General features: G+C 71.6%; 51 protein-coding genes and 3 pseudogenes (1 of these 54 only partly in view). 30 read left to right on the top strand and 24 right to left on the bottom strand.

The window, feature by feature from the left end:
* The 4 genes and pseudogenes from IPQ09_30720 to IPQ09_30705 all read left to right on the top strand — a co-directional run.
* On the top strand, positions 1–188 hold the end of the coding sequence (locus IPQ09_30720; GenBank protein ID MBL0198515.1) for an MFS transporter. 1405 nt of this gene lie to the left of the window's left edge; the window shows 188 of its 1593 coding nt (coding positions 1406–1593); the start codon falls outside the window, past its left edge; the stop codon is at positions 186–188.
* Positions 185–530, top strand: a pseudogene (locus tag IPQ09_30715) (DsrE family protein). The gene IPQ09_30720 and the pseudogene IPQ09_30715 overlap by 4 nt, the downstream one beginning before the upstream one ends.
* A 40-nt stretch (positions 531–570) precedes the next feature.
* A complete protein-coding gene (locus IPQ09_30710) occupies positions 571–1515 on the top strand; it encodes a cysteine synthase family protein (protein MBL0198514.1) in 945 nt (314 codons plus the stop codon).
* A gap of 2 nt (positions 1516–1517) precedes the next feature.
* Positions 1518–2659: pseudogene (locus tag IPQ09_30705) on the top strand (aminotransferase class V-fold PLP-dependent enzyme).
* A 112-nt stretch (positions 2660–2771) separates the two neighbouring features.
* On the opposite strand, the gene IPQ09_30700 reads toward IPQ09_30705, so the two are convergent.
* On the bottom strand, positions 2772–3110 hold the full coding sequence (locus IPQ09_30700) for an antibiotic biosynthesis monooxygenase (GenBank protein ID MBL0198513.1): 339 nt from the start codon (positions 3108–3110) through the stop codon (positions 2772–2774).
* Between the two features lie 84 nt (positions 3111–3194).
* On the opposite strand from IPQ09_30700, the gene IPQ09_30695 reads away from it, so the two are divergent.
* A complete protein-coding gene (locus tag IPQ09_30695; protein ID MBL0198512.1) occupies positions 3195–3671 on the top strand; it encodes a hypothetical protein in 477 nt (158 codons plus the stop codon).
* A 55-nt stretch (positions 3672–3726) separates the two neighbouring features.
* Here IPQ09_30695 and uvrB read toward each other — a convergent pair whose 3' ends face one another.
* Both uvrB and IPQ09_30685 read right to left on the bottom strand, forming a co-directional pair.
* Positions 3727–5859, bottom strand: a complete 2133-nt coding sequence (gene uvrB / locus IPQ09_30690) for an excinuclease ABC subunit UvrB (GenBank protein MBL0198511.1) — start codon at positions 5857–5859, stop codon at positions 3727–3729.
* A 53-nt stretch (positions 5860–5912) separates the two neighbouring features.
* Positions 5913–6887: a hypothetical protein gene (locus IPQ09_30685; protein ID MBL0198510.1), complete on the bottom strand. Its 975-nt coding sequence runs from the start codon at positions 6885–6887 to the stop codon at positions 5913–5915.
* A 237-nt stretch (positions 6888–7124) separates the two neighbouring features.
* Here IPQ09_30685 and IPQ09_30680 point away from each other — a divergent pair, with 237 nt between their 5' ends.
* Positions 7125–8024 carry a sigma-54-dependent Fis family transcriptional regulator gene (locus tag IPQ09_30680; GenBank protein ID MBL0198509.1) on the top strand — a complete coding sequence of 300 codons (900 nt, stop codon included), beginning with the start codon at positions 7125–7127 and terminating at the stop codon, positions 8022–8024.
* Positions 8025–8092: 68 nt separating this feature from the next.
* Here IPQ09_30680 and IPQ09_30675 read toward each other — a convergent pair whose 3' ends face one another.
* Both IPQ09_30675 and IPQ09_30670 read right to left on the bottom strand, forming a co-directional pair.
* Positions 8093–9820: a protein kinase gene (locus IPQ09_30675; protein MBL0198508.1), complete on the bottom strand. Its 1728-nt coding sequence runs from the start codon at positions 9818–9820 to the stop codon at positions 8093–8095.
* A gap of 166 nt (positions 9821–9986) precedes the next feature.
* Entirely contained in the window at positions 9987–11144 is a 1158-nt protein-coding gene (locus tag IPQ09_30670) for a formimidoylglutamate deiminase (protein ID MBL0198507.1), read from the bottom strand.
* A 157-nt stretch (positions 11145–11301) separates the two neighbouring features.
* Between IPQ09_30670 and IPQ09_30665 the strand changes: the two genes are divergently transcribed.
* The 3 genes from IPQ09_30665 to IPQ09_30655 all read left to right on the top strand — a co-directional run bounded on the left by IPQ09_30665 (position 11302) and on the right by IPQ09_30655 (position 12536).
* Complete coding sequence (locus IPQ09_30665) at positions 11302–11511, top strand: addiction module protein (protein MBL0198506.1); 210 nt, start codon at positions 11302–11304, stop codon at positions 11509–11511.
* A gap of 279 nt (positions 11512–11790) precedes the next feature.
* Entirely contained in the window at positions 11791–12279 is a 489-nt protein-coding gene (locus IPQ09_30660; protein MBL0198505.1) for a hypothetical protein, read from the top strand.
* Between the two features lie 98 nt (positions 12280–12377).
* The gene (locus IPQ09_30655; protein MBL0198504.1) at positions 12378–12536 is read left to right on the top strand and encodes a hypothetical protein; all 159 of its coding nucleotides are present in this window, start codon (positions 12378–12380) and stop codon (positions 12534–12536) included.
* A 6-nt stretch (positions 12537–12542) separates the two neighbouring features.
* Here the strand turns inward: IPQ09_30655 and IPQ09_30650 are convergent, their stop codons facing one another.
* Positions 12543–13616: a hypothetical protein gene (locus IPQ09_30650; protein MBL0198503.1), complete on the bottom strand. Its 1074-nt coding sequence runs from the start codon at positions 13614–13616 to the stop codon at positions 12543–12545.
* A gap of 10 nt (positions 13617–13626) precedes the next feature.
* Complete coding sequence (locus tag IPQ09_30645) at positions 13627–13986, bottom strand: hypothetical protein (GenBank protein ID MBL0198502.1); 360 nt, start codon at positions 13984–13986, stop codon at positions 13627–13629.
* 957 nt (positions 13987–14943) lie between these two features.
* Between IPQ09_30645 and IPQ09_30640 the strand changes: the two genes are divergently transcribed.
* From IPQ09_30640 to IPQ09_30615, 6 genes are all read left to right on the top strand, one after another.
* The gene (locus tag IPQ09_30640; protein MBL0198501.1) at positions 14944–17298 is read left to right on the top strand and encodes an endonuclease/exonuclease/phosphatase family protein; all 2355 of its coding nucleotides are present in this window, start codon (positions 14944–14946) and stop codon (positions 17296–17298) included.
* Positions 17299–17437: 139 nt separating this feature from the next.
* On the top strand, positions 17438–18181 hold the full coding sequence (locus tag IPQ09_30635) for an SUMF1/EgtB/PvdO family nonheme iron enzyme (GenBank protein ID MBL0198500.1): 744 nt from the start codon (positions 17438–17440) through the stop codon (positions 18179–18181).
* The gene (locus IPQ09_30630) at positions 18178–18504 is read left to right on the top strand and encodes a hypothetical protein (protein MBL0198499.1); all 327 of its coding nucleotides are present in this window, start codon (positions 18178–18180) and stop codon (positions 18502–18504) included. The genes IPQ09_30635 and IPQ09_30630 overlap by 4 nt, the downstream gene beginning before the upstream one ends.
* Positions 18505–18550: 46 nt before the next feature.
* Positions 18551–19411 (top strand): SUMF1/EgtB/PvdO family nonheme iron enzyme, encoded by an 861-nt coding sequence (locus IPQ09_30625; GenBank protein ID MBL0198498.1) that lies wholly within the window; start codon positions 18551–18553, stop codon positions 19409–19411.
* 443 nt (positions 19412–19854) lie between these two features.
* Entirely contained in the window at positions 19855–20328 is a 474-nt protein-coding gene (locus IPQ09_30620) for a hypothetical protein (protein ID MBL0198497.1), read from the top strand.
* A 59-nt stretch (positions 20329–20387) separates the two neighbouring features.
* The gene (locus IPQ09_30615; GenBank protein ID MBL0198496.1) at positions 20388–21197 is read left to right on the top strand and encodes a Uma2 family endonuclease; all 810 of its coding nucleotides are present in this window, start codon (positions 20388–20390) and stop codon (positions 21195–21197) included.
* Positions 21198–21264: 67 nt separating this feature from the next.
* On the opposite strand, the gene IPQ09_30610 is transcribed toward IPQ09_30615, so the two are convergent.
* Positions 21265–22506 carry a metallophosphoesterase gene (locus IPQ09_30610; protein MBL0198495.1) on the bottom strand — a complete coding sequence of 414 codons (1242 nt, stop codon included), beginning with the start codon at positions 22504–22506 and terminating at the stop codon, positions 21265–21267.
* A 410-nt stretch (positions 22507–22916) separates the two neighbouring features.
* On the opposite strand from IPQ09_30610, the gene IPQ09_30605 reads away from it, so the two are divergent.
* Positions 22917–24914 (top strand): DUF4173 domain-containing protein, encoded by a 1998-nt coding sequence (locus tag IPQ09_30605; GenBank protein ID MBL0198494.1) that lies wholly within the window; start codon positions 22917–22919, stop codon positions 24912–24914.
* A 60-nt stretch (positions 24915–24974) separates the two neighbouring features.
* Here the strand turns inward: IPQ09_30605 and IPQ09_30600 are convergent, their stop codons facing one another.
* From IPQ09_30600 to IPQ09_30585, 4 genes are all read right to left on the bottom strand, one after another.
* A complete protein-coding gene (locus IPQ09_30600; GenBank protein MBL0198493.1) occupies positions 24975–26501 on the bottom strand; it encodes a HAMP domain-containing histidine kinase in 1527 nt (508 codons plus the stop codon).
* A complete protein-coding gene (locus IPQ09_30595; protein MBL0198492.1) occupies positions 26498–27205 on the bottom strand; it encodes a response regulator transcription factor in 708 nt (235 codons plus the stop codon). Before IPQ09_30595 ends, IPQ09_30600 begins: the two co-directional genes overlap by 4 nt.
* A gap of 74 nt (positions 27206–27279) precedes the next feature.
* The gene (locus tag IPQ09_30590) at positions 27280–29286 is read right to left on the bottom strand and encodes a VWA domain-containing protein (GenBank protein ID MBL0198491.1); all 2007 of its coding nucleotides are present in this window, start codon (positions 29284–29286) and stop codon (positions 27280–27282) included.
* Between the two features lie 67 nt (positions 29287–29353).
* Positions 29354–30232: a hypothetical protein gene (locus tag IPQ09_30585; GenBank protein MBL0198490.1), complete on the bottom strand. Its 879-nt coding sequence runs from the start codon at positions 30230–30232 to the stop codon at positions 29354–29356.
* Between the two features lie 156 nt (positions 30233–30388).
* Between IPQ09_30585 and IPQ09_30580 the strand changes: the two genes are divergently transcribed.
* A complete protein-coding gene (locus IPQ09_30580) occupies positions 30389–31147 on the top strand; it encodes an amidohydrolase (protein MBL0198489.1) in 759 nt (252 codons plus the stop codon).
* 87 nt (positions 31148–31234) lie between these two features.
* Here the strand turns inward: IPQ09_30580 and IPQ09_30575 are convergent, their stop codons facing one another.
* A complete protein-coding gene (locus tag IPQ09_30575; GenBank protein MBL0198488.1) occupies positions 31235–32443 on the bottom strand; it encodes a hypothetical protein in 1209 nt (402 codons plus the stop codon).
* A gap of 218 nt (positions 32444–32661) precedes the next feature.
* Here IPQ09_30575 and IPQ09_30570 point away from each other — a divergent pair, with 218 nt between their 5' ends.
* The 4 genes from IPQ09_30570 to IPQ09_30555 are packed head-to-tail and all read left to right on the top strand — an operon-like array spanning position 32662 to position 35172.
* Positions 32662–33879 carry a hypothetical protein gene (locus IPQ09_30570; GenBank protein MBL0198487.1) on the top strand — a complete coding sequence of 406 codons (1218 nt, stop codon included), beginning with the start codon at positions 32662–32664 and terminating at the stop codon, positions 33877–33879.
* Positions 33872–34201, top strand: a complete 330-nt coding sequence (locus IPQ09_30565) for a hypothetical protein (protein MBL0198486.1) — start codon at positions 33872–33874, stop codon at positions 34199–34201. Before IPQ09_30570 ends, IPQ09_30565 begins: the two co-directional genes overlap by 8 nt.
* 51 nt (positions 34202–34252) lie before the next feature.
* Positions 34253–34672, top strand: coding sequence for a YeeE/YedE family protein (locus tag IPQ09_30560; protein ID MBL0198485.1), 420 nt, complete (start codon positions 34253–34255; stop codon positions 34670–34672).
* 38 nt (positions 34673–34710) lie between these two features.
* Complete coding sequence (locus IPQ09_30555) at positions 34711–35172, top strand: YeeE/YedE family protein (GenBank protein ID MBL0198484.1); 462 nt, start codon at positions 34711–34713, stop codon at positions 35170–35172.
* Positions 35173–35187: 15 nt separating this feature from the next.
* Here the strand turns inward: IPQ09_30555 and IPQ09_30550 are convergent, their stop codons facing one another.
* The 9 genes from IPQ09_30550 to IPQ09_30510 form a co-directional block, all read right to left on the bottom strand.
* Positions 35188–37167 (bottom strand): serine/threonine protein kinase, encoded by a 1980-nt coding sequence (locus IPQ09_30550; GenBank protein MBL0198483.1) that lies wholly within the window; start codon positions 37165–37167, stop codon positions 35188–35190.
* A gap of 79 nt (positions 37168–37246) precedes the next feature.
* Positions 37247–38707 carry an NAD(P)/FAD-dependent oxidoreductase gene (locus tag IPQ09_30545; protein MBL0198482.1) on the bottom strand — a complete coding sequence of 487 codons (1461 nt, stop codon included), beginning with the start codon at positions 38705–38707 and terminating at the stop codon, positions 37247–37249.
* 104 nt (positions 38708–38811) lie between these two features.
* On the bottom strand, positions 38812–39516 hold the full coding sequence (locus tag IPQ09_30540) for a tetratricopeptide repeat protein (GenBank protein ID MBL0198481.1): 705 nt from the start codon (positions 39514–39516) through the stop codon (positions 38812–38814).
* Between the two features lie 40 nt (positions 39517–39556).
* The gene (locus IPQ09_30535) at positions 39557–41857 is read right to left on the bottom strand and encodes an urea transporter (GenBank protein ID MBL0198480.1); all 2301 of its coding nucleotides are present in this window, start codon (positions 41855–41857) and stop codon (positions 39557–39559) included.
* Positions 41842–43137, bottom strand: coding sequence for a diaminopimelate decarboxylase (locus IPQ09_30530; GenBank protein ID MBL0198479.1), 1296 nt, complete (start codon positions 43135–43137; stop codon positions 41842–41844). The genes IPQ09_30535 and IPQ09_30530 overlap by 16 nt, the downstream gene beginning before the upstream one ends.
* A gap of 147 nt (positions 43138–43284) precedes the next feature.
* The gene (locus IPQ09_30525) at positions 43285–44394 is read right to left on the bottom strand and encodes an ATP-grasp domain-containing protein (protein ID MBL0198478.1); all 1110 of its coding nucleotides are present in this window, start codon (positions 44392–44394) and stop codon (positions 43285–43287) included.
* 67 nt (positions 44395–44461) lie between these two features.
* Positions 44462–44725, bottom strand: a complete 264-nt coding sequence (locus tag IPQ09_30520) for an HPr-rel-A system PqqD family peptide chaperone (GenBank protein ID MBL0198477.1) — start codon at positions 44723–44725, stop codon at positions 44462–44464.
* Positions 44726–44821: 96 nt separating this feature from the next.
* Positions 44822–46027, bottom strand: coding sequence for a tetratricopeptide repeat protein (locus IPQ09_30515; protein ID MBL0198476.1), 1206 nt, complete (start codon positions 46025–46027; stop codon positions 44822–44824).
* A gap of 392 nt (positions 46028–46419) precedes the next feature.
* Entirely contained in the window at positions 46420–47106 is a 687-nt protein-coding gene (locus tag IPQ09_30510; protein ID MBL0198475.1) for a hypothetical protein, read from the bottom strand.
* 137 nt (positions 47107–47243) lie between these two features.
* Between IPQ09_30510 and IPQ09_30505 the strand changes: the two genes are divergently transcribed.
* The 5 genes from IPQ09_30505 to IPQ09_30485 all read left to right on the top strand — a co-directional run bounded on the left by IPQ09_30505 (position 47244) and on the right by IPQ09_30485 (position 52541).
* The gene (locus IPQ09_30505; GenBank protein MBL0198474.1) at positions 47244–48353 is read left to right on the top strand and encodes a hypothetical protein; all 1110 of its coding nucleotides are present in this window, start codon (positions 47244–47246) and stop codon (positions 48351–48353) included.
* Positions 48354–48618: 265 nt separating this feature from the next.
* Positions 48619–50055, top strand: coding sequence for an RNB domain-containing ribonuclease (locus tag IPQ09_30500; protein MBL0198473.1), 1437 nt, complete (start codon positions 48619–48621; stop codon positions 50053–50055).
* 414 nt (positions 50056–50469) lie between these two features.
* A complete protein-coding gene (locus tag IPQ09_30495; protein ID MBL0198472.1) occupies positions 50470–51117 on the top strand; it encodes a hypothetical protein in 648 nt (215 codons plus the stop codon).
* 894 nt (positions 51118–52011) lie between these two features.
* Entirely contained in the window at positions 52012–52197 is a 186-nt protein-coding gene (locus IPQ09_30490) for a hypothetical protein (protein ID MBL0198471.1), read from the top strand.
* 20 nt (positions 52198–52217) lie between these two features.
* Entirely contained in the window at positions 52218–52541 is a 324-nt protein-coding gene (locus tag IPQ09_30485; GenBank protein MBL0198470.1) for a hypothetical protein, read from the top strand.
* 206 nt (positions 52542–52747) lie between these two features.
* Here IPQ09_30485 and IPQ09_30480 read toward each other — a convergent pair whose 3' ends face one another.
* Both IPQ09_30480 and IPQ09_30475 read right to left on the bottom strand, forming a co-directional pair.
* Positions 52748–53269, bottom strand: coding sequence for a hypothetical protein (locus IPQ09_30480; GenBank protein ID MBL0198469.1), 522 nt, complete (start codon positions 53267–53269; stop codon positions 52748–52750).
* 1073 nt (positions 53270–54342) lie between these two features.
* Positions 54343–54627: a hypothetical protein gene (locus tag IPQ09_30475; protein MBL0198468.1), complete on the bottom strand. Its 285-nt coding sequence runs from the start codon at positions 54625–54627 to the stop codon at positions 54343–54345.
* Positions 54628–54653: 26 nt separating this feature from the next.
* Here IPQ09_30475 and IPQ09_30470 point away from each other — a divergent pair, with 26 nt between their 5' ends.
* The 4 genes and pseudogenes from IPQ09_30470 to IPQ09_30455 form a co-directional block, all read left to right on the top strand.
* A complete protein-coding gene (locus IPQ09_30470; GenBank protein ID MBL0198467.1) occupies positions 54654–54968 on the top strand; it encodes a hypothetical protein in 315 nt (104 codons plus the stop codon).
* 437 nt (positions 54969–55405) lie between these two features.
* A pseudogene (locus IPQ09_30465) lies at positions 55406–55793 on the top strand (30S ribosomal protein S12).
* A gap of 78 nt (positions 55794–55871) precedes the next feature.
* The gene (rpsG, locus tag IPQ09_30460) at positions 55872–56339 is read left to right on the top strand and encodes a 30S ribosomal protein S7 (protein MBL0198466.1); all 468 of its coding nucleotides are present in this window, start codon (positions 55872–55874) and stop codon (positions 56337–56339) included.
* Positions 56340–56606: 267 nt separating this feature from the next.
* Positions 56607–57351: peptidyl-prolyl cis-trans isomerase (locus IPQ09_30455; GenBank protein MBL0198465.1), on the top strand; the 745-nt coding region annotated here is incomplete at its 3' end.

Below are 57351 nucleotides of genomic sequence, written 5' to 3'. Positions count from 1 at the left end.
ACACGCTCGGGGAGCGGGCCTCGGAGCTGCCTCGGGGCGTGCCCGTCGTCGCTGTGTGCGGCAAGGGCGGGGGTCGCTCCGAGCGCGCCGCCGAACAGCTCCGCGCCCTCGGTTTTTCGTCGGCCCGGTCCCTCTGCGGCGGGACCCAAGCCTGGCTCCTGTTCGCCGCCAAAGGAACACGATCATGACCAAGACGCTCTTCATCCTGAACGATCCCCCCTATGGCACCGAGCGCAGCTTCAACGCGCTCCGTCTCGCGGGCGCCCTCTCGAAGCGCGAAGGCGAGGAGGTGAAGCTTTTTCTCATGGGCGACGCCGCCTCGTGTGCGAAAGCGCACCAGGAGGTGCCCCAGGGATATTACAACCTCGAGGTGATGCTGAAAGGCCCACGGCGCCGAGATTGGCATTTGCGGGACGTGCATGGACGCCCGCGGCATCGCCGAGGCCGAGCTCACCGAGGGCACGAAGCGAAGCTCGCTCGAGGAGCTGACGACCTGGCAGCAGTGGGCCGACAAGACGCTGGTGTTCTGATGGGCGCACTCGGGAATTGAACAGGAACGGACAGGACCCGATGATCGGCACTGGCATCCTAGAACACATCGGTCGCACTCCTCTGGTGCCGCTCGCACGCATCGCGGCAGGGCTCCCGGTTCCTGTGCTGGTCAAGTGCGAGCACATGAACCCGGGAGGGTCGATCAAGGACCGCATCGCGCTCGCGATCGTCGACGACGCGGAGGTCCGCGGAGCTCTTCGCGCAGGCATGACGCTGATCGAGGCCACGGCGGGCAACACGGGCGTCGGCCTCGCGCTCGTGGCCGCCGCGCGCGGCTACGGGCTCGTCTGCGTGATGCCGGAGAAGATGTCGGTCGACAAGCGCGTCGCGCTCGCGGCGCTCGGCGCGAAGGTCGTGGTCACGCCGAACGCACCGCCTTCGAGCCCCGACAACTTTCGCGCCGTCGCGAGGCGGATGGCCGAGGAGCACGGCTGGTTTCTCACCGACCAGTTCAATAACCCCGCCAACGTACGGGCACACGCGGAGACGACGGCGGTCGAGATCCTCGAGCAGACGAACGGTCGCGTGGGAGCCTTCGTCGCCGGCGCGGGCACGGGCGGGACGTTGAGCGGCGTTGGCCGTCGGCTGAAAGCGGCGTGGCCCGACGTTCGCGTCATCCTCGCCGATCCGGTGGGATCGGGCCTCGCGGACTGGGTCGAGACCGGTCGGATCGGACCGGATGGCTCGTACGCGGTCGAGGGGATAGGCGGGAGCGAGGCTCCGCGGAACCTCCATCGCGACGTGATCGACGGCGCCGAGCGGGTCTCCGACGCCGAGAGCTTCGCGATGGTGAAGCGGCTCGTGCGCGAGGAAGGGCTGCTCGTCGGAGGGTCGGCGGGCACCAACGTGGTCGCCGCGCTTCGACTCGCGGCTCGCGGCGACCTCGACGGTCCCGTCGTCACGGTCCTGCCCGACTCATGGGATCGCTACCGCGCGAAGCCTTGGATGCAGGAGTGGGTGTGAGCATGACACACGACGATCCGATCTACCTCGACCACAACGCGACGACGCCCCTCCTGGCCGAGGTCGTCGACGCGATGCTCCCGTACCTGCGCGAGCACTACGGCAACCCCTCGAGCGGCCACGTGTACGGCGCCCGGGCACGCAGCGCCGTGGCCCACGCGAGGGAGCAGGTCGCCGCGCTCCTCGGATGCGACGCGGACGAGGTGGTCTTCACGTCCGGCGGCACCGAGGCGAACAACCTCGCCATTCGCGGCGTGACCGAGGCGCGCGAGGACCGCAAACACGTCGTCACCACGGTCATCGAGCACCCCGCAACGGCGCGCCCCTGCGCGTGGCTCGAGAAGCACGGGCGGCGGCTCACACGCGTTGGAGTCGACGCAGAGGGGCGCGCTCGTGTCGACGAGTTGCGAGAGATTCTCGACGGTGACACGGCGCTCGTCACGGTGATGCACTCGAACAACGAGACCGGCGTGCTCCAGCCCGTCGCCGAGCTCGTCAGGCTGGCGCGGGCCGTCGGCGCGGTCGTTCACACCGACGCGGCGCAGTCGCTCGGTAAGGTGCCGGTGAACGTGCGCGAGCTCGACGTCGATCTGCTCTCCCTCGCCGGGCACAAGCTCTACGCGCCGAAGGGCGTGGGGGCGCTCTACGTGAAGCGCGGCACGCCGCTCGCCCCCTTCGCGCGCGGAGCGGGCCACGAGCGTGGCCTGCGACCGGGGACCGAGAACGTCGCCTCGATCGTCGGGCTCGGCGTCGCGTGCGAGGCGGCGGGGCGAGACCTCGAGGCGGCGGCCGCGCGAACGTTGATCCTGCGGGACGCGCTGTGGGAGCACCTCGCGCGAGACATTCCCGGGCTCGCGCTGAACGGCCATCGCGACCTTCGCTTGCCGAATACGCTGAACGTCCGCTTTCCGCGGGCCTCGGGGGACGCCGTACTCACGGGGGCGCCGGAGATCGCGGCGTCGACCGGCTCGGCGTGCCACGAGGGCCACGAGACCGCGTCGGCCGTCATCCTCGCGATGGGCGTCCCGGCCGACGAAGCGCTCGGCTCCGTGCGGCTCACGCTCGGGCGCACCACCACAGAGGACGTCGTCGCGCGAGCCGGGAGGCGCTCGCGCGGTCGTGGCGATTCCTCGTCGACACGTGACACGGAGGCCCCCGGGCACCGCCGGCCGTGCCTTGAAGCACCGCCGGCAGTGCCTTGAAGCACCGCCGGCAGTGCCCTGAAGCACCGCCGGCAGTGCCCCGTCACCGCGCCGTCAGCCCACCTCCGCCGGGACGAGCAGGTCGGCGAGGGGGGTGAGGCGGATCTCGTCGAAGCGCTCGACGATGGCGCCGCGCATGGCCGCGACGGCGGCCTCGTCGAGCACCTCGGTCTTGTTGCGCTCTCCCGCGGCGCGCCAGGCCTCCTCGCTCGCCCACTGCGCGTACGCGACGAAGGTGCCGTCCGACGCGCGGTGCAGCCGCGACCCGAGGCCCCCGCGGCGCTCCGCGATGAGCTCGGTGAGCTGGCGCCACGCCGCCACGAACGACTCCTCTTTGTCCTCCGCCACGCGCCAGCGGTAGATGACGACGAACCCAACCTTGGGGGTGACCATGGCCGAGAGGCTACGGGGCTCGCCGCCGTCGGGGAAGCGTCGTACCGCTTGCCAGCGCGTGGGAGGAGGGGCAAAACCGTCGGCATGGCCTCCGCTTCGTCCGTCACCCGCGCCGCGCGCGCCCCCCTCGCCCGCGCTCGCGCGCCGCTCGCCTCGATTGCCTGGCTCAGCGTCGCCGGCCTCGCGTCGCTCGCGGCGTGCGGCGGCGACGACACCACGTTCGTCACCGAGGGGTCGAACGATCTCCGCGCGGCCTGCGAGCAGCGGCGCACGTGGACGCGCGCCAAGACCGTCACGTGCCTCGAGTGCCTAGCGACCGCGCCCCTGCCCGCGTGCGACTGCACGGTCAAGCAGCCGTACGTGGGGCGCTGCGCGCAGCAGCTCAAGCTCAAGCTCGCGAACCCCGAGTGCGACCAGGCGCTCGGGCTGTGCGTGAACGCGTGCAAGGCCGACGACTGCGCCTGCCTGGAGGCCTGCTACGCGAGCCGCAAGACCTGCCGCGCCCGCGTGTCGGCGCTCGACGGGTGCGTGGCCGAGGTGTGCGATTCGATCTGCCGCTGAGCCTCCACGTGTCGCCGTGCGCTGGTTGGCCGCGGTGCGCGACGGCGCAGCTGATTCAGCGGCGCGTCTTCCGGCTGGGCGCTCTCCCGCCGGGCCCTCGCTGGCCCCCGGTGGCGGCCGGCGCGCTGCGCTTCTTGCTGCCCGCGCGCGTGTAGGGCGCGTACCCCTCCGCGGCCTCCGCCGTGATCTCGGCGCCCACCTCGGCCTCGAGGCGCTTCAGCTCGTCGCGCACGCGCGCGGCCGTCTCGAAGTCGAGGGCCTCGGCCGCCGCCACCATCTTCGCGCGGAGGGCCCGCAGGGTCTCGGTGGGATCCTCGTCGCGTGAGCGCTTTCCGCCGGCGCCGCCGCCCCGCACCTTGGGCACGTCGAGGTAGTCGACCGTGCCGGCCGCCGGGTTCAGGTCCATGATGGCGCGCACGACCGTCTGGGGCGTGATGCCGTGCTTCTCGTTGTAGGCCTGTTGGATGGCGCGGCGCCGCTGGGTCTCGTCGATCGCGTGTTTCATGGAGCGCGTGATCGTGTCGCCGTACATGATGACGCGGCCGTTCGCGTTGCGGGCCGCGCGGCCGCTGGTCTGGATGAGGGAGCGCGGGCTCCGCAGGAAGCCCTCCTTGTCGGCGTCGAAGATGGCGACGAGCGACACCTCGGGGAGATCGAGCCCCTCGCGGAGGAGGTTGATGCCCACGAGCACGTCGAACTCGCCTAGGCGCAAATCGCGAAGAATATCCATGCGTTCGAGCGTGTCTACGTCCGAGTGGAGGTAGCGAATGCGCACGCCGAGCTCGCGGTAGTAGTCGGTCAGGTCTTCGGCCATGCGCTTCGTGAGGGTGGTGCAGAGCACCCGCTCGCCGCGCTCCACGCGGGCGCGGATCTCGCCGAGGAGATCGTCGACCTGGCCTGCGACGGGGCGGACCTCGATCTCCGGATCGAGCAGCCCCGTGGGTCGAATGAGCTGCTCGACGAACACGCCCTCGGCCTTCTCGAGCTCGTAGTCGCCCGGGGTGGCCGACACGTAGATACCCTGCTTCACGTGGCCCTCGAACTCGTCGAACTTGAGGGGCCGGTTGTCGAGCGCGCTCGGCAGGCGAAACCCGTACTCGACGAGGGTCTCCTTCCGCGCGCGGTCGCCTTTGTACATGGCGCCCACCTGCGGCACGGTCTGGTGCGACTCGTCGATGATCAGGAGAAAGTCGTCGGGAAAATAGTCGATCAGCGTGGGCGGGGGCTCGCCCGATTTCCTGTTCGAGAGGTGGCGCGAGTAGTTCTCGATGCCGTTGCAGAAGCCCATCTGCTCCATCATCTCGAGGTCGTATTGGGTGCGCTGCTCGAGCCGCTGCTTCTCCACGAGCTTGGCCTCGCGATCGAGCACGGCCAGGCGGTCGCGGAGCTCTTCGCGAATGCCTTCGATGGCCTTGCGCATTTGGTCTTGCGGCGTGACGTAGTGAGAGCCCGGGAAGATGGCATACCGCGGCACCGAGCCCTTCACGCGGCCCCTCAGCGGGTCGACCTCCTTGATGGCCTCGATGGTGTCGCCGAAGAACTCGACGCGGATGGCGGTCTCTTGCTCGTACGCGGGGAACACCTCGACGATGTCGCCGCGCACGCGGAAGGTGCCGCGGTGAAAGTCGATGTCGTTGCGCTCGTATTGAATGTCGACGAGCTGGCGCAGGAACACGTCGCGGCGCAGCTCTTCGCCCACGCGCAGATCGATGAGCAGCCCGTGGTAGCTCTCCGCGCTTCCGATACCGTAGATGCAGCTCACCGACGCGACGATGATGACGTCGCGCCGCGAGAGGAGCGCGTGCGTCGCCGCGTGGCGCATGCGGTCGATGGCGTCGTTGATGATGGCGTCTTTGTCGATGAACGTGTCGCTGGAGGGGACGTACGCCTCGGGCTGGTAGTAGTCGTAATAGCTCACGAAATAGCGGACGGCGTTCTCGGGGAAGAGATCGCGCATCTCCCCGTAGAGCTGCGCGGCGAGGGTCTTGTTGGGCGCGAGGATGAGCGCCGGCCGCTGGGCGTTCTGGATGAGGTGCGCGATCGTGAAGGTCTTGCCGGAGCCCGTGATGCCGAGCAGCACCTGGTGCCTGTCGCCGCGCCGGAGGCCCTCGGTGAGCGCGGCGATGGCCGTGGGCTGGTCCCCCTTCGGGTCGAAATTCGTGGCGAGCTTGAAGGGCAGATCCGGCATGGACCGCGCATGGTCGGGCCTCGCGACGCGTTTCGCAAGCGCCCCGCGGCCCGTCAGCGCGCGATGGCGAACTGCACCCGTGGGAACGACGGCCGAAGCGCGTCGATGGCGTGCACCAGGGTCTGGAAGTCGGTCTCGGGAGTGGCGGTCAGGTTGATGCGGTCGGCCGGCGCGGCGTCGCGGGCGGTCGCCGCGCACGCGGTGAGGGCGGCCCAGTCGTAGTCCGACCCCTCGCGCCGCGCGAGCGTGGGCCCGGGGGCGAGGCCGGCGGTGCGGCCGGGGTCGGCGCACCCGGGGGCGAGGCGCTTGCCGCCAGCGCTCACCACCACGCCGTTGCGGGCGAGCACCACCGTCGCGGGCTGCGCGGGGGCCGCGCGCGCACCTGGGCGAGAGCCGCCACCGAGCACCGCGAGCTCCGCGGCCATGGCCTCTGCCTGCGCCGCGAGGTCGGTTGGCGCGGCGCGGGGGGCCTCGTGCTCGATGGCCGCGAGGGAGCCGTCGGCGCGTGTCACGAGCAGAGAGACGGTCGAGACCTCGCTCTGCCCAAGCGTGAAGAGGACCTCCACGAGCACGCGGTACGGGACGTCGGGCGCGACCGCGAGCTTTGCCGCGTGGCGCCCGTCGCGGGCTGCGCTCACCGCGCTGGCGAGCGGCTCCACGAACAGGCCGCCGCCTCCGCCTCGTTTGTGCGCCGCCGCGAAGCCCTCGATCCACGCGGGGGGCTGGGGGAGCGGCAGGAGCCTCGCGCCGCCGATCGTGAGCCCGCGCTGCGACACCGCGAGCTCGAGCGCGCCCGTCGGCGGCCGCGCGGTCGCCGTGGACTGCGCGAGCCCGGCCGGGGCGGTCCCCGTTGCGGCGCTCGCGGCCGTGGTCGTGGTCGGCAAGGGCCGCGTCGCCGCGGTCGTGGTCGTCGGGGGTGTCGTGCCCGCGGGCGTGGCCGGTGGGCCGACCTGCTCGGCGCAGGCGGCGAGCGCGACGGTGGACGCGATGGCGAGGACGCAGGTCAGAGGGGCGAGGGCCGAGCGCATCGCAGAAGCGTAGCCGGAGCCGCCCTCGGCCAGGAACGGGAGTCGAAAGCGCAGCCCAGGCCACGTGCGCGCACCCCCGAGGGACGGGCGACGTCGCGCGCGCGCCAGTCCCCGTCCGAGCCTCCGACGGAAAACGCATTATTTTCGCCTCGGGCCGGTCCGAACGCGCGGAACGAGCGTAGTGTTCGCTTGGAGGGACACACCGTGATGCTCTGGGACCCTAGCCGCCGGCCCCCTATGCGAGAAATCGCCTCGATTCGCGCCGCGGCGCACCGCGTGACGTCGGAGCTCGCGACGCTCATGGAGCCGCTCGCGTCCTCCAGTCTGCCCTTGCTCGTGTGTGGAGAGGTGGGTGTGGGCAAGAGCAGCTACGTCGACGCGCTGCTCAAGCGTTCGAGCCGTGCCCACGCGCCCGTGGTCCGGCTGAGCGCGCGCTCCCTCCCCAGCGAGGAGGAGCTCTTCGGCGTCGAGACCGCCGAGAGCCGCGGCGGCAGAGTCGTCGAGGGGCAGCTCGCGAAGGCCGACGGCGGCGTGCTGGTGATCGAGGACGTCGACGACCTGCCCGAGCCCCTCTCTCAGCGGTTCGTGCGCCTCGTGCAGGATGGCGAGCTGTCGCCAGTGAACAGCGCGCTCACCCGTCGCGTCGATCTCCGGCTCGTCGCGACCTGCGCCTCGCCGCGCCCCGGGCACCCGCGCACCGCGGGCCACGCCGAGGTGCACCGCCTGTTCCCGCTCACGGTCACGGTGCCGCCCCTCCGCAAGCGGGGCGACGACGTGGAGGCGCTCGCGAGGCACTTCGCGAGGGGCGCCGCCGGGGGCGTGACCGAGGCCGGCCTCACGCGCGAGGCGGTCGCGAAGCTCCGGTCGCATTCGTGGCCGGGGAACGCGCACGAGCTCCGGACGGTGGTCGAGGCGGCGGTGCGCACCGCGAACGGAGGCCTCATCGACGCCACACACCTCGCGCTGGTGACGCGCTCGGCCGATGTGGACGGCGTAGCGGAGCGCGAGCGCTTGATCGCGGCGCTCACCGAGGGGGCCTGGAACCAGAGCCGCGCCGCCGAGATCCTCGGCGTGTCGCGCCGCACGGTCATCCGCAAGATGTTGCGCTTCGGCGTGCCTCGGCCGCGGAAGAGGTAGCGCTGGCCAAGGCCGCGTGGGTGACACTTCGTCGGGGAGGCAAGCGTTCCCTGTCCGCCCGCCGCGGCTCAGGGATCGAACGTTCCGTATTTGGGAGCTGGCGCGGAGGCTGCCGGCGCAGGTCGCTTCGCGGGGGTCGCGGATCCGAGGGTGGCCGGGACGGCGGGGGCCTTCCGGCTTGTGATGCCGGCGGGGGCTGTCGGCGTCGGCGTCGGTGTGGGCGGTAGCGAACGTAACGGCGGGACGCTCGGCGCGCTCGGCGTCGCGCTCACCAGGGTTACGGCCCCGTTCGTCGCTGGGAGGGCGGGCGCGGTCGTGGAGCCTGACGGGATCGCGGCGCCCGTCGAAACGATCGAGCTCGACGGACGGACGTCTGGCGACGACCTCGTCACGTTCAGCAAGTGGGCCGCCATCCCTCCGAGGCCCACCAGCGCGACCGCCCGGATCACTCCCCAGCCGTAGCGGGATCGAGGACTCCCCGAACCGGCGTCGCTGGACGGCGCGACGTTTGGCGCCAAGAAGGCGCTGGGGCCGGAGTCTCGGCCCGGCATGGGCGCGGTTTGATCGACCGCGCGGGCCTCGAGCGGGATGGGAGCAACGTGACGGACCGTGGCGTCAGAGTCGATCCCGCCGCCCGGACTGCCTCGCACCGCTGCCCGGGGCGGCGTATCGCGAGGCGAGGATGACCTCAGTCTCGTGGTCGCCAAATCGCTGTCGTCGAGGTGGAGCGGGAGCCTCTTCGGAGCAGCGACCGCTGACGTGAGCCTCCCCGCGACGTCGGGCACGGTTCGCTCGCCGACGGGTGACGTGCCGACGGCCCCTGGATTTCTATCGGTTCGCTCGCCGTCCGCGCCGCGCGGATCGCCGCTCCGAGCACGCTCTCGCTCGAGCTCCGAGGGTAGGTGGGGCGAGCGCGGATCGGCTCCCTCCAGGCTCCGAGCGGGCTCCGCGAGCGGGAGGAGGGCGCCTCGGAGCTCGCTCGCATTCGCGTACCGCCGCGAGGGGTCCTTCTCCAAGCAGCGCTGAATGACGGCCCTGTAGGCCGGAGGCAGCGTGGCGGGGAGAGTGGGAGCGCTGGTCCGGATCGCGTTCAGGACCTCCGTGATGCTGCCCTCGAAGGGCAGCCGCCCCACGACGACCCTGTAGAGAATGATGCCGAGCGACCAGATGTCCGCGCGATGGTCCACGTCGCGCGACGAGCTCGCCTGCTCGGGGGACATGTACGACGGGGAGCCGATGATCGTGGAGACCGTGGTCGTGTCGCTCACCTCGCCAACCCGCTTCGAGATCCCGAAGTCGATGAGCTTGGCGGCCGTGTCGCCGTTCGCCTTCTTGACGATGAAGATGTTCGCCGGCTTCAGATCGCGGTGGACGACCCCTTGCCCGTGGGCGTCCGCGAGACCCTCGCACACTTGAGCGAGAAGCCGGGTCGTCTGCGGAAGCGTGAGCGTACCGCGGACGATGGCGCCCTCGAGCTCTTCTCCCGCGAGGAGCTCCATGACGATGTAGATCGTCCCATCCGGGAGCAGACCTGCGTCGAAAATACTCGCGATGGCCGGTGAGCGCACTTGAGCCAAGATTCGCGCCTCGCGGAAGACGCGCTCCCTCATCATGGGATCCCGCATCGTCGCGTCGAGCATGACCTTGATGGCGACGGGCTGGCCGAGGACCAGGTGAGTCCCTCGAAGGACCGCTCCCATGCCGCCGAACGCGAGGACCGAATCCACGCGGTACCGCCCGTCGATCACCTGACCGACGAGCGAGGTCACCCGCGAGGGTGCGGTCGCGCTACCCATGGCTCACGGTCCGTAGTTTCGCCAAGATCAGCGGGCGTGTCGACAACCCTCGGCGAGCTGCGTGCGCCGGGCCCAGCCACTGCTCGCCGCGCCGTGCGCGTAGCGAGTGTGTGGCCGCGACGACTCCGCGAACCGCCGCGTCACGCGCGCGCTGCCTGAGCAGGCTTCAGCAGGCTCCCGGGCTCACCAGGCCCGGGTGGCCGCTGAACACGATGGCGTCGAGGAGGTGCTCCTGCTCCACGAGCGCGAGCGTGGGGTGCAGAGGGTCGATCGCGAGCTGTCCCGCCGGGCCGTCGAAGCCGCACGCGAGCGCGCCGTGCAGCGAACCCTCGCGCCAGAGCTGCTCCGCCGGGGTGCTGGCGCCAGGCGGCGGAGAGAAGGTGACCCGGGCCTTCGTGCGCAGGCGCTCGTGGGTCTCGAGCGCCCGGAGATCGTCGAACGGATCGGTGAGCACGTGGCTATCGATGCCCGTGCACAGCCGCGTACCGGAGGCGCGGAGGGCCGTGAGGTCGGGGAGGCCGTCGCCGAGGTCGCGCTCCGTCGTGGCGCACACACACGCGAACGCTCCGGCCTCGCCGAGCAGGCGCGCCTCGTGCGGGGCGAGCTGCGTCGCGTGGACCGCCACGAAACGGGGGGAGAGCACGCCGAGGTCGGCGAGCAGCTCGGCGGGGCGACGGCCGGTCTCGGCGAGACACTCGTCGACCTCGCGCGGCTGCTCGGACACATGCATGTGCAGCGGCAGACCGTGCTGCTCGGCGTACCGCGCGAGCGGGACGAGCAGGTCGGGCGGCACCGCGCGCACCGAGTGCGGCGCGATGCCCACCACCACGCGAGGATCGCCCGCGTAGAGCGCGCGCAGGGCCTCGACGTCGCGGAGCACGTCGTCGACGTCGCGATCGCAGAAGCGCCGCTGCCCGGGCTCGGGCTCGCGCCCGGGGCCCGCGCGAAAGTAGGCCGTGCGGAGGAGCGCGATGCGGAGGCCCTCGTCGAGCGCGGCCTGCACCACGCGCTCGGCGAGCTCGGTGCGGCGCGCGTAGGGCGTGCCATCGGGTGTATGATGCACGTAATGGAACTCGCCCACGGTGTCGATCCCGGCGCGCCGCAGCTCGCGGAAGGCGACGCGGCTGATGCGCTCGATGCTCTCCGGCGTGAGCGACGTGGCGAGGCGGTACATCTGCCCGCGCCAGGTCCAGAAGTCGTCGGCGCCGCCCGTGCCCGGGCCTGGGCGCTGCGCTGTGCCGCGCATGCCGCGCTGGAACGCGTGCGAGTGGGCGGTGGTCAGCGCGGGGAGGAGCAGCGAGCCTTCCGGGGAGCGAGCGAGCACCGCGCGGTTCTATCACCTCCGCGGCGCGCAGGCTCGCCGTGCGCGGTGCGTGGGTACGACTACGTCATCGAGAGCAGGCGTCCCTTGAGTAGGTGACGAGCACCGCGCGCTCGTCGGACGACAAGACCCGATCGGCCCGCTGTGGCATACTCTTCTGGTGCCTCCCTCCCGCCTCCTCGCCGAAGCCCTGGCCCTCCCTCCCGAAGAGCGCGAAGAGCTCGCCACGGAGTTGCTGCGCTCGCTTGAGGTGCCTCCGGGGCTCTCGCTCGACGACGTCGACGAGATCGAGCGCCGCGCGGCCGACGTGATCGAGGGACGCGAGCCTGGGATTCCGTGGGAAGCCGTGAGGCGCAGGATCGGCCTCTGATTCGGTTCCATCGCCTCGCCGAAGCCGAGCTTGCCGCAGCCGTCGCCTGGTATGAGCGCCGGTACCCGGTACGAGCTGGGTCGCTGCCTGCGAGCTTGAGGCGCACCCCCTGCTCATAGGGAAACAAATACACGAAGCCCATTGTCACGCACTTCTCTTGGCGTAGCGTCATGGGCTGGAGGGTGGATGGGCGCCAAGCACTGGCACGAGTACGCGGAGCTGGCGGGGGGGCCGCCGGGCCGGAAGCGATCAGGCCCACAGCCTGTCGGGCGGGGAGCCGTGAAGACCGTGAAGGTCATGCACTCGAACACGCGAGCACTGGCTTCTTGCTGGGTCATGTTGTGCGCGGGTGCCTTGCTGATCCATTGTTCCGCGACCCCCGCCCCCAGTCCCACGCCCGACGCGAGCGTGGCGGCGGAGGCCGGACTGGACGCGCGCGAGCCGCCGAGGACGGACGGATCGGTTGCGGCGTGTGGCATTCCCCCCGGCCTCACCCTCGACGAGGAGCCGCGTTGCACGACGAGGTCACCCGGGCTCTTCACCGAGTACGCGATGTCCATGCAGGCCAAGACGTATCACGTCGATCTCTGCAACGTTGAGGAGTCGGAGGTTCCAAGGGATCAGGGGGCCTTTGACCAAGAGGTGGTCGGAAGCGCACCGTTTCTCAAGAGCAATGGCGATTTCGTGCGCACATCGGACTGCGCTTCGGGGTCGGTCACCGTCGATAGCGGGAGCGTCTCTCGAATCGTGTGGATTCGTCAGAACTAGCCCGAGACGGATCATGCGAAGCTCCATCAAGCACTCGGCGCCCTGGCCCCCTCGGCGGGGACTTCCTGGGCGACGACGAGATCTTGGCGGCGGTGGGCGTGGCCGGGAAGACCTACGCGGAGATCTTCTGGCCGAGCGTGAACGCGAGCGACACGCTGGAGTTCAGCAACGTGGGAGGTGCGAACCCCTACAACCCCTACGGCGAGTACCAGGTCACGGTCAATCAGGCCCACAGCCTGTCGGGCGAGGAGTCGTGATGGCCCTCAAGGTCTACGCGACGGCAGTTGTCCCCTTCTGGGCCATCGTCTCCGCCGGTGTCTTGCTGTGGCCGACAAGACCCGGTCGTAGACGGCCAGCTCGGCGATGGACCCGTCGAAGTACGAGCCCACGCTGGTGTTGCCGCCCAGCGCGGGGGCCGAGGCGAACCCGACTGTGTTGGTGGCGGTCGAGAACTGAGAGGTCCCGTTGATGAGGTTCTGCCACGCGCCCGCGGCGCTGCGCACTTCGTAGCAGCTCGGACTGGTGAGTGTGGCCGTGAGGGCGCCGCAGTCCTTCCGAACCGTCGCGCCGCAGTCGTCCCATACTTTGCTGTCGGTGTAGGGCACGTGCGCGGCGTCGGCGCTCGACCCCATTGTCCAGAAGCCCGCGCGCGCCGCCGTGCCGGGCGTCTGGGACGCGCGCTTGTGGATCACGAACACGTGACCGGAGGTGAGGCCCGCGAGAGAGGCGCCCAGGGTCAGAATTTTCTCTTGGCCCGCGGTCGAGGCGTCGAAGACCACGGCGGGCCGTCCGCCCACGAGCGTCGCCCCGGTGGCGACGAGCGGCTGCCGAGTCGAGGTGGCTTGGGTCGCGTCGAAGCCGTTTCCGGTCAGGTCTCGCCAGCTCGACACGTTCAGGTTGGCGTCTGCCGTGATGCCGAGATCCGCGCGAAGCCACGCGCGGCACCCGGCGAGCGACATGGGGAGAAAGCCGAGCTCCGGCCCCTCGCGCACGTGCACGCGCACCTTGGCGCTGCCCGCTTCGTCGAGCTTCAGTCGAAGCCGAACGAACCCGAGCGCCGGCCGCACGCCGATGTCGATGCCGGAGAAGACCGCGTGGGCAGCGGAGGTGTTCGCGAGCACCTCGGGCTGGCCCGGGTTCTTCTCCACCCAGTTGCGACCGTCGGCGCTGGTCTCGAGCTGCACCGTGATGTTCTCGGTGGAGCCGATGCGATCCGCGATCACCTCGATGGTGTAGCTCTCCAGCTCGGCCAGCACATCGTCGAGGTAGTTGGCGCTGTAGACGGGGCTGTCGCCGTTGATGATGTCGTCGAACGCGAGGATGGGCTCACCGGGCATGGCGAGGCCCTCAGGACGCGTCGCGCCCAGTGACCCAGAGCTTGACGTGCGCCATCGTCGAGGTCGCGATGGTGAGCGACAGGCGAACGAGGCCGAGCGTCGGGGACGTGCCGGGATCGTAGCCATAGGCCACTTCGGTGGAGCCCGCGGTGAGGTCCGCGGCGGCGATCTCGGCGGCGCCGGACGACTTAGCTATCCAGTTGACGCCGTCTGCGGAGTGCTCGATCCGCACAGTGAGCGTGCCGTTGGTCGTCACCTGGTCGGAGACGGCGAAGAGTGCGAGCTTGTCGACGCTGCCGAGCTTGTCGTAGAAATCGGGCCGGGTGTAGACGACCGTCCCCGCGCCAGAGATGAAGTCGTCGAATACCAAAATGTTGAAGCTTCGCTATGGTGATCCCTCCGGGCAAAGGGAGCCTGCGAGCCGCGGTTGGCCCCATCCCCCTTGCTCATAGTGAAACGGAAAAAAAACCGGTTGTCAAGAACTTCTTTTGGCGTAGCGTCATGGGCTGGAGGGTGGATGGGCGCCAAGCACTGGCACGAGTACGCGGAGCTGGCGGGGGGGCCGCCGGGCCGGAAGCGAGCGCCCGCGCGCAGCGACGCAGCGACGCCCGCCGCGACGCCCACCCGCGTGCGACACACCCATGAGCTCGCGTCGATCGCCGGTGGGCTCCCCAGGTCCAGGCGGCCGGGCGCGGTCCCGCTGCCGCCCGCGGTCGACGCGAACGGCCAGCGGCGCGCGCGGCACGCGCACGAGTACGCCGAGCTCGCGGGCGGGCCGCCCGCGTGGGCGAAAGACAGGCCGAAGAAGGTGCCTTGCCCGTGCAGCCCGGTCCACTCGGTGGCGGAGCGGCGGACGCGGATAGGCCGCCACGCGCACGACTTCGCGGAGCTCGCGGGCGGCCCGGTGGCCCGCAAGCCGAAGTCGGCGGCGTGCCCGTGCGACGTGGGCCCGGTGGTCGCGCCCAGGCCGCCGGCGAGGTTCGAGCGCCAGTCGCCGACAGGGGCTTTGGGGGCGCCGCGGGTAGGGCGACGAGCGGTGCCGGCGTTTTCACGCTCGGAGGCACGCTGGCTGTCACGGGGCGGTTCTTTCGTAGCGCCGAGGCGGGCGAGCACGCTTTCGATGGCTCCGTACCGCAAGTCTCACGCCACGGCGGCGACCCCGGTGGCCATACGGCCGACGAACGGAGACGGGCTTCCGGCGACGCAGGCCCCCCGGCCGGAAGTGGAGTGGCCATGGCTGAGCCCGCCGGCCGGCGCCCCGGCTCCCCCGCCGGCACCGCCCGTGGCGTCTCTGCAGCGAGCCACCGAGACCCAACGCGTCCGCATTTTGACGTTCAACACATGGGGCGTTCTCGGTGTTGAGCCCGAGCGGGCGAGGCGACTGGCCCAGCGCATTCGAGACCACGCGCGGGGTTTTGATGTCGTCCTCCTCAACGAAGTATGGGGAACCGGCTCGAACGAGCCGAGCTCGACGGCCGGCGGCATCTTTGGTGCGGTCGTGGGGTGGTTCCTGGGGGGGCCGGGCGGGGCGGTTGCTGGCGGAACGCTAGGAAGCACGCTCGCGGGGAAGCCCGTTCCCCGGAGCTCTGGTCGGGCCCAGCGAGACGAGTATTACGACATCCTCAAAGACGAGTTTCCGTACGTGATCTACATGACCCTCGGGCCGGGGGCGGGCAAGCTCTGGGGGCTCGGGAAGGACGCAACCGACAGTGGGCTCATGGCGTTCAGTCGCTACCCGTTCGTCGAGGCCCAGAACGACGGGAACACCTACCCGGGTGACATGGGCTCCGTCGTTGCGATCTCCAACGGCGTGTTCATCAACCCCGACCCCTACATCCGCTTCCTGGAATTCAACCACAGCTGCGGATCGACAACGGACCAGCTAGCCGCGAAGGGCGTCGTTCTCTTTCACATCGCGCCCCCCGGCGGACGCATCAATATCGCTCTTACCCACACGCAGGCCGAGAGCTCAGAATGCGCAGTCGCAGCGCGAGAGCGCCAATTGCACTATATTCGGGCGCTGATCGACGACCGCGTGAGCCCAAGCCGAAATCAGACAACGATCATCGCCGGCGACCTCAATATCGATGGCTACATCGCGCGGGACGACTCGGCAGAATCGCCGGGCACAGCGCCAAGAGCGGAAGAGTACCGTCGCCGAATTTGGGGAAACCTCGACTCCCGTCCGTACTTCGACGCCTGGCGCACAACTTCCCCGAGGGACGAAGGCACCACGTACAACATGGGGGAGTACGGCGGCGATCTCAACACAGGATACGTGGGCGCGCGCCGGTTCGACTACTTCTTGCTCAATGGCGATGGCTACCACGCACCGGGCGCGCTGACCTGGGCCGCCGGCACCCCGAGCTTTCCGTACGCGACCTTCTCGGAACCGAATGCGCGGTGCGTCAATTGGATACGTACCACGCTCCATTCCACCACGTCGGATCACGTCGGGCTCGCGATGGAGCTTGGCCCGCGCGCGGCCTTCTGCAATCCGGCGATGGCCACGCTGCCAAGAACGAACGGCACGCCGTTTGGCGTCGCGCTGCCGACCCCGGGCGCCGACGCGTGGTTTAGGCTCCCGCCCGGGACGTACACCCTTGGCCTGGCGAAGGGGGAGGTTGAGTCGGGGATGCGCCTGGACGTGTTCTCCGCTGAAAACCTGAGTCAGCCTCTTCGACCCCTCCCGCGGAGGCAGCGCGTCCTCACGGTAGAGCCCGCTCGGTGTAGCGCGGGAACGGTTCGCAACCGGGTTCCGTGCACCTACGAGACGGATCGATTCTTCGGCGGCGACGGCGAGCTGTATCTGCGGGTCTACAGTCCCGACGGCCTCACCTACGGTGAGGCGAGCCTCCTCGTGCTGAAGCACGATTGCGCGAGCGAGGACACGGCCTGCGAGCTTCTTCCAGCGAAGCCTCTGACACCGGCGGTTCCGCTCAATAAGCCGTACACCGGCTATTTTACGTTCTCCTCTATCGCCACCGCCAACCCAAGAGTGCCGCAGACGCTCGTCTTCCAGGGAACAACGCTCGATGGCACGGACCCGCGCAGCCCCGACCTGTCGTTGGAGAGGGAGGGGCTCCCGGTTCGGTCATTGCTTCCTTCCGACAGTAGCGCGATTGCCATGACCGAAGAGGCTCATGAGGCGAACTACCTCCTGAAGGTGTCACGCCCCTCCGACACCACGCGCTACTCGGTGGGTGTGGTGACCGATCTGACGTACGTGAGCGGCGCCAAGGACGACCTGCCGCCGTGGATGACGGCGGGCATATCCCCGCCGCCCTCTCCCATCGCGTTCAAGCTCGTGTGCCTCGAAGAGGGTGGGCTAGGCATCGGCGACGAGGAGCTCAGCGTCAAGGTGGTGGCCGACGGCGTTCAGGTCGCCGGCCCCATCTTTCGCGACGACCTTGACGCCGACGAAGCCATGGACCTGTCTGCGATTCCGAACTTCGGATTTGTCAAGCGGGCCTATCTGCTCATTGAAGAGCACGACGGCGACCTCGTCACCGACCCCGTTCAGGACACGGCAACGCTCGAGCTCTACAAGTTGGACCCCATGCGGCCTGAGGGAGCCAGTCATCAGCAGGTCATCACCCTTCATCCTGTAGGCGACCCGCGAACGTTGAACGGGCCCACGGTTCAGTTCCAGTACCACACCTCGCACTCGAAGGTCCCATGACGAGTCCTGTGCGCTGGTCGCGTCGGGTCGCCTTGCCGCTGAGCGGGTCGCAGCGGTGGCGTGCAGCGCGTCGACAACCCCCGATTCGGGGGGGGCGGGGCCCTCCGCGCCCAAGTGTCCTTCGGGGCGCGGCCCGGCGATGGCGCTGATCGCCCAGGAGGGAGCGCGGACCTTCTGTATGGACAGCACCGAGGTTACCCGCGGTCAGTACCGGGCGTTCGTTGCGTCGGGGGAAAAGCCGGCGGCTCTCCGCGAGCTCTGCAAGGCCAACGTGACCTTCGAGCCCGTCTCGTGCGTCGTCAAACCTCCGCCTTGCTCTGGTCCCGAGTGCGACACGCTACCCCAAGTGTGCATCGACTACTGCGACGCGGAGGCCTTCTGCGCATGGTCGGGCAAGACGCTGTGCGGCACTGACGACGGGCGGGAGCTCTCAACGGCGGAACTGGATGACCATTGGAAAAATGTGTGGTTGCGGGCATGCCACGGGCTAACGAGTCCGACAGACACCGGGACGCTATATCCCTACGGCAACACGTATTCGCCAGACACGTGCAATACGGCCGATAGAGCGGACACAGGCTGCGCTACTTCTCCGGCAACCTGTCGCCTGACGGCCGCGGGGTCCCTTCCGAATTGCCACAGTCGAGGCGCGTATTCCGGGGTCTTTGATCTCATGGGAAACGTCTGGGAGTTCGTCTACTACGTTGAAGATCCTTCGGGCCCATCGCCGAGCGTCTTCTACGGGGGCGCACCGTACAATGTCTCTTTTGCCGGTCGGGTGCTCGGCTGCGATCTTGGCATGAGCCCGTTCGGAGCCATATCCAAACAAGAAGGCACTGGTTCGATCAGTGTCGGCTTCCGATGCTGCGCCGTGCCCAAGTGAGCGAGCCGTCGCATCCCGCGCTGCCCGTGAACGCGAGCGACACGCTGGAGTTCAGCAACGTCGTGCTCGAGTCGTTTCCTACCTTTCGCCTCGTCGAGACGCCACCCATTCGGCTCCCCGTCGTGGGCCCCGCCGAGATTCGCCTCTACGAGCTCGCGACTGACTCGTCCACTCCCCGACTCGTGGATCAGTCGGCCACGATCGTCATTCCCCCGCTGACCTCGGACGGCGACTCCCGCGCGATCACGACCTCGCTCGAGGGGGCCGGCCTCTACGAGGTGCAATATCGTCGCTCGCGGACTCTCGGACCCGGCCATCCGTGATCTCCACCCATTGGTCGTTGACAGTGCAAAGAGGTTGGAGTCCACCATGATCGCATTGTTTCCGCGCGGGTCTCGCGTCGTCGCCGCGGCGGCTGCGTTCGCGCTCGTGGCGGCGTGCAGCGCCACGCCGGCCCCACCCGGCGCAGCCGACGCTGGCGGCGCGCCTTGCCCCTCCGGGCGCGGACCCACCATGGTGCGGGTCGTCAGCAAAAGCGCGGGCACGTTCTGCATCGACAGCACCGAGGTGACGCGCGACGACTACGCGGGCTTCACCCGCGAGGTCGCCGGCGGGAAGATGACCTCGAAGCTGGTCGCGTGCGCGAACGACGCCGACCCCACCCCCGACGCGACGTGCCTGAAGGACCCGCGTGTCTGCAAGGGCGACGCCTGCGGCAGGCACCCCCAGGTGTGCGTCGATCTCTGCGACGCCGCCGGTTACTGCGAGTGGGCGGGGAAGCGGCTCTGCTTCGCGGACGCACGCACAGCGGGCGCGCGCACTCCGCTGAGAGAGGAGTGGGAGCTCGCCTGCAGCCTCGGAGTCAACCCCGACACGGGGCGGAACTTTCGCGACTGGCCGTACGGTGACGGGCAACAGCTGAACGCGGAGACCTGCAACATCGGACTCCGCTCGGGCACGGGCTGCGGGCCCAACCCGACGGGCTGCAGCACGCTGCCGGTGGGGTCCCTCCCCGACTGCCAGGGCTCCGTTCCGGGCGTGTACGACCTTGGGGGCAACGTCATGGAGTTTGTGGACGTCGGGGCGGCGACCCCGGCAGGAGGTGCCGCCGTCGGACCTTCGTTCGCGTTCGGACGGACGGCCTCCGAGGCGCTCTCCGCCAACTGCGGGTTTCTGCTTCGTGGTGCCACGCGAGACTTCGAAATCGGCTTTCGGTGCTGCGCGGACTGAGCCTCGTCGGCCCGGGGGAGACGACGTCGAGCCGCTCTGACAGTGAGTCCGCGACGTACACGCCAGCGTCCGGGCGGACACCAGCGCGGCCACAATCATCGGCACTCGCTTTCCAATCGAGGAGGGCCATGCGCAGTGTTGTAGCCGTGCTCCCCGCGCTCGCGTTCAGTTCGGTGGCCAGGTTCGCGTTCGCGGTGCCCGCGGGCGCAGACGAGCCCACCCCTCCACCAGCGACTGCGGCAGCACCTCCGCCGGCGGCCTCCAGCGCGCCCGCTGAGGACGGTGGTCCCCGACCGCCAGTGGGGGCGCTCTCTGCTATCGGCGGCTCCACCGCGGTTGCGCGCGAGGCGAGTCCCCCGTCCAACCCGCGCGCCCCGCCGCCGTCGAACCCCTCGCGAGCTGAACCCAGGACGAGGTGGGCCCCGAACCAGCCCCTCTTGCTCGTGGGCGCCGGCCTGGCGCTGGTCGGCTACGGGCCGAACTTCGTGGCCGGGTTGCCGAGCGCGGCGGGGGGCGTCGCGCGGGGGATCGTGCTCGTCTTCACTCTCTCCACCGCGTGCTTCGGGGAGCGCCCCTCGGACGTAAAGAACTATATCTGCTTCACGGGCCAGCATGGGGCGGCGCAGCTCCTCATCCCGTTTGTGGGGCCGATCACCTTCGCGAGCTCTCACCCTCGCGACACCGTCCTCAACCCGGACGGCAACCCGCTCTCGGGTACCACGAGGGCCCTCCTCTACACGAGCGCGGCGCTGCAGATCGCGGGCGTCTCGTCGGTGCTCTTGTCGCTCGCCCTGGGTCGCAGCGAGCCCGTTCAGGAGAAAGCCGCGGCGGGTCCATCCATCTACGTGGCGCCCCTGGAGTCGTCGGGCGTCGCAGGCGCCACCGTCGGCCTTTCGCTCGGCGTGCAGCGCTGGTAGCGCCCGGATGTCGCCATCTCGCCGCTGGAGTCGGCGCGGCTGAATGCTACGCTCCGAGGGTGACCACGAAGGGCTGGCCCATCGATCCGAGCGACCCTCGCGCGCCTCCCGAGGACGTGTGGCAGGGCCTCTCCCCAGCCGAGCAGGCCCGTGTGTACTCTTCACTGCCTTCGGAGCTCCCTCGCGCGTCGCCCCCCGAAGGTGATCCGCACCGCCTCCCGAAGACCCGCGCGCTCGAGGCGCTCGGCGAGTATTTCCGCCGCATCGGGCGCGGCGTGTACCTGGGCTCGGAGCTGCCCGTCTACTACCCGAACGAGCCCATGTTCGCGCCCGACCTCATCGCGGTGCTCGACGTGGATGCTGACAGGCTGGGCGAGCGCGAGCGGTGGATGGTCTCGCACGAGAAGCGCGGGCTCGACTTCGCGATGGAGGTGACTCTCCACGGCGACAAGAAGAAGGACCTCGAAACCAACGTCATCTGGTACGCGAAGCTCGGGATCCCAGAGTATTTCGTGCTGGACGCGCGCACCACGCGCCTCATCGGCTACCGCCTCGACGAACGCGACGAACGCGAGCGCGTCTACCGATCGATCGTGCCGCAAGGAGGGCGTTGGCCTTCGCGTGTGCTCGGGCTCGACCTCGCGCTCGAGGGGCGCCGCGTGCGCTTTTTTCATGGATCTGCCGCGCTCCCGGAGGCCTCCGAGCTGATTCAGCGGCTCGAGGGCATGATGGACGGCCTCACCTCCGGAAAGGAGACGGCCGAGCGGGCTCGCGAGGAGAGCGAGCGGGCTCGCGAGGAAGCCGAACAACGCGCGGAGCGCCTCGCCGCGAAGCTGCGTGAGCTCGGGGTCGATCCGGACGCGGTCTGAGCCTCGGCAGGCCCCGAGCGGGCTCGTTGCGGGCTGGTTCACAGGAGGACGATGCGCTCGGATGCGCTCAGCCCACGCAGCAACGCTTCGAATGAGCGAGCTCCACGAGCGCGGCCTCGCTCGGGCAGCCGGGCCTCCACGGATACCAGTCGCCGAACCCCGCGGTGGTGTAGAGCCGCGAGTCTCCTCGAGAGTAGGGGCCCCAGAGGTAGCGCTCAGGCCATAGCCGCTCTCCCACGGACTTCTCGTGAAAGCCGATCTGTCCGCCGTGGGTGTGGCCCGAGAGCACGAGAGCGACGCCCCGTGCATGCGCGGGATCGAAGCCCTCGGGGCGGTGGGACATGAGAAGTCGAAAGTCGGCCTCGCCGCCGGCGCGCTGAAGTGCGCCGTCGAGGTGACGCGCGAGCCGCGGTCGAAGGTCGCCGCGCATCCACACGGGATCGTCGACTCCAAGAATCGCGAGCCGCGCGTCGCCGACGGCGACCGTGCGCGCGTCGTTGACGAGGAGGTCTATGTCCGAGCGTTCGAAGATCCTCCGCGCGCTCGCCGCGCCGTGGAAGTGCTCGTGGTTGCCAAGGCAGGCGAAGGCGCCGAGGCGCGGCTTCAACGCCGCGATCATGTGCAGCGCCGGAGCGAGGAGCGACAGGTCCTCGGCGACGTCGCCGGTCAGCATCAGCAGATCGGGGCGGTCGGCGCTCGCGAGGAAGCGCTCGAGATCGTTCAGGCGGCGAGTGCAGCCGAGGTGGAGGTCGGAGAGCTGGAGGATTCGGAGTCCAGCGAGCTCCTGTGGGAGCCGCGGGAAGTCCATGCGCACTCGGCGCGTGCGTGGGAGCGCGGCGCCGGTGACGAACCCAGCCACTCCGACGCCCAGGCCCGCGGCAGGCAACGCGAGCGTCGCCATCGCGACGATCGCGCGGCGGGCGGGTCGCGGCTCGCGAGCAGGCACGTCTGCTCCGTCGGCTTTTGCCGTGGGCTCGCTCCCGCGAGGCTCGATCGACACCGCAGGAGCGAGGAGCAGACGGTTCAGCGCGCGCCCCACCAGGACCGAGGGCACGAGGCTGAGGCACAGGAGCGCGAGGAGCGGGAGCAGCGCCATCGCGACGTCCACCCCGTAGCTCGCGAGGGGACGAGGGAGCGCGCCCCAGGCGACGTGCGCTCCCACGACCAACAGGGCCACCGCGGCGACGGTCCGCCGCGCGGCGCGCGTGCTCGCGAGGCGAAGCGCGGCGAGCCGGGCGAGGACTACGGAGACACCGAGCAGCGCGGACTCGAGGACGAGCGACTCGCGGAGGCGAAGGAGGGCGATCATGGCTCGCGCCCCCAGCGCCCCCCGCGTCCCCAGGTCTGGTCGCCCAGCTCGGCGGCGATGGTCCGCTCGGTGACTTCATCGACCGAGGGACCTGGAGACGCGAGCTCGAGCAGGGACAGAAGCGGTCTCATCGGGTGACCTCCACTCGAGAGCCTGGGGCCGCGACGTGGACGCACCGCGGAGGGCGCGGGAACAGGGGTTGAATCGTGTGTGAATCGCGCGTGAAAGGACGCCGCGCGAGGCGCCGCTACGGTGGCCGTCGGCGGCGCGCTGACGAGCCCGCCGGACGCGTGTGGACCTCGTGTGAACGGGCGGTGAATCCCGTTCGCAGCCTCGACACACCCGTGAAACATCAGTGAATCAAGGGGTCTGGCGCGTGACTACCCACGAGCGCGCGGTACCGTCCGTGGATGCACAACACCTCGTCGGGACCCCCCATTCCCTTCGCCTCGTCCGCTCGCCCCGCTCGCCCCGTTGACGCCGTGGCCTCGGCCGGTGCTCTCGCCGAAGGGCATCCCCTCGGCGAGTGGGCATATTCGGCCTACTCGGGAGCCGCGCACCCGTACCGGCCCGAGCCCGCGTCGGAGCCGATCGTGGCCTATCCACAATATCGCACGATGCCCGCGCGGCCCCGCGAGCTCGTCGCCGCGGTCGCCCTCGTCGCCCTCGCCGACGTGGCGTTCGTGCGGTCGCTGGAGATCCCCGAGCCGCTCTCGATCCGTGGGGTCACGGCGTCGCTCTTCTTCCTCGCGGTCCCGACGATCGTCGTCCTCGCGGCGCGCGCGCGGCGAGTGACCGCACGCCTCGCGATGGCCGGGCTCCTGTTCCTCGCGATCGCGGCTCGATGTGCGCTCGCCCCGACGCTCGGCACCGTCCTGCTCGGGCTCCTGGGGGTGTTCGCGCTGGCGGTCACCCTGCGGAGCCGGCGCGCGTTCATGACCGACGTCGCGCTCTCGCTCGGCGCGACGTTCACGACCACGCCCCGGCGACTGTGGGCCGCGGCGGTGGGAGCCCGGGGCGCGCTGATGGGTCGCCCGGGCACGAGGAGCCTCGCGCCGATCGTCGTACCCCTCGCGCTCGTCGCGGTCTTCGTGGGCATCTTCGGCCTCGCGAACCCCCTCGTCGGCCGTTGGCTCAGCGCGCTCTTCACGCTCAAGCTCCCCTACGTGGAGCGCATGGTCGCTTGGGTCCCGATCGGCGTGGGCGCCGTGCTCCTGCTCCGGCCCGCTGTCCGGCCGTGGAGCAGAGCCGAATCGGCCGAGACGGACACCCAGGCCGACCGAACGTCACTCAACATCGCGCAGAACGCGATGCTCGCGCTGAACACCCTCTTCGCCCTCTACAACGCGCTCGACGCAGCCTATCTCTGGGCCGGATCGCCACCGCCCGGGGTCAGCGAGCGTGCCTATGCCCATCAAGGCGCGGCGTGGCTCACGTTCGCGATCGCCGCGCTGACGGTCGTCGTGGGGGTCCTGTTTCGCGGCGCGCTCGCCCATGATCCGCGCGCCAAGCTGGGGCGGGCGCTCGCGTTCGTTTGGCTCGGCCAAGGTGTCGTCCTCGCGCTAGGGACCTATCGGCGCCTCGCCATTCACATCACGACGAGCGGCTTGTCGAACATCCGAATCCTCGGAATGATGGGCACGACGCTCGTCGTGGTCGGGCTCATTCAAGTGGGAATGAAGCTCTCGAGGCGGCGCTCGTTCGCGTGGCTCCTGCGACGTCAGCTCGACGCGCTCGCGATCGGGCTCCTTCTGTTCTGCCTGATGCCGACTCACCTCATCTCGGCGCGTATCAACCTCACACGCGTGATGGAGCACGAGTACCAGGCGCTCGTCCACGTCGAGGAAGAGGTCCTGGAGGTCGAGAGCGCCGCGGCCCTCCTCCCCATGGTCGACCACGACGACGAGCGCATCCGTCGCGGCATCGCGGCCCTCCTGCTCGACGAGCGCGACACCCTCCGCGCTGGTCGGCTTCATCATGGGCCGTACCGTGACTACGCGACGACCCACACGCTCCGCAGGCTCGAGGCGGCCTCGCCGAAGCTCGAGGCGGTGCTCGGAGACGTCGCTCGCGTCGACGCCATAAGGCCGTTCGAGTACATCCGAAACTCGGCGATCGAGGGGGAGATCGCGCAGTCGGAGATCGCGAAGGTCGAGCCGGCCGTCTCGAGGAGAGAGAAGCCCCTGCGCGCGTGGATGGACGAGGCGCGCTCGAAGCTCGACGCTACGCGGGAGTCGATCAGCGTGTCCGTGCCTCAGCCACTCGCGGACGAGAATCAGTACAAAGTCATCGTGACGGTCACTCGAGGCGACTCGAAGCGCGAGATCGAGCTCGTCGTCGGGCGCTTCGAAGGGACGCGCGACTGGACGATCCGTGACGTGCGCGAGCTCACGCCGCCGTCGCGCTGAGGGCCCGCCCGCGGCGGTCAGCGTTCGCGCGAGGTCATCGTTGGGGGCCAGCGCCTGCCCTCAGGTCGATGCCTCCGTCGGGCGCTCGACGGCCCGCGCGAGCTCCCCCACGAGCGCAGGCAGCGTCACACGGATCGTCGCGCCGTGCTCGCCGGTCTCTGCGCTCGCTGAGCCGCCGTGGGCGACCGCCACGGCGTGTACGAGCGCGAGGCCTAGGCCCGTGCCGCGCTTCTCCCCTCGGGTCGTGAAGAAGCGCTGAAACACTCGCGGGAGGGCCTCGGGCGGGATGCCCGGGCCGTTGTCGTGAACCTCGAGGTGGACGACCTCTCTCCCGCCCCCGTGGGTCGTCGTGAGCGACACCTGCACGAGCCCCGGCTCCGCTCGCGCACCGGCGAATGATGCCGCGTTGTCGAGGAGCTCCCGAACGAGCGCATCCAGTCTCCGGCGGACGCCAAACACGAGGTGCGGGCCGCGCGCTTCGGCGGAGAACTGGACGCCCGAATAGCGAGGGTCCTCCGCGAAGCGCACGACCGCGGCACCCAGAAGCTCCGCCAGGTCGACGCGCTCGCGATCCTCGCGCGGCATGCCTGCTTCCGCTCGCGCGAGGTCGAGGAAATGGCTGACGAGCGCGTCTAGCTTTGTGGCGCTCGATCCGAGGGCGCGGGCGAGTCGCTCGCGGCGCGCGTCGTCCACCGGGGCCTCGAGCGCCTCGGCCACGGCCGTGATGGCGGCGACAGGGCTCTTCATCTCGTGCACCACGTCGGCGACGAACGCCTCGTTCTCGGCCCGCCTCCGCGCGAGCGCGCCAAGGAGCGAGTTGAGCGCCGAGGCGAGGTCCCCCACCTCGTCGGCGTGTTCGGCCAGGTCTGCGTTGGGGCTCTCGGAGCTCGCTTTTTCGAGCGCCTGCCGCCGGAGCCTGGCAATCGGAGCGGTCACCCTTCGCGCCGCCCAGAAGCCCAGCGCCATCGCCAGCGGTGCGGTCACGAGCGAGAGTCGCAGCAAGATGCGGCGCACGAGGTAGACCTCCTCGACGGGGCGCGCCGAGCTCTTGTCGACGTACACCACCCACGCCCGGCTCTCCCTGTCGTGCGCGGGCCGCGTGGCGCGGCACACGCGGAGGCCATCGCGCGCGCAGTCGATGTAGAGACCGCGCGCGAGCGCGTAGGAGACCTCGGGCCGCGCGAGGATGGGCGTGATGGAGTCGTAGTCTCTCGAGGTCTCGGTGGAGCGGGCGAAGAAGAAGAACGCCTCGACCGGGTGCATGGCGTCGCGCGGATCGTCGCGGTCGACGTCGAGCGCGCCTTCCACGCCCACCCGCGGGACGACGCGGATCCGCGCCCGGTACTTCTCGGCGATCGCGACCACCCGCGCCTCGGACGGGCGATCGTAGGCCTCCACGTCGAGGGTCACGGCGTCGGTGGCGTCGAGGGTCTTGCGCCACAGCGCCTCGGGCACCGTGCGCTCGACCTGGCTCACGACGAACACGAGGAGTGGGAGCGACAGGCCCGCGAGCGCCACGGCGAGGAACACGCGCAGGCGCAGCGAATAGCGCGCCGAGTCGCGGAGAGGGTCGTCTCGCCGGCTCATGTGCGGAGCCGATAGCCGGCGCCGATGACGGTCTCGATGCCCGAGAATCCCGGCTCGATCGCCTCGAGCTTGCGGCGAATCCGCCTCACGTAGGTGTCGACCAGGCGATCGTCGACGACGCCGTCGTCGCCCCGCGCGAGCTCGAGCAAACGGGTGCGCGAGAGCACGACGCCCGGCCGCCGAACGAACGCCTCGAGCAGTCGAAACTCAGTCATCGTCACGGTGATCGCCGTCCCGCGGTGGCGGGCCTCGACCCGCTCGGTGTCGAGCGTGAGGTCTCCACACACGAGCGCCGTTTTACCTGCGCTCGCGGCCTGCGCCTGCGGCGCGTCTTCACGCGCTGCCTCTCGCCGAAGGAGCGCGGTGACGCGGGCGAGCAGCGCGCGGGTCGAGAAGGGCTTCGAAACGAAATCGTCCGCGCCGAGATCGAAGCCGAGGATCTCGTCGACCTCGGTGTCTCGAGACGTCAAGAGAACGATGGGGAGCTTCGAGCCGCGCGCGCGAAGCTCCCGCACGAGCGAATACCCGTCGAGGTGCGGGAGGTTCACGTCGGTCACGAGGAGGTGCGGCGGATCGCGCGTGAGGGTCGCGAGCGCCTCGCGCCCGTCTTTCGCCGTGGAGATCTCATGGCCGGCGTCCGTAAAGGCCAGCGTGAGCACGTCGAGCAGCGCAGCGTCGTCGTCGACGAGGAGGACCCGGGGCATTCCACGCAGGATAGCGCTCTTTCGCGCGTGTTCGGCGCCGGCAGGCGTGGGTCGCGCGCCGTCCGAGCGCGCCCTCAGCTCGCGACGCCGGCGCGGGGCCGCATCACGACGCGGAGCGTGAGCTCGGCGGCGAGGAGCGCGAGGAGGGCGAGGGCGAGCGTCCAGGAGAGGTCGACCTGGGTGTGGGCGGAGCCGCCGGCGCGCGCTCCCTCCCGCGAAGGAGGCGCGGCGCGCGGGCGCGTGTCGAGCTCTCGCGGCGAGGCCGACACCACGCGGCGCTCCGCGCGATCGCCCCGCGTGAGCTCGTACGCGCCCACGAGGCCGGGGCTCGTCCGGACGCCCTCCGCGTCGCGGGTGGTGGCGAGGGGCTCGCCGTTCGGGTCTCGTATCGCGGCTATCGCGAGCGCACCGTTCCCGTCCTCGCGGAGCAGCCACGGCGCGCCCACCTCGGTGCGGCGCCGCTCCGCCCGCGACCGCGCGACGTCGGCGAACGCGTCGAGGAGCGAGAGGAAGCCCGGGCGCAGCACCAGATCGCTGCCATGGACCGAGAAGGGGAGCGCGACCACCCACACCACGCCCGCGCCCACGGCGCGCCTCGCGACGAGCGGGCTGCCGTCGGAGAAGGCCAGCAGGGACTCGAAGGTCGGGATGTCGGTGGGGCCGAGCGTCGCGCGGTCGGGCGCCCCGAGATCGCGCAGGCTCGGGGCGGCCTCGGCGAAGAGGGCGTGCGCGGACTTGGGCTCGGCGCCGTCGGGCTGGGGCGCGCCGCCTGACACGTGGCCGGGGTTCTTTCCCCAGGTGACTGCCTGCGTGAGCACGGGGGCGAAATTTGCGCCGAGCGGGGCCTGGGCCGCCCGCGGGCCGAGCGCGAAGAGCGCGACGCCGCCTCGCTGGAGGAATGCGCCGAGCGCGGCGCGCTGCTCGGGGGTGAGCCCGGGCGGATCGTCGACGACGACGCCCGCGAACGCGGCCAGGTCCTCGAGGCGGTCGGGGAGCTGCGGGAGCGGGCGCAGGGCGAGCTCGGTGTGGAGCGCGGCGTAGGCCTGCTCGACGACCGGGCTGCCGCCGGTCACCACGGTCTCGCTCGCAGGATCGGCGACGACCGCGAGCGCGGTCGGGCCGGCCTCGGTCAGCACCGGCGCGGCGTCGTTGCTCGCCACCGCGTCGGCGCCTGCCAAGCGCGCGACGAGGTCGTCGGGCGCGTCGGGCGCGACCGTGATCGACACCTCGGTCGCGGAGGATGTCACGCCGGGCGAGCTGCCGAACGCGCGGCTGCCGTCGCGTGAGCGCACCTCCACCGAGCGCCCCGCGAACGTCTCGCCCGGCGTGCACGCGACGCGCACGCGCACGGACGTGCCGGCCCGGTCGGCGGTGATCACGGCGCAGTCGGTCACCTTCTCCGCCAGCTCGGGCAGCGGCGCCCACACGGGCAGCTTGCGGTCGGCGCCGAGCGGCGCGCCCTCGGGGTGGCCGTCGGCGCGATCGCTGAGAAGGACAAGTTTCTTGTCTATCTGCGGCAGCCCGGTGAGCAGGCCCTCGGACATCGCCAGGGCCTCGACGAGCTCGGTGGCGCGGTCGCTCGGGCGCGCGTCGCGCAGGGCCGCGCGCACGGCCGCGAGATCGGTGGTGGGCGCGAGGAGGACCCGCGGCGGCGCGCCCGCGAGCACGATCGCGATCGCGTCCCCCTCGCGCGCGCTCGAGACGAGCTGCTCGGCCCCCGCGACCGCCGCCGCGAAGCGCGTCTTTCCGGAGGGGAGCGTCGCCCGCATGCTGCCCGAGTCGTCGAGCACGAGGGCGAGCGCGACGGAGGCGCCGCCGTCACGATCGAGCGCGAGGCGCGAGCAGGTGACGAGCGGGGAGGCGCCGAGGAGCGCGAGCACCACGACCGCGAGGGCGCGCACCGCGAGGAGCGCCCGGTCCTCCAGGCGCGAGCGCTTGCGGGCCTTCGGCGGCGTCGCCGTCACGAGGTGCGCGGGCGCGAACGGCACGACGTCGGCCCGCTGTCGCCGCAGTCGGTGGGCGAGCACGGGCGCCGCGACGAGGAGGGCGACCGCGAGCGCCAGCGCGGTGACGAAGCTCACGCGAAGGGGGTATCACGAAGCGCGCCGCGGGCCAACGCGCGCGGCGCGCGCGGCCGCCGTGCGCGAGTCACCTAAAGAAATCCTGGTTGATCCAGAGCTTGCCCGAGGGCGTGGTGTGGAAGCCGCACGCGACGCCGGTGTACGAAGGCGAGGTCATGTTGATGTAGTGGCCGTGATCTTTGTATGGCTCGCCCGGCCCCTCCGCGAACATCTGGGCGAGGCAGTCGGAGAGCGTGGCCTCGGGGCTCTGGCCGGGGTAGTTGGGGCACGCGTTCTGGGCCGACTCGTGGCAGCGGCCCATGGTCGCGTGGGGACCGGCGCTCGTGTCCGAGGCGGCCTCGCTGTCGACGCAGGCCTCTTGGTCGGGGCGGCGGACCACCGGCCGCACGCCGACCCGCGCGCGGTACTCGTTCGTGCGCGTGACGCATAGCTGCCGCGCCGCCTCGAAGCGGTCGCCCGTGGTCTGAGGCGGGACCTGAGGCGGGACCTGAGGCGGGACCTGAGGCGGGACCTGAGGCGGGACCTGAGGCGGGACCTGAGGCGGGACGTGAGGCGGGCCTCCGAAGCGAGCGAGGCACGCGGCCCCGAGCGGCGTCACCGAGCAGGCGGCGTTGGGCTTGCAGTCCGCGTCCGACGCGCAGCCGCCGCAGGTGCCGCCGGCGCAGTGGGAGAACGCGCACGCGAGATCGGCGTCGCTGGCGCACGGGAACCCGGGCGCGCGCGCGATCGCCGGTCCGGGTGGGGTCTGCGGCCCGGGTGGCGGCGCGTAGGGGGTCGCTGGCGGGACGCCGGGTCCGTAGCCGGGTGGCGCGTACGGCCCGTACGGCGGCTGCGGGGGCGGCCGGGGCGGCCGCGTCTCCTCGGCGCGGCAGGCCGCGACGAGCAGGCACGCGAGCGCGACGCGAGCCGGGAGCCGCCGCAAGACCGGGGTGGGGGCGCGCCTCATGCCGCATTGTCGCGCCTCCCCCGCCGGAGGTCACGCGCGGCGGCGAAGGCCTCGGTTGCGGCCTCGCCGAGGCGAGATACGCTCGGCCGCGTGAGCGCTCCCCAAATTGTCGACGCGTGGATTCAACACCCCACCCCCGCCTTCGCGCGGAACCCGATGTTCCAGACCCTGCGCCGCTGGAGCGCCGACGCCGAGGTCCCCGACGAGATACCCCACGAGCTCACCACGGCGGCCCTCACCTCGGCCGGCGTGACGCGTGCGCTGGTCACCGCGTGGTGGGGCCCCTCCGGGCCGCTGCTCTCGAACGACGAGGTCGCCGCCGTGGTCGCCTCCGCGCCCGAGCTCTACGTGGGAGTGGCCTCGGTCAATCTCTCTCGGCCGATGGACGCCGTGCGGGAGCTGCGGCGCGCCGTGAAGACCCTCGGCTTCCGCGCGCTGCGCATGCTGCCGTGGCTGTGGAACGCGCCGCCGAACGCCGCACAGTATTATCCGCTCTACGCGGAGTGCATCGAGCTGGGCATTCCGTTCTGCCTGCAGGTAGGCCACGCGGGCCCGCTGTGTCGCTCCGACCCTGGGAGGCCGATTCCCTATCTCGACGAGGTGGCTCTCGACTTCCCCGAGCTCGTGATCGTGGGCGGGCATATCGGGTATCCGTGGACCGACGAGATGATCGCGCTCGCCACGAAATACCCGAACGTGTACATCGACACCTCGGCGTACAAGCCGAGCCGCTACCCAGCGCAGCTCGTGGCCTACATGCGCGGCCACGGGCGCCGAAAGGTGCTGTTCGGGAGCAACTACCCCATGATGCTCCCGGGCAGCTGCCTCGCCCAGGTCGACTCGCTCGCGCTCGACGACGAGGCCAAGGGGCTCTTCCTGAGCGGCAACGCGAAGCGCGTGTTCAAGCTCGAGTGAGCGCGGCCTCGCCCCGACACGCGCCTCGTGTCGCCGATGTGTGCAAAGTGCACTTGAATGGCGGCGCCCGCGACGCCGCCCGCGGTGTCACCGCTTGAGCCGACCCTGCGTCGCGCACTGTCCGAGCGCGGGCGAGAGCTTCCCGGTGAGCGTCGCGCGGTCGGCGTTGACGCGCACGCGCCCCGCGCCGCCGCCGCCGCCCGTGCCGGCGTAGTCGGGGATGGCGACGCCGTCGCCGCCAGCGACCGTCGCGTCGGCGCTGCCCTCGCCGCCGGCCGTGCCCTCGCTGGAGTAGGCGCTCGTGGCGGGCGCCTCGCTCGCGCGGGCGTCTTGGCCTTGCTCCCGGCCGCCGCCGGCGCCCCCGTTGGCCGCGACGAGCCCGGCGTGCTCGACCACGGGCGCCTCGAGCAGGATCGCGCCGCCCGAGCCGCCGCCGGAGCCCGGCTGCTGCTTGGCGCCTGGCCCGCCGCCGAAGGTGCCGCCGCCGCCGCCGGCGCTGACGACCCCGAGGGGGCCGATGACGAGCCTGCGGCCCGCGACGAGCTGCACGGCGCCGCCGCCGCTGCCCGCCGTGATCTCGCCGAGGCCGCCCGATGAGCCGCCCACGAGAGGGACGAGCGCGTCGGAGCCGTAGACGCCGCCGCCCGCGCTCGCGGTCGCCGAAGGATCGTTCCTGCCGCCTCGGCCTCCGGCGCCGCAGTACCCGCCGCCCCCCGCGCCGCTGCTCGAGGTGCCCGCGCGGCCGCCGCCCTTGCCCGCGCCGTCGACCTTGCCGCCGCCGCTGTTGTGGGGCGCCTTGAAGCCGCCGGGCGACACCGCGTCGCCGCGGGCGGACACGTCGAGCGAGCCCTCGAGAGAGAACGTGTCGAGCGCGACGAACGCGATCGCGTAGGGCCCGGCGACCTGGATCGCGGCGTTGGGCTCGACGCGCCAGTTGCGTGCAAAGTACACGCCTAGCTTCCCGCCGCCTGGCTGGTCCACGAGCTTGAAGGCGGTGCGGGCGGGGTCGATCGACCTGCACGCGTCGGCCTCGTCGGAGCGCACGTCGCAGCGCGCCTCGTCGACGACCACGTCGCCGAGCTTCGCGACGTCGACTCCGCGGAGGTCGAAGTTCGAGGGCGTGAAGTCGAGCGCGGCCGGCGGCCCGATGGGCCCAGGCAGAGGGGCCGTGGCCGGCGCCGAGGGATCGGTGGGGGAGGCCCCCGGAGCTGCGGGGTCGATCGCGCAGGCGGCGGAGCCGAAGGCGAAGACGAGGGCCATGAAGAGCGAGGGGGCGAGGGCGTTCGAGGTGCGCATGGGGTGGTTCTCCGAAGGGGCGTTCGTGCCCGACGAGCCCCTCTCGGCGGGGGCGCGCTCCGCGTTGCGTGAAACCTGCGTTGCGTGAAAAATGATCCGCGCCGGCAGGGCCAAGCCGGCGGGTCGTGAGCCGGGGCGTGCCACCGAGGTCGGCGCCCCGCCGAAACCAGCGGACTTCGGCCCGAATCGACGGGCACGCGGATTGCTTGAGCGAGGGCATGACCACGTCCCTCCGCCTCCACGCCCTCTTCGCTTCTCTCCTTGGCGCCACGGCTGTCACCGTCGGCTGCAGCGGCGCGATCGCCGTCGAGCCCGACGCGGGCGCAGACGCCGGGGTGGACGGCGCGCTCACCGACGGCGCGCTGCCCGACGGCGCCACGCCGGACGCGCGTCCGCCCGGCGACGGCGGGACGCTCCCGCCCTTCGCGCTCAGCGTGTGCCTCTCCGACGACGAACGAAGCTATCTGTTCCCGAAGGACGCGACGCTGGCGTCGGGCGTGCAGTTCCTCGGGGGCTATGAGCTCTCGGGCGACAGCAAGCCCACCGGCATGAAGCCCTCTACGCACAAGGTGGGGCTCGCGTGCTCGAAGGCCAACGACCCCACGGCGTGCAGCACGGCGCTCGACGCTTTCGAGCCGGCCACGCCGTACTGGTCGGCGTGTCAGGGGTTCTGCCCGCCGTTCCCGGCCCGCCAGGTGCGCACCACCAGCGGCGACACGGTGGCCGTCATCGGCAAGCGCGAGGACGTGAAAAAGGGCTTCTTGCCGATCGACACTCCCACGGAGGCCGTGGCGGCGGTGGAGGCGCGTCACTACGTCGCGTGCGAGTCGGGCAAGAACAACGTGCTCCAACACGCCGACGGCACGTTCTCCGTGAAGGTGATCGACGCGCAGTGCGCCCAGGATCCGAAGGACCCCACGAAGAGCTACGATACGGTCGACGAGATCTCCTTCCGCGTGACGCCCGCCGGCGTGGTGACCGAAGAGGCGCGCGTGCGCGTGAAGGAGCAGCCGACGACCGGTTGCCCCGTCGCGGGGCGAAAGCCCGCGGGCCTCGAGCCGGCGAACACGCAAAGCGAGCCGAGGCGAGGGCGGCCTGGCAACCGACCGGGGGGCGCAAAACACGAACGGGGCGGGCGGCCTGGCAGACCTGGCGTCGTGCGCGGGCGCGTACTTCGCGTCGATGGCGCACCTCGAGGCGGCCAGCGTGATCGCGTTCGAGCGCATGGCCGCGGAGCTCGGCGCGCATGGGGCACCCGAGGGGCTGGTGGCCCGGGCGCTCGCCGCCGCCGAAGACGAGCGACGCCACGCGCGCGCGATCGGCGCGCTCGCCGCGGAGCGCGCGGCCACGGTGCCCGAGGTGGTCGCGGGGGCCTTCCTCCCGCGCTCGCTGCTCGCGATGGCCGTCGAGAACCGCCGGGAGGGGTGCGTGCGTGAGACCTACGGCGCGCTCCTCGCCCACTACCAGGCGCGCGCCTCGGGCTCGCCCGACGTGCGGCGCGCCATGACGGCGATAGCCCAGGAGGAGACCGAGCACGCGGCGCTGTCGTGGGACCTCGACGCGTGGCTGGTCGCGAGGCTCGACGAGGCGGAGCTCGCCGTCGTTCGCGTCGCGGAGCGCGAGGCCCTGCGCGACCTCGCGGCGGAGTGCGCGCAGACCTTTGATGCGGACACCCGCGCGGTCGTCGGCCTGCCTCCGTCGGATATCGCGCTCGCGCTCTTCCGCGGCGTTCAGGCGGGGCTCGGGCTCGCCGCGTAACGCGCTCGGAGCGCGCTTGCGCCCTTTGTCTCCGTCGTTATAATAGACGCCATGTCTCTCATAATGTCGGCCACTGCGCTGCTCGGCGGCGCGCTCATTGGCGGGAGCGCGTCGCTGCTCTTGCTCGTCGAGGGGCGGGTCGCGGGCCTGAGCGGCATCCTCGCGCAGAGCCTCGTCGAGCCCGGGCGGAGCCTGCGCTGGCGCGTGCCGTTCCTCGCGGGGCTCGTCGGGGCGGGGGCCGCGCTCCACCTCGCGCTGCCCGGGGCGTTCGTCGCGCCGCGCGGCGCACCGCTTGGAATCGTGGGTGCAGGGCTCCTTGTGGGGTTCGGGACGCGCCTCTCCAATGGGTGCACCAGCGGGCACGGCGTGTCGGGGCTGAGCCGCCTCTCTGCGCGCAGCGTGGTCGCGACGCTCACGTTCATCGCGTTCGGCGCGCTGGCCACGTACGCGAGCCGCGGGGGCGCCTCGTGAGCGGGCGTGGCCAGGACCGAGCGCGAGCGCTCTCGGGGCTGGCGGCGACGTTCGCGGGCGCCGTGTTCGCGTTGGGCCTCGTACTGTCTGGCATGACGGACACCACGAAGGTGCGCGGCTTCCTCGACTTCACCGGGCGTTGGGATCCAAGCCTCGCCTTCGTGATGGTGGGCGCCATCGGCACGCTCGCGCTCGCGCGGCGGCGAATCGAGGCGCGCACCAAGCCCCTCGCGCGATCGTCGTTCGCCGAGCCGCGGCTCACCGCCATCGACGCGTCGCTCGTGGTCGGCGCGGCCGCCTTCGGCGTGGGCTGGGGCCTCTCGGGGGTGTGCCCGGGCCCTGCGCTGGCGTCGCTGGCGGCCGGCTCGGCCGAGGCGCCGCTCTTCGTGCTCGCGATGGCCGTGGGCATGGGCCTCCATCACGCGGTCACCCGGGCGCCCCAGGTGGCGCGCGCCGTGGCGGCGGAGCACGCGCCGCACGCGGGCCGCGTCGACGGTTGACGCCGTGCTGAGCCCCTATGGATCGACGGGCAGCTTCTCCAGCGTCACCCGACCGGATCGCACGGTGGGCGCGCGCACGGCGTGGCGGGCCTCCTCGGGCACCATGAGCCGAAGGTGCCACGCCTGGATGGCCACTCGGGTCTCGGCGTCGGCGAGGGCGCGCTGGACGCGCCGCGTGAGCCACCAGATGGCGCTGATGAGGAGCAGGTTGGCGACGCACAGCATGAGCAGCGTCGCCTCCGCGGGGAACTGGGCGATCTGCGGGAGCACCTGGAGTCGCCCGCCCTCGAATGAATACGAGGGAGGCAGCACGCCCGCGTATTCGAGCGCCGTGGGCACAAACACGACGGCGAGGCTCGCGGCGAAGGCGACGACCCCGAGCCGCGGCCGGAAGTGGTTCAGCCCGAAGGTGATAGCGAAGCCGAACGCGGCCGTGGGAATGAGCACGAGCGGACCGAAGAGGCGCGTGAGCGCCGCGAGACCCGCGAGCCCGAGCGCCACGATGCCCGCGCTCATCGCGTCCTTCGGCGTGGCCGACTCGCGCTGCTCGACCAGACAGAGCACGAGCGCCCCGCCGAGGGCCGCTGAGATGAAGGCCACGGTGAGCGGGCTGCGCAGCCCCATCCACACGAGGAGCGGGAGCCAAGCGAACCACGAACCGAAGGCGAAGGCGCCGATGCGGGCGGTGACCCGCATGAGAGCAAGGCGCGACTGCTCCATCGCGGCCGCGGCGTCGGGCGGGGTCTTGCGCGGCGGGTGCACCATGAGGCGGGTCATCGTGCGCAGCGCGGTGAGGTTCTTGGCGTCGAGCGCGAGCGCGTTGCCCACGTCGCGCATGGCCTGCTCGCGCGCCTCGTTGCTCGGGTCTTGGTCGGCTAGCGCGAGCTCCGCCCGCGGCGACGCGGCGCGGGCGTACTGCTGCGACAGCTCGCGCCGTCGCTCTCGCTCTTGGTCGCCGTCCAGGTAGTGCTGGAGGGCCTCGTACATCTCGCGGGTCGTCGCGAACCGGTCGAGCGCGCTCTTCGACGTCGCGCGCACGCAGATGGCCTCGAGCGCCGGCGGGACCGCCCGATGGGGCGCGCGGGTGCTCGCCTGCGCATCGACCCCGAGGAGCGTCTGCGCGCGGAGCTGCGTCGCGTCGCCCTGGATGAGCGGCGCGTAGGTGAGCAGCTCGAAGAGCACGGCCCCGAGCGAGAACACGTCGCCCGCGCGGCCCACGGCGCCGCCCGTGAGCTGCTCCGGCGACATGTAGCCGAGCGTGCCCACGTAGCTGCCCGCGCGCGTCCGCGAGCCCGTGACGTCGTCGGACGAGCCCTGGAGATCGGCCTCGTCGTCGACCTTCGCGACGCCCCAGTCGAGCACGTAGACCTCGCCGAAGTCGCCAATCATGACGTTCCCGGGCTTCAGATCGCGGTGGATGACGCCGCGCTCGTGGGCGAAATCGATCGCGAGGCACACGCTGCCGAAGGCGCCGAGCAGCCGGTGGCGCGAGTACTTCTCGGCGGTGGCGTGGTCGCCCTTCGAGAGGAGCTCCACGATGTCGGCGAGGGTGGCGCCGTTCACCCGCTTCATCGCGAAATACGCGGCGCCCGTCTCGTCGGTGCCGAGGTCGTACACCGGCACGATCGAGGGGTGCTCGAGGCGCCCCTGGACGCGCGCCTCGCGGAGGAAGCGCGCCTTCAGGTCGGGCTGCGCGTTGCGGTCGGGGCGGATGGTCTTGATCGCCACGTCGCGCCCGATGTGCACGTCGTGGCTGAGCGACACGACGCCCATGCCGCCCTCGCCGAGGGTCGCCTTGGCGACGTAGCGAGACGATGGGGCGGGGCGCGACTCGGGCGCGGTGACCCGCGGCCCCGATCGCGGATCGTCGAGCGGCGGCAGCGTGAGGGCGTCGGAGTCCGCCTCGCGAGGTGACGGCGCGCGCGGGGACGTCTCGTCGACGAGCGTCGCGGGCGGCTGCCCGGGGTCGCGCGGGGGCGGTGCGTTAGGGGTCACGGCCCGAGACTAGCGCCGCCGCGCCACGAGATCGATGCACGGATCGCCCGGCCCCGCCGGCGCGCGTCATGAGGACGCGTCAGGAGAACTCGAGCGTGCCGTCCTTGAGCGGCGCGTGCCTCAGCGCGACCAGGTCGAGCGGGTAGTTCTGGTAGAGCTTCCACGGCGCCACCGTGCCCTGGCGCGGGAACTGGTCGATGGCCCGCCGCACGTAGCCGGAGGTGAAGTCGATCGCCGGCGCCTCCCTCACGTGGGGCCCCGGCCGTCGGGCGATCACGCGCGTGTGCCCCTCGTCGCGCAGGGTGTTGAGCAGGCGGCACACGAACTCGCACGTGAGGTCGCACTTGAGTGTCCACGACGCGTTCGTGTACCCGATGGCGAGCGCGAGGTTCGGTACGTCGCTGCACATCATTCCCTTGTAGGTCATGGTCTTCTGCGGCTCTACGCGCAGGCCGTCGACGAAGAGCTCGACTCCGCCCGCGAACTTGAGCTGGAGGCCCGTGGCGGTGACCACCACATCGGCCTCGAGCTCGGCGCCGGAGCGGAGTCGCAGGCCGGTCTCGGTGAACGTCTCAATGTGGTCCGTGACCACCTCGGCCCGGCCGCTGCGGAGGGCCTCGAAGAGGTCGCCGTTCGGGACGACGCAGACGCGCTGGTCCCAGGGGTCGTACGTCGGGGTGAAGTGCTTGTCGACGTCGACCGTGCCCCGGAGCTCCTTGCGCACCAGATTGACGAGCATGCGCTTCGCCTGCGCCGGGTAGCGCTTGCAGAACCTGTAGAACCCGAACCCGAACGCGACGTTCTTCCATCGCGTGAGCGCGTAGGCGGCGCCGGGGAGGCGCTCGCGGGCGGTGGTCGCGAAGCGGTCTCGCTCCGGCAGGGACGCCACGTACGAGGGAGACCGTTGGAGCATCGTCACCTTCGCGGCGCGCTTCGCGAGCTCCGGAACGAGGGTCACCGCGGTCGCGCCCGAGCCGATCACGACGACCTTCTTCCCCGCGTACTCGACGTCAGGGGTCCAGCGCTGCGGGTGCACGATCACCCCGCGGAAGAGCTCCCGCCCCACGAAGTCGGGGGTGTAGCCCGCCTCGTAGTCGTAATACCCCGAGCACATGAAGAGGAAGCTGCAGGTGAGCACCTTCGCGGCCCCTCGCTCGCGCACCTCCACCGTCCAGCGGGACTCGGCGGTGGACCACCGCGCGCTCACCACCTCGCAGCCGAAGCGGATCGCCCGGTCGATGCCGTTCTCGGTCGCGGCCTCCCGGATGTAGGCCAAGATGGCGGGACCGTCGGCGATGGCCTTGGGGCTCTCCCACGGCTTCCACGAGTAACCGAGCGTGTACATGTCGGAGTCGGAGCGGATTCCTGGATACCGAAACAGGTCCCAGGTGCCCCCCAAGTCGTCGCGAGCCTCGAGGACCGCGTACGAGCGCTCCGGGCACGCGGTCTGGAGGTGATACGCGGCGGAAATGCCCGAGAGGCCTGCGCCCACGATGAGGACGTCGAGGTGCTCGGGATTGGCGGCTTGGCTCTCGTCCACTCGGGCTCCTTTCGGGGGGCCCGCCCACGATACCCCACGCCGCCGCCCAGGTCGCCGTCGTCGCGTCGTCGCGTCGTCGCGTCTCTCGCGCTCGTCTCGCTCGCCTATTTCTTCGCGAGGGCCGCGCGGAGGCCGTCCTTGGCGAGCGCGTTCTGCGGCGCGATCTCGAGCAGCTCGGAGAAGATGCCGCTCGCCTCCCGCGAGTGCCCCTGCTTCAGCTCGGCCCACCCGAGGCCGGCGCGGGCGTCGACGTCGCTCGGATAGGCGCCGACCAGCGCGCGGTACGTGGCGGCCGACTCGGGCAGCTTCGCCTGGTTGAAGAGCGCGAACGCGAGCCGCAGGGACGCCGTGTAGTTGCCGGGATCGCGTCGCAGCACGTCGCGGGCCGTCGCCTCGGCGTCCACCCAGCGGCGGAGGGCGAGCAGCGGCGCGAGCTTGCCCACCCGCGCCTCGACCGAGGCCGGCGCGGCGGCGATCGCGTGCGTGTACGAGGTGATCGACTCGGCGTGGCGACCGGAAATGTACAGGAGCCACCCGCGCCGGAGCTCGGCGACATAGCCGTTACGCTGGGGTGCGGGGAGGCTGTCGAGCGCCGCGAGCGCCGCCGGGACCTTGCCCTGCGCCTCGCTGTCGTACGAGAGCTGAAAGGCCTTCGCGGCGTCGCTCGGCGGCGGCAGCGTGACGACGGCGGAGGCGACCGTCGCGCTCCCCACCGAGCGCTGCTCGGCGCTGGCTCGGCCAGTGCAGCTCGCGCCGAGCGTGAGTCCAAACATCATCAGCGCGAGAGCAGAGAGATTGCGGTTCTTCATGGGGGATCTCCTTCGAGTGGGCAACGACGTGATGAGAGCTTCAGAGGGCGGGGCGAGCGCCCGCGAGCGCGTGGACGGCGCCGCGAGGCGGGGATGCCAGAGAGGCGACCTCGCGAGGCCGGGAGGGGACAGGCTCGAGCGGCCGGACCAGGTCGGGCGCGCTGGCTTTCGGGGAGGGCGCCTCGGCGAGCGGCAACCCTCGCCGCCTCACGGTGAGGGTCCGTCCGCGGGTCTCGACCTCGAGCGAGAGGAGGCCATCGGCGGGAGACAGCTCGGCGCGGGTGCGCACGATGGGGGCTCCACGTCGCGTGGCGCGGGAAGCCCCGACGACCACCACCGACCCGCCCTCGCGCCTCGCGCGATAGGCCATTTCGACTCCGGGACTCGGGGCGAAGGGCGCCACGAAGTCCCACGCGAACCGGGCGATCGCGCCGAGCACCCCACGCGCCGACCACCGCGCCGCGAGGTAGTCGAACCACACGAGCTTGGGGTCGGCGTCGAACGGGACGCGGGCGAGGGCGGCGCGGAGCAGGTGGAGGGACGAGCGCGTGTCACCCGTGACCTCGAGCGAGGTGAAGACCTCGCCGGAGCGGGCCAGGTAGAGCCGCGCGCCGAGCTCACGCGAGCGGAGCACGAGGTTTCCCAGGAGATCGACCTCGGAGTGGAGGTGCTCCACCGCGCCGGGGCCGCTCGTCACCTCGAGCACGACGCCCGGCTCGAGGGCGAAGCACGCGGCGCGCTCGGCGTCCGCCTCCACGTTGCGGAGCTGCTCGTTCACGGTGGGGACGTGGGCTCGGTGGAGCTCCGGCCCCGCGTCGTCGCCTTCGAGGACCGCCTCGGTGAACGTGCATGGGAGGGTCGGCGCGCCGAGCTCGGGAGTGCCCTGAAGCTGGAAGTGGAGGTGCGGCCTAGGGGAGCGGCCCGAGCTGCCGCACAGGCCGAGCACCTCGCCTCGCAGGACGCGCTGGCCCACCGCGACCTTCACGCTGCTCTTCGCCAGGTGGGCCACCAGGGAATACACGCCCGGCGCGTGATAGAGCACGACGACGTTTCCCCAGTTGCGCGCCAGGTCGAGGCCGCCCACGGCGTTGTCGTTCACGTCGTTCACGACCTTCGCCACGATCCCGTCGGCGGCGGCCAACACGGGCAGACGGAAGCAGTGGTGGTCCTCCAGGCGCGCGCCGTCGTCGCGATACACGAGGCCGTCGGGGCCCGAGACCTCGAAGTCGAAGCCGTGACGCCAGAGGCCCTGGTGAGTGTGCTCGCCGTCGACGCCCTGAGTGCACGTCCACGTGCCTCGGAAGGGGAGGCGGAACGCGTCGGGCCGGAGGGCGCCTTCACGCGCGAGCCGCGACTGGTCATAGGCGAGGTTCTCCTCGGGTGAGCCGGGCTCGAAGTCGACGGCCTTCGGGGCGCCGTCGCGGCTTCGCTGGCGGCTCGACAAGAGCATGACCGCGAGGCTCGCGCTGAAGGGCAGGATGAGCACCGGCAGGCCCATGCGATCGAGCGGTCCCGCGAGGCCGAGCAGCAGCGCGCCGCTCACGAGGGTGCCGCAAGCCGCCAGGGCGTACGAGCGCGCCGAGGGCACGAACCAGATACCCCCGACGGCGATCGCGGTGAGCGCGCCATTGAGCAACAGGGGAGTCTGCATCGAGGCGCCGAAGTCGCCGAGCGCGTGTGTCAGGCCGAGGCCGATCGCGACGGCGATCGTCGCCAGCGTGGTGGCGATGCGGCTGTGGAGGATGAGGGCCCCGAGCACGAGCGCGCCGGCCGCCTCCTCCGGCGCGAAGAACAGCGCGCCGAAGCCGCGGAGCACGCCCGAGAGCGGCTCGGGCGCGATGGGCTCGATGAGCGGGAGCAGGTGCGTCGCTGGCGGCGCGCCCGCGACCGGCCCGATCCCGAGGAGCGCCCACGACACCAGCACGAACGGCACGGCGAGGACGGGAATCGCGAGTCGCGCGAGGAGCGACGTGAGCGCCGCGGTGAGGGCGACGCACACCAGCGCTGCGCCGACCGTCAACGCGATCGAGGCGGGGCTCGGCGCGAACGTATTGGCCACGAAGAGGCCGACGAACAGCGCGTTGTAGCCGTACGGCCCCTCGCGCAGCGCCCGCGGAGCGAGCCCCAGCGCTCTGAGCGCCAGTCCGCCCGCGGCGACCCCGAGGAGCCCGTGCCCGAGGGCGACGGGCGAGGTGGCCGCCGCGAGGAGGAGGAGGCCGCCGACCACCCGCGAGCGCGAGAAGAGCACCATCGCGTGCAGGTGGAGGAGATCGTCCGCGGCGCGGGCCACCCGGGCCACGACGGCCCGCGCGCCGGTCGCCTCGCTCACTTGAGGAGCCACGACGGCACCCCTTCGTAGGACGAGATGTCTTCACCGCTCTCGGCCCGTCGAATACGCGCGACCCGCCCGCCCTCGCCCACCATGACCACCGCCGGTCGCATGGCGATGAACTGCATCCACTGCGTGACGTTGTAGGCGCCCACGTTGCGGAACACGACGCGGTCGCCGGTCGTCATCGGCGGTAGCGGCGTGGAGTCGCGCAGCACGTCGATGTTCATGCAGAGCGGCCCGTAGAGGACCGTCGGCTCGGGCACGCCGCGCGTGTCGTGGGCGGGCACGACGTCGTGCTTGTACCAGAACGACGTGAAGAGCACGTTCACGCCCGCGTCGAGGACCAGCGCGCGCTGCCCGTCGCCGAGCCGCTTTGTGGCGCACACCGAGCTCACGAGGTAGCCCGAGTCGTCGACCAGGGCCCGGCCCGTCTCCAGCACCAGCGTCGGCAGGTCCTTCGTGGGGTAGTCGAGCTCGGCGAGGCCGTCGCAGATCGCGTCGGCGTACCGGGCGAACGACGGGCTCGCCTGCTCGCCCATCAGGTATTGACCCTTCAGCGTGTTCTGCGAGGCGAAGCCGCCGCCGAGGTCGATGAACGAGAGCATGTGGCCGTACGACGCGCGGAGATCGTTCGCGAGCCCCGCGAGCTTCGAGGCGGAGGTCGTGTAGCAGGCGGGGTCGAGGATGAAGGTGCCAATGTGGGCGTGCAGGCCGAGCAGCTCCATGTGGTCGCTGGCGATGACCCGCCCCGCCGCCTCGCGCGCCTGGCCCGACTCGAGGTTCAGGCCGAACCGGCTCCACGACGGGAGCCCGTCGATCGCCATGTTCACGCGGACCGCCACCTTCGCTTTCCTCTCGAGCCGCGCCGCGATCCGCTCGATGCGCACGATCTCGTCGAAGTTGTCGATGTGGATGATCGAGCCGCCGGTGACCGCCTTCTCGATCGCGTTGTCGGGCTTGAAGGGGCCGTTGAAGTGGATGTGGTCGGCCGGCACGCCGGTGGCGATCGCCTTGTCGTACTCGAACGGCGAGACCACCTCGGCCCAGGCTCCCTCGTCGTGCAGCGTGCGGCAAATGGCCTCCAGATAGTTCGTCTTGTACGACCACGCGAGTCGCACCTTCGGGTAGCGCCGCGACATCGCGTCACGGAGCTCGCGGTAGCGCCTAATGAGCGTGCGCTGCGAGAAGATGAACAGCGGCGAGCCGTGCTCGGCCACGAGGTCGGCGATGGGCACTCCGTCCACGTGGGTGAGCGGCTTGACCGTCGTCTGGCGGCCGAACTTGTTCATCAGGCCAGACTGGTGGCGGACGATCCCGGGGCGCTCGTAGGTCGGAAGTGCGGTGTTCACGGTGGTTCTCCTCGGTTCGAAGTGTGTAATGGAGTGCGGTGATCGCGGCGGTCGCGCTCGGCAGAGCGCGCTCGGTGTCAGGCGCTTTCAGGCGGCGGAGCGCGGCGCGTCGTCGGACTCGACGAACGTGGGGGCCAGCGTGGGAGAGGCGCGGAGGACCTCGCCGCTCGTGAGGATTCGCTCGAGGTCGCCGAGCCCGGCGATCTGGTCGATCGAGATGCGCACGAACACGGTGCCGACCGAGTAGTCGCGGAGCGGCGCGGGCTTCGCGCCGCGGGCCATCTCGACCGCCGCGCGGGGCAGGTTCATGCCCGCCGCCGTCGCCAGGTGGACCCACGCGGGGAACCTCGGGTTGATCTCGAGCAGCTGGTACTGGCCGCTCCTCTCGCGGATCACCTCGACTTCGAACGCGCCCCGCCAGCCGGTGGCCTTCACGAAGCGCTCGGCGACCGCGAGCAGCTCGGGGTCGCGGATCGTGACGCCCGCCCAGCCCTTCCCCTTGTCGGTGATGAGCAGCTTCTTCATGGGCACGGCGCCGATGAGCCCGCCCTCGCCGTCGCCCACGCCGACCACGTTGAGCTCCTCGCCGGAGACACCCGACTGGATGATGATCGGCGCGCCCCAGGTCGCGGTGGCCTTGTGGAAGGCGGCGTACGCCTCGTCCAGCGTGTTCACGAGCACGGCGCCGTAGAACACGCCCTTCACCCAGAACGGATAGGCGATCTTCTCGTGCACGGTGGCGAGCTCGGCGGCGGTGTTCACCACCACGGTCTTGGGCACGTTCACCTCCGCGCGCCGCCCTAGCTCCGCGAGGTTCGCCTTCGAGCGGAGGTCGAACTGGGCCCGCGTGGGGAGGAGCGTGACGATGCCCATGGCCCGGAGCCTGTCTTCGATGGCGATGAACGCGGGGAGCTCGGCGTCCAGAGTGGGGACGATCACGTCCAGTCCGACGCGCGATTGGATGTACTCGATGCGGTCGAGGTACGCCTCGAGGCTGGAGGAGGGATAGGGCAGCAGGAACACGTCACGGACGATGTCGCCCGCGTACACGCCCGGGTCGAGGGCGTCGTAGGCGAGGCCCACGAGGCGCTCGCCGCCGCCACCCTCGGCCAGGGAGCGGATGACCCCGACGCCGGGCGCGGGGTTGTCGGTCGCGTTCATGCCGGTCACGCCGATGCTGAGGGGTCGCTTCTTCATGGGGTGTCTCCTGAATGCCTAATTGGAAATTCGCGTAACGCAGGTGATCGGCGAGTCGATGTGCGGCTCAGGCGAGGGTGAAGTCGCCGTTGAGCAGGCCGTGCTGGCGGAGCATCTGCACGAAGTCGAGGATGTCCTCGCGCGTGTCGCCCGCGAGCAGCTCGAACCGCTCGGCGAGCCGCGCCACGATGGCGCTGAGGCCGAGGCCATCGCGGAGCGCGAGCAGCACGGTGAGCCCGGTCGGGTTCAGCGTGAACGTGGCGCCGGAGGTGGGGTCGAAGACGAAGCCGGAGTCGCTGATGGCGAGGTTCTGGAGGGCGGCGACGGACATGGGGGTGCTCCTTCTTGGGTAGGGGTGGCGACTGTTGGGGAGTGGACGGGGAGTGGGTGCGGAGTGCTTGCGGAGTGGCCGCGCGCGAGGGCGCGGTCAGAAGGTGAAGATCGGGCCGAGCGTGACCGCGTGAGAGTTGCTCTCGGTCGCGCTCCCGGTGGTGGCGTCGGTCCAGCGCAGGCGATCGAGGGCGTAGGTGGCCTGCAGCGACACCACCGAGCCGAGCCGCACGCGCGCGCCGGCCCAGGCGCCCCAGCGCACGCGCTCGAGGATGTCGTAGACGGCGAGCTGGCTCAGGTACGTGGGGCGGATCTCTTCGCCGTATTTGCCGCCGGCCCAGAGCGAGAGGGGTCCGGCGTCGAGCGCCGCGGTGAACGAGCCGGTGGTCTTCACCTCGCCGCCGGCGACCTGCACCGCGACGCCCGGGACGAGCCGGAGCGGCCCTACCGGGATGCTCCACGACGGCGCGATGCGCGCGATGGTCTGGTCGTCGTAGAGGCTCAGCGAGGCGTCGAGGAGGAGATCACCCGCCGGGCTCCAGCGGCCCGCGAGGCCCACGTGCTTCGACGTGCCGATGACGCCGCTGCCGTCGAACACCAGCGCGCCCTGGAGGAACAGCGCCGCCGCGGGCCGCTCGTAGCCCACGAGGCCGTACACCTCTTGTTGGGTGAAGGCCGACACGCCCGAGCCCGCGGTAGGCGTGAACGCCATGTGGCGGAACGCGCCTTGGAGCGTGAGGCCGCCCGCGGTCTGGCCGCGGACGCCGGCGAGGACGCCGGTGCCCGAGCTCTTGTAGGGGTGGCCCGGGAAGAAGTACTGGTTCCAGGCGGCGAACAGCGACACGCGGCCGGTCGCGCTCGCGGGCTCTACGCAGGCCGCCGCGATCTCTTCGGCCTGCGCGTCGTCCGCCTCGAGCATCGGCGAGAGCTCGCCCCGCGCGTCGTCGCAGCGGCCCTCGCGTACGAGGGTCCACGCGAGCCCGAGGCGCGCGTCGATCGACTGCGGCGCGAGCGCGAGGGCGGCGCGGTAGGCCCGCTCGGCGTCGGCGTAGCGGCCCGCGCGAAAGGTGACCCACCCGAGGCGAAGGCGCAGCGCGTGGTCCTGCGGGTAGACCTCGAGCACCTGCTCGAGGGGGCGCGCCGCGCCGACCAGATCACCGCGCTGCTCGGCCTCGGCCGACGCGGCGAGGGCGCTCTCGTACGGGTCGGCGCCCTGCGCGGCCGCCGTGCGAGCGAGCGAGACGACCACGCAGAGCGCGGTGAAGGCGAGCGCGAGCGGGCGGTGGTGGAGGTGGTTCTTCATGGCGAGGGGCACTGGGCGGAGCGGGCACACGGGGGCGTCCGGGCCAGGTTGGCCCGTGGAATGGGGAGCCCCGGGCGTCGCCTCACCGACGACCTTGCCCTTCAGCTCTCGACATGTAGGTGCAGTGGCCCCTTGGAAACGATCACGCTCCCGGCAAGTTTTTTTCTTTTTTTCTTGCGGCCGAGCGCTGAATGCAGGGGGCCTAGGGCGCAACCCGGCCACGCCTACGGCGGAGGCGCAGCGCGGCCACCCCCCGCGGCGCGCCGCGAGGGACCTCTCATGGGACGTGGCGCGCTCGTGCCCGGCCGATCACCGAAATGGGAGACGGCCGAGAGCGGGTGCCCTCAGCCGTTGTTCGTCGCCGCGAGAGCGCTCGCGGAGCTCGCCTCGGACTACTTCTTCTTCTTGAAGGACAGCGGCTCGGCCGCGGGCTCGAGGACCTCGATCTTGCCGTAGGTGAGCACGCCGTTCGCGGGATCGCTGACGATGCCCGTGCTCGCCTTCGAGAAGGTGTAGCCGTACTTGCCGGTGACCTTCACCTTCGCGCCCACGGCCGGGAGCGGGTAGGGCACGTCGACGCTCCACACCTCGTCCTTGAAGAGCTCCTTCGGGGGCTCCTTCAGGTTCTTGTACTTTTCCATCGCCTCGAAGACGCTGGCGTAGTTCTTGGCCCAGCCGAGCACGCGGACCTTCACCTTGGTCTCGCCTTTGGCGTCGGCGATCCAGAACGAGGGGATCTCTGCCACGCAGCCCTCCGGATCGGCCTTGCCGGTCTTGTGGATGGCGCACAGCGGCGCTTCGGAGACGTTCTCCTCGACGATGTACCCGACGAGGGTGATCTCCTTCGCGGTGACCTCCTTGTCGTGGATGCGGCTCTGGAGGTGGTGGCGCGCGCCGTGGATGGTGTACGCGTCGCCCGACTTGATGGGGTTCGTGGGGAGCTGGGGCACCGCGGGGATCGAGGCCTTCTTGCCCGACCAGGCCGGAGTCGCCTTGTAGGGCTCGTCGGCGTTCCCGCAGCCGACGGACAGCGCGCTGGCGGAGAAGGACGCGAACAGCAAGGGGGCGAGGGGGTGCATCCACGTACGCATGGCGTGGGGTCTACCACGGTATTTCCCGGCGGGACAAGCGCCGCCCGTCTGCCCGGCGGCGCGCCCGCCAGAAAAGACGGCCCTTCGGGCTTTCCATCCGGGGCGGGAGTCGGTACCTTCCAGCCATGGGTGTGAGGTTTCGTTGGGGCGTCGGGGCCTCGGTCGTGCTGCTCGCGAGCGCGAGCGCGTGCGGGGGGAAGGTCGGCGAGGAGGGGCCCGCGCCCACGCCCACGCCCACGCCCACCACGACGGCGTCCACTCCACCTCCCCCGCCGCCCGTCGTCGACGGCGGGGTCGGGCCGCGCCAGGTCGCGTGCAAGGGGGGCAGCTCGTCGCTCGCGCGGCTCCCTGGCGAGCGCGCGGCCCACGTGGCCGTCGCCCTCGACACGGGCGTGCTCGTGCTCTCGTCGCGCGACGCCTCCGACAAGGTGCACGTCCGCGCGCTCCGCGACCCGGTGAAGGGGCTCGAAGAGCTCTCGGTGCACGCCGGCGCCGCGACGGCGGTCGCCGCGTCGGGGCGCCGCATCGCCTACGCCGACGACAAGGGCGTCGTGGTGGTGAGCGTCGCCGACGGCGCGCGCGTCACGCTCCCGATCGCTGCGCCGGTGCGGTTCCTCGGCTTGCGAGACACCGACGCCTTCGTCGTCACCGACGCAGGCCTCGCCCGCTATCCGCTCGCCGGCGGCGCCGAGCAGGCCATCTGCATCGGCCCCACGTGCAAGGTCCCCGGCATCGCCGGCTTCGACGTGCGCGGCGCGACGCTCGCGGTCGTGGGCACCGACGGCGCGCTCTACGTCGGCACCGACGTCGGGCTCCGCCGCGCGGCAGGCGCGGTGCCCGGCCCCGTCGCGGTGGGCAGCGGCTTCGTCGCCTTCGTCTCCGCGAACCCCGCGTCGCCCAAGCTGCCGTCGCTCGGGATCTTCCGTCCGCTCGACGAGGAGGTGGAGCTCTACCCGCTGCCGGTCACCAAGGGCGCGTGCGCGCCCAACCAGGTCGAGATGCTCGGGCTCGCGTCCGACGGCGCGCGGCTGGCCTTCAACACGAAGGAGAGCTACCCCTGCGCAGAGGCGCCGCAGAACGTCGCGTTCGCGTCGCGAGCCTCCCGACCGGAGGCTGGCATCGTGCTCGTCGGGGCGGCGGGGGCGGCGGCGCTCGCCGTCGACGACCTGTGCGCCTACGCGCTGCTAGGGAGCCCCGACGCCTCGCTCGGCTCCTTCGAGGCCCCCGCGCGGTAGCCGCTCCAGACTCACAAAAGCGAGTAGGTTCATGAAAATAGAAGCAAGCCCTGGCCGCGCCTCCGGGTTCGAGTCGCCGTGCATGACCGTGGTCGAGGGGGGCCCGAGCGGGCTCTCGCTCCGCGCGCCGCTCGAGTCGGCCCGCGACGGCGAGGCGCTGCTGCCGGCGCCCGCGGGCCTCGTCGCGGGCGACGTCGTCGCGATCGATCTCGCCGATCCCGCTCGTCACGAGCGGTTCGCGCGCGCTGGCACGGCCCGGGCCGCCGTGCTCCTCGCGGCGCTCGCCGTGGGCGCGAACCCCTTCTTCCCGGCGCGCGTGCGGCGTGAGGTCGCCGCGATCGATCTCGACCGCTCGCTCGCCGAGCGCGCGCTGGTCGACCTCACGTCGCTCCCCTTCGTCACCATCGACGCGGCCACGTCGCGTGATCTCGACCAGGCGCTCCACGTCGAGGTCGGCGGCGGCCCGGGCGTCGCGTACGTGGTGCGCTACGCGCTCGCCGACGCGGCCCACTTCGTGCCGAAGGACAGCGCGCTCTTCGAGGAGGCGCTGACGCGCGGCGCGAGCGTGTATCTTCCAGGTTTCTCGGTGCCCATGCTCCCGAGGGAGCTCTCCGAGGGGGTGGTGTCGCTGAACCCCGACGGGCCGCGGCGCGCGCTCGTCTTCGAGGTGCGCGTCGATCGCGACGGCAAAATCCTGAGCACCGACGTGCGTCGCGCGAAGGTGCGGAGCCGCGCGAAGCTCGCGTTCCCCGACGTGCAGGCGCTCTACGACACCGGCGGCGGCGCGCTCTCGCGCGTGGAGTTCTCCGCGAGCCTCGAGGCGCTCCGTGGCGTCGGCGAGGTGCTCATACGCGAGGCCGCGTCGCGGGATGTGGCCCGGTACCGCCGCGGCGAGACCGAGCTCCAGCTCACGGGGCCCGACGGCGCCGAGCTCACCCTGGTGGACTCGCCGCGCGCGGGTCGAGATGTACAACGAGCAGCTGTCGCTCCTCGTCAACCGCGAGGGCGCCCGCATGCTCCTCGAGAGCCCGGCGCCGCACGTGCAGCCCATCTACCGTGTGCACCCGTCGCCCCCCGAGGAGCGCCTCGCGAGCCTCCGCGCGCCGCTCGCGACCGTCCCCCGCGTGCACGGCCTCGGGCCGCCCTTCCACTTCGACCCGGCCGAGCGCCCGCTCGCGGCGTTCCTCGCCGGGCTCCCCACAGAGGGGCCCGAGGGCCGCGTCGCCGACGCGGTGCACCGGCAGGCCATCGTGGTGAACGCGCGGTCGTCGTTCTCGTCCGGCGTCGGCGAGCACCACGGCGTGGGCGCGGAGGCGTACGCGCGCTTCTCGGCGCCCATGCGCGAGGTGGTGGGCATCTTCGTGCACCACGAGATGGTCGAGCTGCTCGGGGGCGCGGGCGGCGCCGACGACCCGCTGCGCGAGCGCGTGGTCACCGCCGCGAACCACTCGAAGGACACGCAGCGCAAGGCCAACGATCTCGTGGGCAAGCTCTACTTCGACGCGCTGTTCGGGCGCGATGTGGCGCTCCCGCTCGCGGAGCGTCCGCGCCGTCGCGGGACGATCATGGGCTTCACGAGCTCGAAGGTCCACGTCTCGCTCGACGAGCCGCCGCTCGACGTGAAGCTCTACGTGCGCGACGTGGGCCGCGCGCGAGGCGGCGCGTGGCTCGTCGTCGCCGACGACGGCGCCTCCCTGCGTGACCGGGCCGACGGCGCGCTCGTGGCGCGGCTGGGCGACGAGGCCACGGTGTTCACCGAGGGCCGCGACGCGCGGCAGGACCGGTGGATCCTGCAGCTCGAGGGGAAGGCCTCGCCGGCCTAGCTTGGCTTGGCTAGGCCGCGTGCTGATTCGCCGGCTTAGGCGCGACGCGCCACCTCGCGGGCCATGCGGTCCTCCTGGGGCGCCTGTGGTGGTGACCTCCTTGCTCGCGGCCTGCGCGAGCGGAGCTGGAGGGCGAGCCGTCGTCGCTCGAGGACGCCGGCGCCCTCCGACGCAGGACGCCCCCCCAGGCCTGCGGACAGCGGTCGTGACGCAGAGCGACCCAGACTCGGGCGCTGGCCCTGACGCAGGCCCCGGACGCCGAGCGACGCAGACTCGGGCGCGCTCGTCGACGGGTGCCCTGGGCCGAGATGGCGCGCATCGGCGGCTTCACCGTCGATCGTTACGAGGCGACCGTGGTCACGGTCGAGGGCGGCGTGGAGCGGGCCCGCTCCCCCTACGAGACCTCGGCGAGCGGCGGCGCGAAGTCCGCGCCCGACGTGGTGCCGCGAGGTACATCTCGCAGGTGGAGGGGCGGCGGCCTGCGCCGCGGCGGACTAAGCGCCTCTGCGGCGCAGAGGGAGCTCGCCCGCGTGCCGCGGAGACGACGCGGGCGCGCCTACCTGCACGGTGGCACCACGCGAATGCCTGGAAAGTGCAATGACGGAAAGGGCCCGTTCGTGCCGCGTCTCTTCGAGGCGAACCCGGCGCCTGGACCTACGAGGTACTTCAACGACCCTCGCCTGAACCAGCTGGACGGCGGCCTCGCGCGGACGGGCGCCCACCCCGAGTGCCGCTCGCCACATGGTGTGTACGACTGCGTGGGCAACCTCCACGAGTGGACCTCCGAGCCGGTCGACGCGCGGGGTCACGCGCCTTCGCGGCGGCTTCTGCGACGACGCCGAGATCAACGGGAAGGGGTGCCTGCACGTCAAACGTCGGCGCACGAGCCGACGTACCACGACTACTCCACGGGGTTCCGCTGCTGCCGTGACGCGAGGTGAGGCGCGAGGCCACGGCTCGCGCGGTCGTGTGCGGAAACGTAGCGGCGGGTCGCGCTCGCACGCGCGTACGCTTGATTTCTGTAGCGCCCGCGGGGCCACGAGAGTGGCACACTGCGCTCGCCGCGCCACGGCCGGCGGAAAGGCCAAGTCGGTATGGGCGCTCGTGGGCGGCGAAGCGCGGGGTCACGGTCGTTCATCGCGCTGGTCGTGGCGTGCCGGGCGCCGGCCGAAAACTGCACGACGACGCTGACCTACGGAGGCAAGGTGGTCCGCGCGACGGGGCGAAGCCGACCGCTGGCCGAGAGCATGGCGTGCGGTGCCTACTGCATCGAACACGACCCGGACCCGCGGCTTGTACGAGGCGTGGCGGGCCACTCCCGTCGGCAGGTCGTCCGCGAAGTCCCGCGAAGAGGCCATGCGCACGGAGGTGCCCATGCACCTAGTCCAGCGGCGCTGCGCCCTCCGTTGCACCTCCGAGCTGGTCTCGGGCGCGTCCCCGCGGCGACCACCTGCAAGCGCACGTCGCGGTGAGCGCCGCGCGAGCGCGCGCGTGGAGCTCTCACGGACCGTCCCAGGTGGCCCGGCCCGCGGCCTCGGCGCGACCCGGCTGAGCCACGCGCCGCGAACGCGGTACGCTCGAAGTATGGCGCGGGTCCGGCGAGCCTTCGCGGTCGGGGTCTCGCTGCTCGCGGCGTGCGCGGGCGCGACCCCGTCGCCGAAGGGGGTCGTCGGCGCGCCGGACGCAGGCCCAGACGCCCCAGGCGAGGTCGACGGCTGCCCCGCGGAGATGGCGCGGATCGGGACCTTCTGCGTCGATCGCATGAGGCCGCGAGGTCACGGTGGAGGGCGGCAGGAGCGGCCCGCTCGCCTTACCAAACGGTAGGCGACGCGAGCGTGCGCGCGAGGTCCGCGCCCAACGTCGTCCCGCAGGCCTACATCTCGCAGGTCCAAGCCGCCGCCGCGTGCGCCGCGGCGGACAAGCGCCTGTGCGCCGCCAAGGAGCTCGCGCGCGCGTGCCGCGGGGACGACGCCGGCGCGCGGTACCCGTACGGCGGCGTGACGCACAAGGCCCGCAAGTAACGAGGGGCAAAGGGCCGTCCGTGCAGCGCTTCTATGGCAACGATCCGATGCGCTGGACCTACGAGAACTTCAACGATCCTCACTTGAACCAGGTCGACGGCGGCCTCGCGCGGACCGGCGCCCACCCCGAGTGCCGCTCTCCGTATGGGGTCTACGACTGCGTGGGGAATCTGCACGAGTGGACCTCCGAGCCCGCCGACGCCAAGGGCCACGCGCGGTTTCGCGGCGGCTTCTACGGTGACGCAGAGCAGAACGGCCCGGGGTGCCTGTACGTCACGTCGGCGCACGAGCCGACGTACCACGACTACTCCACGGGCTTCCGCTGCTGCCGCGACGCGCGGTGATCGGGGCCGGCCAGAGGCGTCCTCATCGGAAGCAGAGGCCTCCTCATGGGAAGCCGACCCCATCGAGGTGCCCCGACTGCCCCGGCTGCCTCGGGCTAAAGCCCGAGGCAGGGGAAGAGACCAAGGTTGTTGGGCGACAAGCCCGCAAGGCGGGCTCCATTTGCTTCGGTTGTCGCGCCTCCTCTTCACCGCCGGAGAACCCAACCTCAGTCTTCGAGGGGCTCCGCCGCGCTGCCGAGACACGCCTCGACGTCTTCGGCGCTGACCACGTCGCCTTCGGCGAGCCGCACGAGGCGCCGCGCCAACACGAACAGCTCCGGCTCCTCCCCAGGGAACGCGTAGTCGAGCAAGCGCCCGAACGCCTTGTCCGACAGGCCCACGGGGCGCCCCCGCACCCGCAGCCCCTCGCGGGCGAGCGCGTCGGTGACCATCGCGCGGAGGTCCTCGGCGCGGTCCTGCAGGCGCGGGAAGACGATGGGCTCGATCCCCGCGTCGCCGAGGCGCGCGAGGAGCTGGGGGTCGAGCTCGCCCTCGTCGGCGAGCAGCTCCGGCGGCCGGGTGCAGGTGAGCGCCAGCGGGATCTCCAGCGGCCTGGCCGCTCCCAGGGGCACTCGTCGAGCAGCGCGCGCGACGAGGCGCTGCACCTCGACGGGCAGGGCCGCGCCGTCGACGAGCACGACACGCCGCCGTCGGCGAGCGCGAGCGGCGAGGCGTGGGGGCGGTTCCACGCCTCGGGATCAGCTCCGCGGTCGCCGCGCCGTCGACCACGAGGGGCGCTACGCGCGTCGCGGGCTCGAGAGGTGAGCCTTCGCGATGTACGGCATCGCGTCGACGCCCGAGGGCGCCACTACCACCACGGGCGCGCGCGGTGAACGCGCCGCTCGAGGGTCTCATAATGGGCCATCCTGATAGATGTAGAATACACGCCTACGTGGGCGGGCCGGCGAGCCTTGCCGGTGGCCGCCACGTTGCGCCCCTCGTCGAGCGCCACGCGGTGACCGGCCGCTCGACCCGGTCGGCGGCGCGCTCGGCGCGGTCGGCTGCGGCCCGCTCACGCCCGAGGCTTCCTGGAGCGCCCTCGCCCTGGCACGCGGCCGAGAGCGTGTCGGCGAGGCGCTTCCAGCGCGAGCACCTCCTCGAGCGAGAGCGGCTCGTGGCGCGCCCCCGCACGAGCAAGAGCCCTCAGGTTCTCGCCGCCGCGACGACCACGGCGGCCAGCGCGCGCTCCGGTCGGAGAGCCACGCGAGGAGCGGGCGGAGGTCCGGGCGACGCACCTCGAGCGCCCGCAGCACCTCGGTCCGCAGCGTGCCGTGCGGCCCGTCCGCGCACACGGAGAGGAGCGTCTTTGGCAGCTCCGCTTCGCGGGTGTGGGGGTAGCCGGCCGCGTCGATCGTGAGCACCTTGGGGGGCGAGAGCATCCACAGCTCGGGCGAGCCGCCGCGGGGCCCGGTCGCCTCGCGCAGGTGCTCGAGCGCCACCCCCACGGCCTCGCTCGACTCCGACTCGAACAGCGCCTCGTGCGCGCGCCGTCGCCGCCAGGAGGCGCCCCCGGTCGGGCACGAAGGTGGTCTCGAGCTCGGCGACGAAGAGCGAGAGCGCGAGCACGAGCACGCCCGTCGCGAAGGTGATCCCCGGCGCGCCGGCCGGCTCTCCGAAGCTCAGGAGCGCGCCCACCGCGCACACGGGCCCGAGGAAGACGAGCAGGGTCAGGGCGCGCCGCGCGAGCCGCGCGAGCTCCACCGCGTCGCCGTGGCCGAGCACCCACGCGAGCGCGAGCCCCCGGTCGCCGTCACGAGGTCCATCAGCGCCGGGAGCGGCGCCCGCGCGGTGGCCGCGGCGATCGCGCCGCCGAGCGGGAAAGACGAAGGGCGAGCAGCAGCGCGACGCGCGTGCGCTCGCGGGCGCCGAGCTCGAGCCGCGCGGCCGACGCGCGAGCGGCGGCGGCCACGAGCAGGACTGTGGGCGGCAGCGCGGCGCCGAGCGCAGGCCACGAGGGCACCTTGTCGGCCAGGCGGTGCTGCGCGAACGCGAGCAGGCCGAGGCGAAGCAGCGCGAAGGCGGCCAGCGCCGCGGCGAGCACGGGCAAGGCCCAGGGCACGCTCCCGGCGGGAGATGACGCTCGCCGGCCCGCTCGTGCGCGCGAGCGCCCGCGTGGCCGCGAGCACGGCGACGGCGGCGCCCACGGCGGCGAGCGTGGACGGCAAGGCGAGCCGCGTCGGCACGAGCGCCGAGGCGAGGGTGAGCGCGAGGGCGAAGGTCGCGAGCTGGCGCGGCCTGTCGCCCGAGGGATCGCCGGCCATCGGCCGCGGTCGCGTGCCGCGCACCACGAGCACCATCGACACGAGCGCCGCGACCCAGGTCGCGGGCTGCCGCAGCGCGGGTCGCGCGGAGCGCGGCCACCGCGGCGTAGCGCGACCACGACGATGAACACGATCGGCTGGCGCGAGGGGCCGGTGCCGCGGCCCGCGCTCGGCTCGCGCGGTGACGAGGCTGAGGAGCCCGAGGAGCCCGAGGAGCCCGAGGAGCCCGAAGAGCGGGGCCGGGCGAAACGGGGAGCTAGCGGGACGCGCGGGCCATGGACCAGCCCGAGCGCTAGCGCGAAGCGCGGAGAAAGGCGAAAGAACCGCCGCCGTGGACACGGGCGCGCGTAGCGCTACGGTAGGGCCCCGACGAGGCCCCGAGGCTCCGCCGAGCTTGGGGAGTGGCGCCGCGCCGCCGCCGACAGACAAACTTCCTAATGTAGAGTGCCGCCCTCCCAAGGGTAAGAAGCGCCAGTCACGCCGCACCGCGCGTTCGCCCGATTCAACCCCTTCACCCGGAAACTCCGCACCGCTTCCCAGGACGAGACCCGACCCAAGCCGACGATCAATCAGCTCATCAACCACGGCCGCGAGGCCGCCCGTTAGAAGACGGCTTCCTGCCCTCAAGAGCTGCCCGCAGAAGCGTGGCGTCTGCGTCCGCGTGTACACCACCACCCCGAAGAAGCCTAACTCCGCGCTCCGCAAGGTCTGCCGCGTTCGCCTCACCAACGGGATGGAAGTGACGAGCTACATCCCGGGCGAGGGGCACAACCTCCAGGAGCACTCGGTCGTCCTCATCCGCGGCGGCCGCGTGAAGGACCTCCCGGGCGTGCGCTACCACGTCGTGCGCGGCACCCTCGACGCCTCCGGCGCGATCGGCCCCTCGTCCACGAACAAGGCCAACCGCAACCGCAAGCGCTCCAAGTACGGCGTCAAGCGCCCCAAGACCTGAGCGTCTCGCTCGCGCCGCCGCGCCTTTGGCGCAAAAAGTAAAGAACTTCGCTGAGTTAGCTAGTTTTAGGAGTACCCGATGCCTCGTCGCCGTGAAGTCCCCAAGCGCCGGATCACCCCGGATCCCAAGTTCAAGGACAAGCTCGTCTCGAAGTTCACGAACACCCTCATGTACGGCGGCAAGAAGGCCACCGCCGAGGGCATTCTGTACGGCGCGTTCGACGTCATCGGCGAGCGCTTCAAGGAGGAGCCGATCGAGGTCTTCCGCAAGGCGCTCGACAACGTCAAGCCCAAGCTCGAGGTGAAGAGCCGGCGCGTCGGCGGCGCGACCTACCAGGTCCCCGTCGAGGTGCGGCCCGAGCGCCGCGTGGCGCTCGCCATGCGCTGGCTCGAACTACTCCCGACCGCGGCGAAAGACCATGCAGCGAGCGCCTCGCGGCCGAGTTCCTCGACGCGGCGAACGGCCCGCGGCAACGCGGTGAAGAAGCGCGACGACACGCACAAGATGGCCGAGGCCAACAAGGCCTTCGCGCACTACCGCTGGTAGCCCCGGTCGTCATCGCCGCTGCGCAGTTCGCGCGGCGTCGGCGGAAGGCTCGCACCTCGGGACCGGGGTCCACCGGGGCCGCGCCCGGCGCGGGCCTTCTTGCGTCTGGGGCGCGTGGTCGTGTATGGGGACCTCGTGCTCCGCCCCAGTTGCGGCTCGCTCGCCCCGCTTCGCCCCCTCGCGCTCCTCCTCGCCTCGCTCCCGCTTGTGACAAGCCCGCCGAGAAGAGGGCGCGCCGGGCCTCCGCGACGCCCGCCGCGGCCACCCGTGGCTGCGCCTCCGGTCGAGCCCACGAAGGCCGCCGAAGTGAAGGCGCCGGCGGAGCCGCCCACGTCGGTCACCGCGCAGCACGTGCTGGTCGCCTACAAGGGCGCCGAGCGGAGCCCGAAGGGCGTCACGCGCTCGAAGGCGGACGCCAAGAAGCGGGCAAGCGAGGTCGCCGAGAAGGCCAAGGGCGGCGCCGACTTCACCGCGCTGGTCGCGGAGTACTCCGACGATCCAGCCGCCAAGGAGCGGCTCGGCAGCGTGGGGAAGTTCACGCGCGACAAGATGGCGAAGCCCTTCTCCGACGCGGCCTTCACGCTCTCGGTGAACGAGGTGAGCGCCCCGGTGGAGACCCCGTTCGGCTTCCACGTGATCAGCGCAACCAGTGAGGGCGCGGGTCACTCCGGCGGTGGCGCGGGCGGGCGGGGCGCCGGGCACGGCCGGCACGAAGACCTCGAACGTCGTGCCCTCGCCAGCCGCGGTGGTCCACGAGGCGGCCACCCTGGCCACGATGAGCGCCTGGCGGTGACCAGGCCGGGGCCGAGGCCCATCGGCTTGGTCGTGAGGAGCGGCTCGAACATCGACGCCTGGAACCCCGCCGGATGCCGTCGCCCTCGTCGCGATCGTCACGCCTGGCTCGTGACCCCGCGGCGTGAGGGTGATCCGCACCGCGCCGCCCGCTGGCATCGCCTCGATCGCGTTGCGCACGAGGTTGCAGAGCGCCTCGAACACCTGCAGCTCGTCGATG

The sequence above is a fragment of the Myxococcales bacterium genome (genome assembly GCA_016720545.1).
Lineage (GTDB): Bacteria > Myxococcota_A > Polyangia > Polyangiales > Polyangiaceae > JAAFHV01.
This window is presented reverse-complemented; position numbering and strand designations above follow the sequence as displayed.

Coding starts and splice junctions, on each gene's coding strand:
- IPQ09_30510 (MBL0198475.1), bottom strand. CDS start 47,106: ATGCACCCCCTCGCCCCCTTGCTGTTCGCGTCCTTCTCCGCCAGCGCG.
- rpsG (MBL0198466.1), top strand. CDS start 55,872: ATGCCTCGTCGCCGTGAAGTCCCCAAGCGCCGGATCACCCCGGATCCC.
- IPQ09_30695 (MBL0198512.1), top strand. CDS start 3,195: ATGGCCTCCGCTTCGTCCGTCACCCGCGCCGCGCGCGCCCCCCTCGCC.
- IPQ09_30570 (MBL0198487.1), top strand. CDS start 32,662: ATGACCACGTCCCTCCGCCTCCACGCCCTCTTCGCTTCTCTCCTTGGC.
- IPQ09_30700 (MBL0198513.1), bottom strand. CDS start 3,110: ATGGTCACCCCCAAGGTTGGGTTCGTCGTCATCTACCGCTGGCGCGTG.
- IPQ09_30600 (MBL0198493.1), bottom strand. CDS start 26,501: ATGAGCCGGCGAGACGACCCTCTCCGCGACTCGGCGCGCTATTCGCTG.
- IPQ09_30710 (MBL0198514.1), top strand. CDS start 571: ATGATCGGCACTGGCATCCTAGAACACATCGGTCGCACTCCTCTGGTG.
- IPQ09_30680 (MBL0198509.1), top strand. CDS start 7,125: ATGCGAGAAATCGCCTCGATTCGCGCCGCGGCGCACCGCGTGACGTCG.
- IPQ09_30635 (MBL0198500.1), top strand. CDS start 17,438: ATGGCGCTGATCGCCCAGGAGGGAGCGCGGACCTTCTGTATGGACAGC.
- IPQ09_30505 (MBL0198474.1), top strand. CDS start 47,244: ATGGGTGTGAGGTTTCGTTGGGGCGTCGGGGCCTCGGTCGTGCTGCTC.
- IPQ09_30585 (MBL0198490.1), bottom strand. CDS start 30,232: ATGAGGCGCGCCCCCACCCCGGTCTTGCGGCGGCTCCCGGCTCGCGTC.
- IPQ09_30675 (MBL0198508.1), bottom strand. CDS start 9,820: ATGGGTAGCGCGACCGCACCCTCGCGGGTGACCTCGCTCGTCGGTCAG.
- IPQ09_30470 (MBL0198467.1), top strand. CDS start 54,654: ATGACGCTCGCCGGCCCGCTCGTGCGCGCGAGCGCCCGCGTGGCCGCG.
- IPQ09_30595 (MBL0198492.1), bottom strand. CDS start 27,205: ATGCCCCGGGTCCTCCTCGTCGACGACGACGCTGCGCTGCTCGACGTG.
- IPQ09_30530 (MBL0198479.1), bottom strand. CDS start 43,137: ATGAACAAGTTCGGCCGCCAGACGACGGTCAAGCCGCTCACCCACGTG.
- IPQ09_30520 (MBL0198477.1), bottom strand. CDS start 44,725: ATGTCCGTCGCCGCCCTCCAGAACCTCGCCATCAGCGACTCCGGCTTC.
- IPQ09_30580 (MBL0198489.1), top strand. CDS start 30,389: ATGTTCCAGACCCTGCGCCGCTGGAGCGCCGACGCCGAGGTCCCCGAC.
- IPQ09_30575 (MBL0198488.1), bottom strand. CDS start 32,443: ATGCGCACCTCGAACGCCCTCGCCCCCTCGCTCTTCATGGCCCTCGTC.
- IPQ09_30525 (MBL0198478.1), bottom strand. CDS start 44,394: ATGAAGAAGCGACCCCTCAGCATCGGCGTGACCGGCATGAACGCGACC.
- IPQ09_30610 (MBL0198495.1), bottom strand. CDS start 22,506: ATGATCGCCCTCCTTCGCCTCCGCGAGTCGCTCGTCCTCGAGTCCGCG.
- IPQ09_30685 (MBL0198510.1), bottom strand. CDS start 6,887: ATGCGCTCGGCCCTCGCCCCTCTGACCTGCGTCCTCGCCATCGCGTCC.
- IPQ09_30650 (MBL0198503.1), bottom strand. CDS start 13,616: ATGCCCGGTGAGCCCATCCTCGCGTTCGACGACATCATCAACGGCGAC.
- uvrB (MBL0198511.1), bottom strand. CDS start 5,859: ATGCCGGATCTGCCCTTCAAGCTCGCCACGAATTTCGACCCGAAGGGG.
- IPQ09_30605 (MBL0198494.1), top strand. CDS start 22,917: ATGCACAACACCTCGTCGGGACCCCCCATTCCCTTCGCCTCGTCCGCT.
- IPQ09_30515 (MBL0198476.1), bottom strand. CDS start 46,027: ATGAAGAACCACCTCCACCACCGCCCGCTCGCGCTCGCCTTCACCGCG.
- IPQ09_30625 (MBL0198498.1), top strand. CDS start 18,551: ATGATCGCATTGTTTCCGCGCGGGTCTCGCGTCGTCGCCGCGGCGGCT.
- IPQ09_30560 (MBL0198485.1), top strand. CDS start 34,253: ATGTCTCTCATAATGTCGGCCACTGCGCTGCTCGGCGGCGCGCTCATT.
- IPQ09_30540 (MBL0198481.1), bottom strand. CDS start 39,516: ATGAAGAACCGCAATCTCTCTGCTCTCGCGCTGATGATGTTTGGACTC.